The 50496-nt window shown below is 37.9% G+C and carries 48 protein-coding genes and 1 riboswitch; of the genes, 34 read left to right on the top strand and 14 right to left on the bottom strand.

Annotated elements, in window-relative coordinates:
• Positions 1–43 precede the first annotated feature (43 nt).
• A complete protein-coding gene (locus V7122_RS06605) occupies positions 44–247 on the top strand; it encodes a DUF3311 domain-containing protein (RefSeq protein WP_335355427.1) in 204 nt (67 codons plus the stop codon).
• A complete protein-coding gene (locus V7122_RS06600; RefSeq protein WP_335526140.1) occupies positions 247–1740 on the top strand; it encodes a sodium:solute symporter family protein in 1494 nt (497 codons plus the stop codon). Before V7122_RS06605 ends, V7122_RS06600 begins: the two co-directional genes overlap by 1 nt.
• A 472-nt stretch (positions 1741–2212) precedes the next feature.
• On the opposite strand, the gene V7122_RS06595 is transcribed toward V7122_RS06600, so the two are convergent.
• Together V7122_RS06595 and V7122_RS06590 are read right to left on the bottom strand one after the other, a co-directional pair.
• A complete protein-coding gene (locus V7122_RS06595) occupies positions 2213–2896 on the bottom strand; it encodes a class I SAM-dependent methyltransferase (protein WP_335526096.1) in 684 nt (227 codons plus the stop codon).
• Between the two features lie 133 nt (positions 2897–3029).
• A complete protein-coding gene (locus V7122_RS06590) occupies positions 3030–3269 on the bottom strand; it encodes a spore germination protein (protein WP_335526095.1) in 240 nt (79 codons plus the stop codon).
• A 591-nt stretch (positions 3270–3860) separates the two neighbouring features.
• On the opposite strand from V7122_RS06590, the gene V7122_RS06585 reads away from it, so the two are divergent.
• The 5 genes from V7122_RS06585 to V7122_RS06565 all read left to right on the top strand — a co-directional run bounded on the left by V7122_RS06585 (position 3861) and on the right by V7122_RS06565 (position 8165).
• Positions 3861–4760 carry an alpha/beta fold hydrolase gene (locus tag V7122_RS06585; protein WP_335526094.1) on the top strand — a complete coding sequence of 300 codons (900 nt, stop codon included), beginning with the start codon at positions 3861–3863 and terminating at the stop codon, positions 4758–4760.
• A gap of 37 nt (positions 4761–4797) precedes the next feature.
• A complete protein-coding gene (locus V7122_RS06580) occupies positions 4798–4935 on the top strand; it encodes a hypothetical protein (protein WP_335526093.1) in 138 nt (45 codons plus the stop codon).
• Between the two features lie 125 nt (positions 4936–5060).
• On the top strand, positions 5061–5687 hold the full coding sequence (locus V7122_RS06575) for an alpha/beta fold hydrolase (protein WP_335526092.1): 627 nt from the start codon (positions 5061–5063) through the stop codon (positions 5685–5687).
• Positions 5688–5808: 121 nt separating this feature from the next.
• Positions 5809–6864 (top strand): beta-carotene 15,15'-monooxygenase, encoded by a 1056-nt coding sequence (locus tag V7122_RS06570; RefSeq protein WP_335526091.1) that lies wholly within the window; start codon positions 5809–5811, stop codon positions 6862–6864.
• A gap of 389 nt (positions 6865–7253) precedes the next feature.
• The gene (locus tag V7122_RS06565; RefSeq protein ID WP_335347803.1) at positions 7254–8165 is read left to right on the top strand and encodes an endonuclease I family protein; all 912 of its coding nucleotides are present in this window, start codon (positions 7254–7256) and stop codon (positions 8163–8165) included.
• 120 nt (positions 8166–8285) lie between these two features.
• On the opposite strand, the gene V7122_RS06560 is transcribed toward V7122_RS06565, so the two are convergent.
• Entirely contained in the window at positions 8286–9602 is a 1317-nt protein-coding gene (locus V7122_RS06560; protein ID WP_335526090.1) for a DUF4179 domain-containing protein, read from the bottom strand.
• Positions 9595–10113: a sigma-70 family RNA polymerase sigma factor gene (locus V7122_RS06555; RefSeq protein ID WP_335526089.1), complete on the bottom strand. Its 519-nt coding sequence runs from the start codon at positions 10111–10113 to the stop codon at positions 9595–9597. Before V7122_RS06555 ends, V7122_RS06560 begins: the two co-directional genes overlap by 8 nt.
• 139 nt (positions 10114–10252) lie before the next feature.
• Here V7122_RS06555 and V7122_RS06550 point away from each other — a divergent pair, with 139 nt between their 5' ends.
• On the top strand, positions 10253–10798 hold the full coding sequence (locus V7122_RS06550) for a hypothetical protein (RefSeq protein ID WP_335526088.1): 546 nt from the start codon (positions 10253–10255) through the stop codon (positions 10796–10798).
• Positions 10799–10832: 34 nt separating this feature from the next.
• Here V7122_RS06550 and V7122_RS06545 read toward each other — a convergent pair whose 3' ends face one another.
• The gene (locus V7122_RS06545; protein WP_335526087.1) at positions 10833–11087 is read right to left on the bottom strand and encodes a hypothetical protein; all 255 of its coding nucleotides are present in this window, start codon (positions 11085–11087) and stop codon (positions 10833–10835) included.
• Positions 11088–11645: 558 nt separating this feature from the next.
• Here V7122_RS06545 and V7122_RS06540 point away from each other — a divergent pair.
• The 9 genes from V7122_RS06540 (at position 11646) to V7122_RS06500 (ending at position 20059) form a co-directional block, all read left to right on the top strand.
• Positions 11646–12659, top strand: a complete 1014-nt coding sequence (locus V7122_RS06540) for a LacI family DNA-binding transcriptional regulator (protein ID WP_335526086.1) — start codon at positions 11646–11648, stop codon at positions 12657–12659.
• Between the two features lie 58 nt (positions 12660–12717).
• A complete protein-coding gene (locus V7122_RS06535) occupies positions 12718–13539 on the top strand; it encodes a transporter substrate-binding domain-containing protein (protein WP_335526085.1) in 822 nt (273 codons plus the stop codon).
• A gap of 41 nt (positions 13540–13580) precedes the next feature.
• Positions 13581–14240 carry an amino acid ABC transporter permease gene (locus V7122_RS06530; protein WP_335526084.1) on the top strand — a complete coding sequence of 220 codons (660 nt, stop codon included), beginning with the start codon at positions 13581–13583 and terminating at the stop codon, positions 14238–14240.
• Between the two features lie 119 nt (positions 14241–14359).
• Positions 14360–15088: an amino acid ABC transporter ATP-binding protein gene (locus V7122_RS06525; RefSeq protein ID WP_335526083.1), complete on the top strand. Its 729-nt coding sequence runs from the start codon at positions 14360–14362 to the stop codon at positions 15086–15088.
• A gap of 69 nt (positions 15089–15157) precedes the next feature.
• On the top strand, positions 15158–15928 hold the full coding sequence (locus tag V7122_RS06520; RefSeq protein ID WP_335526082.1) for a BtpA/SgcQ family protein: 771 nt from the start codon (positions 15158–15160) through the stop codon (positions 15926–15928).
• Between the two features lie 97 nt (positions 15929–16025).
• Complete coding sequence (locus tag V7122_RS06515) at positions 16026–16508, top strand: ureidoglycolate lyase (protein ID WP_335526081.1); 483 nt, start codon at positions 16026–16028, stop codon at positions 16506–16508.
• A 37-nt stretch (positions 16509–16545) separates the two neighbouring features.
• Entirely contained in the window at positions 16546–17502 is a 957-nt protein-coding gene (locus tag V7122_RS06510) for a carbohydrate kinase family protein (protein ID WP_335526080.1), read from the top strand.
• A gap of 131 nt (positions 17503–17633) precedes the next feature.
• Positions 17634–18785, top strand: coding sequence for a hypothetical protein (locus V7122_RS06505; RefSeq protein WP_335526079.1), 1152 nt, complete (start codon positions 17634–17636; stop codon positions 18783–18785).
• 296 nt (positions 18786–19081) lie between these two features.
• Positions 19082–20059, top strand: a complete 978-nt coding sequence (locus V7122_RS06500; protein ID WP_335526078.1) for a GGDEF domain-containing protein — start codon at positions 19082–19084, stop codon at positions 20057–20059.
• 74 nt (positions 20060–20133) lie between these two features.
• On the opposite strand, the gene V7122_RS06495 is transcribed toward V7122_RS06500, so the two are convergent.
• Entirely contained in the window at positions 20134–21003 is an 870-nt protein-coding gene (locus V7122_RS06495; protein WP_335526077.1) for an EAL domain-containing protein, read from the bottom strand.
• A 265-nt stretch (positions 21004–21268) separates the two neighbouring features.
• Here V7122_RS06495 and V7122_RS06490 point away from each other — a divergent pair, with 265 nt between their 5' ends.
• The 5 genes from V7122_RS06490 (at position 21269) to V7122_RS06470 (ending at position 26502) form a co-directional block, all read left to right on the top strand.
• A complete protein-coding gene (locus V7122_RS06490) occupies positions 21269–22654 on the top strand; it encodes a leucyl aminopeptidase family protein (RefSeq protein WP_335526076.1) in 1386 nt (461 codons plus the stop codon).
• A 47-nt stretch (positions 22655–22701) separates the two neighbouring features.
• Positions 22702–23517: a GNAT family N-acetyltransferase gene (locus tag V7122_RS06485; RefSeq protein ID WP_335526075.1), complete on the top strand. Its 816-nt coding sequence runs from the start codon at positions 22702–22704 to the stop codon at positions 23515–23517.
• A 100-nt stretch (positions 23518–23617) separates the two neighbouring features.
• A riboswitch (Lysine riboswitch) is annotated at positions 23618–23799 on the top strand.
• A 178-nt stretch (positions 23800–23977) separates the two neighbouring features.
• Entirely contained in the window at positions 23978–24835 is an 858-nt protein-coding gene (locus V7122_RS06480; protein WP_335347039.1) for a transporter substrate-binding domain-containing protein, read from the top strand.
• Between the two features lie 62 nt (positions 24836–24897).
• A complete protein-coding gene (locus V7122_RS06475; RefSeq protein ID WP_335487380.1) occupies positions 24898–25623 on the top strand; it encodes an amino acid ABC transporter permease in 726 nt (241 codons plus the stop codon).
• 144 nt (positions 25624–25767) lie between these two features.
• Positions 25768–26502 carry an amino acid ABC transporter ATP-binding protein gene (locus V7122_RS06470; protein ID WP_335347037.1) on the top strand — a complete coding sequence of 245 codons (735 nt, stop codon included), beginning with the start codon at positions 25768–25770 and terminating at the stop codon, positions 26500–26502.
• Between the two features lie 176 nt (positions 26503–26678).
• On the opposite strand, the gene V7122_RS06465 is transcribed toward V7122_RS06470, so the two are convergent.
• Positions 26679–27002: a winged helix-turn-helix transcriptional regulator gene (locus V7122_RS06465; protein WP_335347045.1), complete on the bottom strand. Its 324-nt coding sequence runs from the start codon at positions 27000–27002 to the stop codon at positions 26679–26681.
• 204 nt (positions 27003–27206) lie between these two features.
• On the opposite strand from V7122_RS06465, the gene V7122_RS06460 reads away from it, so the two are divergent.
• From V7122_RS06460 to ribD, 3 genes are all read left to right on the top strand, one after another.
• Positions 27207–28307: an FAD-dependent monooxygenase gene (locus V7122_RS06460; RefSeq protein ID WP_335526074.1), complete on the top strand. Its 1101-nt coding sequence runs from the start codon at positions 27207–27209 to the stop codon at positions 28305–28307.
• Positions 28308–28348: 41 nt separating this feature from the next.
• A complete protein-coding gene (locus tag V7122_RS06455) occupies positions 28349–29116 on the top strand; it encodes a GTP cyclohydrolase II (RefSeq protein WP_335526073.1) in 768 nt (255 codons plus the stop codon).
• 130 nt (positions 29117–29246) lie between these two features.
• Positions 29247–30335, top strand: coding sequence for a bifunctional diaminohydroxyphosphoribosylaminopyrimidine deaminase/5-amino-6-(5-phosphoribosylamino)uracil reductase RibD (ribD, locus tag V7122_RS06450; RefSeq protein ID WP_335526072.1), 1089 nt, complete (start codon positions 29247–29249; stop codon positions 30333–30335).
• A gap of 96 nt (positions 30336–30431) precedes the next feature.
• Here the strand turns inward: ribD and V7122_RS06445 are convergent, their stop codons facing one another.
• Positions 30432–31331, bottom strand: coding sequence for a TetR/AcrR family transcriptional regulator (locus V7122_RS06445; protein ID WP_335526071.1), 900 nt, complete (start codon positions 31329–31331; stop codon positions 30432–30434).
• A 183-nt stretch (positions 31332–31514) separates the two neighbouring features.
• Between V7122_RS06445 and V7122_RS06440 the strand changes: the two genes are divergently transcribed.
• Positions 31515–33044 carry a DHA2 family efflux MFS transporter permease subunit gene (locus V7122_RS06440; RefSeq protein ID WP_335526070.1) on the top strand — a complete coding sequence of 510 codons (1530 nt, stop codon included), beginning with the start codon at positions 31515–31517 and terminating at the stop codon, positions 33042–33044.
• 45 nt (positions 33045–33089) lie between these two features.
• On the opposite strand, the gene V7122_RS06435 is transcribed toward V7122_RS06440, so the two are convergent.
• The 3 genes from V7122_RS06435 to V7122_RS06425 all read right to left on the bottom strand — a co-directional run bounded on the left by V7122_RS06435 (position 33090) and on the right by V7122_RS06425 (position 36711).
• A complete protein-coding gene (locus tag V7122_RS06435; RefSeq protein WP_335526069.1) occupies positions 33090–34964 on the bottom strand; it encodes an ATP-binding protein in 1875 nt (624 codons plus the stop codon).
• A complete protein-coding gene (locus tag V7122_RS06430; RefSeq protein ID WP_335487402.1) occupies positions 34961–35365 on the bottom strand; it encodes an ATP-binding protein in 405 nt (134 codons plus the stop codon). The genes V7122_RS06435 and V7122_RS06430 overlap by 4 nt, the downstream gene beginning before the upstream one ends.
• Before the next feature lie 182 nt (positions 35366–35547).
• Positions 35548–36711 (bottom strand): pyridoxal phosphate-dependent aminotransferase, encoded by a 1164-nt coding sequence (locus V7122_RS06425; protein ID WP_335526068.1) that lies wholly within the window; start codon positions 36709–36711, stop codon positions 35548–35550.
• 429 nt (positions 36712–37140) lie between these two features.
• Between V7122_RS06425 and V7122_RS06420 the strand changes: the two genes are divergently transcribed.
• The 8 genes from V7122_RS06420 (at position 37141) to V7122_RS06390 (ending at position 46842) form a co-directional block, all read left to right on the top strand.
• Complete coding sequence (locus V7122_RS06420; protein ID WP_335526067.1) at positions 37141–38118, top strand: proline dehydrogenase family protein; 978 nt, start codon at positions 37141–37143, stop codon at positions 38116–38118.
• A gap of 115 nt (positions 38119–38233) precedes the next feature.
• Positions 38234–38614 carry a hypothetical protein gene (locus V7122_RS06415; protein WP_335526066.1) on the top strand — a complete coding sequence of 127 codons (381 nt, stop codon included), beginning with the start codon at positions 38234–38236 and terminating at the stop codon, positions 38612–38614.
• Between the two features lie 317 nt (positions 38615–38931).
• Positions 38932–40278, top strand: coding sequence for a cytochrome ubiquinol oxidase subunit I (locus V7122_RS06410; RefSeq protein WP_335526065.1), 1347 nt, complete (start codon positions 38932–38934; stop codon positions 40276–40278).
• Positions 40275–41303: a cytochrome d ubiquinol oxidase subunit II gene (locus V7122_RS06405; protein WP_335487413.1), complete on the top strand. Its 1029-nt coding sequence runs from the start codon at positions 40275–40277 to the stop codon at positions 41301–41303. Before V7122_RS06410 ends, V7122_RS06405 begins: the two co-directional genes overlap by 4 nt.
• 2 nt (positions 41304–41305) lie before the next feature.
• Positions 41306–41419: a cytochrome bd oxidase small subunit CydS gene (gene cydS / locus V7122_RS25715; protein WP_438824013.1), complete on the top strand. Its 114-nt coding sequence runs from the start codon at positions 41306–41308 to the stop codon at positions 41417–41419.
• Positions 41420–41546: 127 nt separating this feature from the next.
• Positions 41547–41858, top strand: coding sequence for a hypothetical protein (locus tag V7122_RS06400; RefSeq protein WP_335526064.1), 312 nt, complete (start codon positions 41547–41549; stop codon positions 41856–41858).
• A 347-nt stretch (positions 41859–42205) separates the two neighbouring features.
• Positions 42206–45265 carry an efflux RND transporter permease subunit gene (locus V7122_RS06395; protein ID WP_335526063.1) on the top strand — a complete coding sequence of 1020 codons (3060 nt, stop codon included), beginning with the start codon at positions 42206–42208 and terminating at the stop codon, positions 45263–45265.
• Between the two features lie 233 nt (positions 45266–45498).
• On the top strand, positions 45499–46842 hold the full coding sequence (locus tag V7122_RS06390; protein WP_335526062.1) for a M20/M25/M40 family metallo-hydrolase: 1344 nt from the start codon (positions 45499–45501) through the stop codon (positions 46840–46842).
• 68 nt (positions 46843–46910) lie between these two features.
• Here V7122_RS06390 and V7122_RS06385 read toward each other — a convergent pair whose 3' ends face one another.
• The 3 genes from V7122_RS06385 to V7122_RS06375 all read right to left on the bottom strand — a co-directional run bounded on the left by V7122_RS06385 (position 46911) and on the right by V7122_RS06375 (position 50188).
• A complete protein-coding gene (locus V7122_RS06385) occupies positions 46911–47492 on the bottom strand; it encodes a DUF7010 family protein (RefSeq protein ID WP_335355323.1) in 582 nt (193 codons plus the stop codon).
• 236 nt (positions 47493–47728) lie between these two features.
• The gene (locus tag V7122_RS06380) at positions 47729–49141 is read right to left on the bottom strand and encodes a S41 family peptidase (protein ID WP_438824018.1); all 1413 of its coding nucleotides are present in this window, start codon (positions 49139–49141) and stop codon (positions 47729–47731) included.
• 201 nt (positions 49142–49342) lie between these two features.
• A complete protein-coding gene (locus V7122_RS06375; protein ID WP_335487811.1) occupies positions 49343–50188 on the bottom strand; it encodes a M15 family metallopeptidase in 846 nt (281 codons plus the stop codon).
• Positions 50189–50496 lie beyond the last annotated feature (308 nt).

The raw sequence follows: 50496 nt of genomic DNA, 5'->3' as shown, positions 1-50496 counted from the left end.
ATATTATTCTAATAAAATAAATAACTAATTTAGGAGGGAAAATATGAGCAAAAAAAACTTAAGGATCATTTTAATCGTCATACCATTTATCCTTATGCTCGTTGCAATACCTTTTGTTAATCGAATTCATCCTTTCATAATCGGATTGCCATTTTTTCATTTTTGGCTGCTTTTAGGGATGATAATCACTCCAATATGTACATTTATGATTTATCAATTAGATAAGTCGGAAGGGAAATTTAAATGATGCAAGGAAATTTAACAGCTTTGTTAATCACAAGTTTTATTGTTCTATCAGTTATTTTAATTGGATTTATAGCAGGACGGGATAAAGCTAGCAGAAGTTCCGTAGAGGAATGGTCTGTCGGCGGGAGACGTTTTGGCCCATTGTTAGTTTGGCTCTTAGTAGGTGCTGATTTATATACAGCCTATACTTTTTTAGGATTAACAAGTCAAGCCTATTCAAGTGGAAGCATTGCATTCTTTGTAATTCCGTATACGATTATTGCCTTTTTTATTTCCTATTTCTATTTGCCGAAGCTATGGGGAGTTTCCAAAAAATTCAAACTAACAACTCTTGCTGATTATGCGAAATTGAGATTTGGTAGTAAATTTTTATCCTTACTAATCGCAATTGTTGGAGTGTTAATGCTTATTCCTTATATTGATCTGCAGCTAGCTGGTATTCAAGATACACTGAAAGTTGCAGGTACAGGGTTTATTAATGTTAATGTAGTTGTTATTCTTTCATTCTTTTTAGTTGCCCTTTATACATTCTTTAGCGGAATAAAAGGACCAACCTATACAGCTATTATTAAAGACATTTTAATCTGGGTTATCATGTTATTCCTCGTTGTGACTATTCCAATCATCCACTTTGGAGGATGGGGATCCATGATGGATAAAATTGTGACTGAGACCCCTGAATTGTTAACCATCCCTACAACAGGGCCAAGAGGGATTCCTTGGTTTCTCACAGCTTCATTAGTATCTGGATTGGCATTATTTATGTGGGCTCACGGTGTAACAGGGGTATTTACTGCTAAAAGTACTGATGCCCTTAGGAAAAATGCAATTTATTTACCACTTTACAATATTGTATTGATTCTTGTTGTTTTCCTAGGATTTGCTGCATTTCATGTATTGCCAGAAGGCAGCGACCCGCGTTTCGCGCTGCTAAGTTTAATACAAGTATCTTACGGTGGAGTAGTTCAAGGACTATCCTATGCTACTATTGCACTAGCATCACTTATTCCTTGTTCTATCATGGCGATTGGTGCGTCCAATCTTTTTGCGAATAATATTTATCGAGATTTTATTAATCCAAAGGTTTCACCTGCAAAATTAACGATGATTACTCGCTCAATGGTATTTGTCGTTATTGGCCTAGCTTTAATCTTTGGGATGCTTTTCCCGACAGCACTTGTATCCCTACAGCTAATGGGAGTATCCGGAATGGTTCAAATCTTTCCAGCGATTGTCTTTAGCTTGTTCTGGAAAAAGCAAACAAAAGAGGCTACTACTATTGGGTTAATTGTTGGACTAGTTGTAACGTTTACGGTGTCTGGAACCGGAATGACATTCGGTATATATGAAGGCTTTTGGGGATTGTTGGCAAACGTCCTAGCCCTTGTTATATTAAATCCAATTTTTGTAAAAAGGATCAAATCGAATCAAGTAATGGATCAGTTATTTACTGAACAACAAAATATAGATGTGGAATTAAGAAAAAATGCCTAAAGCATCGATCTATTCACACTTGAAGTTAAACTCAAATTTTTTGTATTGATAAAAAGCTTGGGGTGGTTCTCTGTTTACAATCTGTATAGACATGAGATCCACCCCTTTGTTATTTAAAAAGAGTTCGTTTTTAAACACTTATCAGAATAGTGATCGGTTGAATAATATACATGACTTTTCTATAAATATGCCTCCTCTATAATGGTTAAAATCGGTAACACAGAACCCAATTTAAGAATATTTTATTACCGTATTGAAAAAGAGGAGGTAGATTGTCTTGCAATATCATATGACCATGAATGTTCATATGGATGATGAAAGTCGTTTATTTCCTTTCTTCGGACCCTTTGGCTTCCCTTTCTTTGGAATAAGAAGATTTGGACCGTTTTTCCCGTTCTTTATCTAAACTTCAACTCTATAAAAAGGCTTGCGGTACAAATGTACAGCAAGCCTTTTCTAAATTACAGCGCCCTTATTTTGTGCATGAATATATTCTGTAGTCTAGAGTGCCATGATACTTTGCCATTAGATTAAAATGCTGAAGGAAGACCGACTGGAGTTCAGGATCAATATAATTTGAGTACTGAAATTCAACATCCGGATTGTCTTGAAGGATCGAATGTTGATTCCTGGATATTTTTATGTTTTTGAATCCTGTATATTTCATTAAAGTAATCCAGTCCTTCTCTGAAAGGATGTGATCAAATCCATAAAATTGTTTAATTTCCTCTTTTTCATTTATTTTGAGCGGATGGTTAATGGTAAGCTCATTTGCAATGAACCGGCCCTCATTCTTTAATAAACGAAATATTTCCTTAAGTGATCTAGGTTTATTTACAAAAGCAAGAACAGATTCGGAAATAATAAAATCAAATTGATTACTCTTTAATGGACATTTCTCTATTGAACCTTGAATAATTTCTACAGGCAATTGGTGTTTTTTCATTCTTATTTTTGCCTTTTTTACCATGATTGGATTAATATCCATTCCCGTTACTTTTACACCGTATTTAGAAGCAAGGTAGGCAGCTGTTTGGCCAGTACCACATCCAACATCTAATATGTGAGAAGTGTTTTTAAGTTCCTCTAGCTTGAATATTTCCTTTGTTAATTGAATCCCCCCGGGGTGCGCACCGCCAACACCGAATTTAGACAAAAAATCTAAATACTTCCCAATTTGAATCACCCTCTTCAGATATCTTTTTTTGCATGATATGAAAGAAAAAGTAAGTGGTACCACAAATGTGGAAGAATAATGATAAAAAAGCCAAAACAAATTCGTTAATATATTATTTAATCAAGTCCTCGTTTTCAAGGTCCTTATCTAATTTTTGATCACTGACATCAGGGTCAAAAAAATTTGTGACTGAAATACCAGTTGATGTACTGATCCAGCCTCCAGCATTATTTGATCCACTCCCAGTCGGATCTTTTAAAGCAGATATAGGTGAAATAGACTTCGTATTACCGAAATTTACTATGCCTCCTGTCACTTTGTTTACTTGAATTTGTCCGAAAATGGATGCCATCTTATTAAATCATCCTTTTGAAAAAATAATTATATGGCAGTATATGTACTAATCATCAGTTTGAAACTTGGTTTAGCGGGAGGAAAATCTAGGATGTTAGCATAAGTTCCGGAATGCCAATAAGTTAAACAATCTTGTCTTATTAAATAAATGGCAAGATTGTTTGTCGGCTTCCTTAGCTCCTAAATAAAAATAATTGAAGTGCTTGCCCCCGCCATATGAATACTTAATACGCGGGGGCAGGCACTTTTTACGACTATTGATGTAGGAATATTCAGCCTTAATTCGGAAGAGGACTTCAGTGTGAGCTTGATATAGTATATTTAAGAAATTTATACCGTTAATTCAACCAATATTTAATAAGGGATTGATGGGACGTTTATAGATACAATCGTAGAGGCTAAAAATTGTTAGCAAAAGGTTATCTTTTACTGTTACCGATTTGTAACCTTTTTTGATTCAATCCTCATTATCATAAAGGCATATCACATCATTTCTTGACGACTAAATTTATTCAAATCGGTAGTATGCGGTTGAGAACTTAAATAATGCTGCGCTGGCAAAGTCGTAGACGAAGAGGGGATTTTTATGATGAATGAATACTTAGATTTATCACCCCACGATGGGAACTGGAAACATTTTAATCACATAGGCAAAACAGAAGTCCATATTCATTATGTGAGGATGGGGGCTGGAGAGCCTGTTCTGTTTTTGCATGGCTGGCCAGGTTTTTGGTATGATTGGCGCCATGTATTGCCAGAGTTATCAAAATCCTGCGATGTGATCGCTCCTGATCTAAGGGGATTTGGGAAGTCGGGAAAACCGGAAGAATTACCTGCTGTCGCTTATACTCCTGAAAATCATGTAGACGATCTTATTGGCTTAATTCATAGTCTTTCTTTGGATAAAGTAGTGGTCGTTGCTCACGATATTGGTGCAACCATTGCTCAAACACTAGTGAAAAAGTTTCCAGAGAGAGTAAAGTCTCTTGTACTCTTAAATCCTCCCTATGGAGGGATTGGAGAAAGAAGGTTTGATCCAAACATTCAAAGTGAGTTTTGGTATCAGCATTTTCATAACCTTCCTATTGCTGAAGAGATTATTGGTATGAACGATGCTTCATTAAGAGTGTATCTTACGTATTTTTATTATCATTGGATTGGTAAACGTGAAAAGCTTAGGGAAAATGAACTCCACTATATAATAGAAGAATTTTTAAAGCCGGGTGCTTTTAAAGCAAGCATTGCTTATTACAGGGCAAGGTCTGGGGCAAAGACATCAAGTGCCTTGTCCTCACAAATAATAGAAATGATCAGCCATAAGACAACCATTTTGTGGGGGAACGCTGACCCTGTTATCCGGTACGAATGGGCGGATAGAATCCCTGACTACTTTTCTGATGCAACCATTACCATTCTAAATAACATTGGCCACTTTGTTCCTTTTGAAGCACCGTTAGATGTTATTAAAGCGGTCAAGTCACATGTATAGAAATTAAATAAAATTGAATTAGTAGGAGGAGTTTAGGTTGTCCAATTATTCCTTGGCATTTAGAAGTATGGAGGGTGCCGGTAAGTTTAAACAAGTGTATGATGCTAATCTTTCATTATGGAAGGTAGATTACGAGAGTTTTTACGTTTCAACACGTTTCGGTGAAACACAATAATTGCATCAGGCCCTAAGGATGCTCCTCCATTAATTCTCTTGCACGGCTTTGGCTTTGGAGCGACTATCTGGTATCCCAATATCCATGAGCTTTGCCAAAATTATTGAACATATGCGATCGACATATTGGCGGATTTTAATTTAAGTGTAGTAGCAAAGCCTTATAAGGAAAAAAGGGACTGTGCCCAATGGCTTTCAGACGTTCTTCACGAGTTAGGAATAGAGCAGGCAGCAATATGCGGGCACTCAGCTGGCGGCTGGCAGGCCCTTAATTTTTCGATTCTTTATCCTGAAAAAGTTAATAAGCTCATCTTGTTAGCTCCAGCCGCTTCATTTATTCCTTTTTATAAACAATTCTTTTTAAAGCTATTCAGTATCATGATTATACCTAAACGATCTTTTGTCATTAACTCATTCTGCAACTGGTTTGTTGCGAAAGGGAATCAAGTGGAGCCAGGTTTATTTGAGCAGTTTTACTTAGGCTTAAAACATTATAAAATGACGAAAACAATTGTTCCCTCTGTTTTTAGCAATGAAGATTTTAAGAAAATTAGTATGCCGTCATTGATTATAGTTGGGGATAAGGAAGTCATCTATAATTATCAGGAAATGTTAAAAAATGCACAGCAGTTGATCCCTTATATTGAATCTAAAGTTATTTCCAATGCGGGGCATGCCCTTTCTATTGAGAAAGCAGATGAAGTGAATGAATGTATAATTAAGTTTTTAAATAAAGTGGATGTTCAACGATAAGATGAAGTTTAAGAACCATCATATTCGCGGAGGATCCCAAGGGATTTAGAAAAATGCCAAAAAATAGGTGTTTGAATCACCTCGCATAAGTTACAATTAAAGCAAAAAAAAAGGTGATTTTATGCTAGTTAAGCAGATTCTTAGGAAAAGCTATGTATGGATGCTGTTATTGATATTGATACTTAGTTCAAATTTCATATTGTATCGAACGCCCATTTCACCATTGGTTCTAACGGATGAAACGAAATGGGTTGTTCTTGGGTCTCTGCTTGATTTAGCAATTATTTCTCCATTATTAGTATTAGCCATAAATAAGAAAAAGGGTTCTTTCGTTAAGCGTTTTATTATTTTAATGGCAGGTGCGTTAATACTAGCAAAATTCTTAATCCCCATGAAATATTTTGAACCATTTATCTGGGCCTCCTATATTGGTTTTGGGGTTGAGGGACTATTGATTCTGCTAGAGTTGTCAGTGCTTTTCTTGCTAGTTCGATATATGCCTGCCATCATTCAAAAAGTGCGCAGCAGTGATGAAACTTTATTATTTTCCTTTCCAGTTGCCGTAAGGGAAAAAGTACGAAATCATCCCATTGTAAAAGTTTTTTCCTCTGAATTACTTATTTTTTACTATGCCTTTGCGTCATGGAGGAAAAGTCCACCGAAAGGAAAGGGGTTTTTCACCCTGCACACAAAATCTAGTTTACTGGCATTTCATATTATGCTGATTCATGCGATTGTAATTGAAACACTGGGGCTTCATTGGTGGCTGCACGATAAGTCCATCGTTTTGTCGATTGTTCTCCTTATTTTAAATGTATATTCCGTTATATTTTTTCTTAGTGAAATTCAGGCTGTCCGCCTAAACCCAGTCAAGTTAACAGACAATAACATATACTTATCCCTTGGCTCAGCAAAGAAAATGGTCGTTTCAATCGAAGATATTGCTGCTATTACAACGGACCAACAAGTATTAGAACAAAAAATAAATAGTAAAACCACGCTGGATTTTATTGCACGGGATTTTGAAGAGGTTCATCCTCATATGATTCTAGAATTAAAGACCCCTTGCCATGCGACTCTTTTCTTTGGAGTGGAAAAAACATATACAAGGGTAGCTATACGATTGGATGACCCGATAAAATTTCATCAAGAGTTGAAAAAGCGAATCAATATATGAAGCCTAAGTGAAATAAAGATAAAAGAAATGCGATTCCGAAATCAGAGAATCGCATTTCTTTTATTTCATTTTAATAGTCAATTCTTTTTCAATGGTTGCCGGATAGTCTAGTAGTATTAATTTAATTGGTCCAGGTGGTGCTGTAGAAAACATAAATGAAATGCCAGAGGAGTTAATACGGTTTAGACACCTGCCATATGGGATGATATCAGCCAAGGTGAAGGTATTGTAATCAGAAATTGATACAAATACTGGGAAATTTAATATAAATGAAAAATTAAATTAATATTTAGGTTATATAATTGTGTGAGAGTGGAATAATCAATTACTGCTAGCTTGAGAGAATTTAAGCAGGAATAAAACTAGAAAGGAGGAACAAAATATTGAACATGAAGAATAAAGAATCACATAAAAATGCAGATTTTAATGCCACATTGTTGGAACTGGAGTTTAACAAAAAGAGGTTTAAAAATGGAAAAGAGTATTATGATGAAGAACAGGATCAAAAGGCAATCAAAGATTATTATCATCAAATTGATTTTAATGAAGTGGACAAAAAAGAGTTATATAAGAAACTTAATCAGTTAATTACGAGTACACATGAAAATCAGCTCCCTTATAACTCTAAAACCCGGAATTATCTCTATTCAAGAATTGACCTCCATATAGACGGGAAGTTGAAGAGTATCTATTCCGGAAAAGAAAGAGATCCTGAACAAGTCATAAAAGATGATTATGAAGCAGAAAGAAAAAGAATAGAAGCCTATGCCAAGTTACAAAAAAGTGGCTCGAAAACCGATTATGAAATACAGATGGCGATGGCGTCCATTGAAAGTGAAAATATGTATAATTGTGAACATGTCGTTCCTCAGTCATGGTTTGATAAGGATAATCCGATGAGAGGAGATTTACATCATCTTTTTACGTGTGAAATAGATTGCAATTCATTAAGGTCCAATCATCCTTATTTTGATTTTGTGGACTATTCTCCTCAAATGGAAACGGAAGCGATCAGAGCACATTGCGGGAAATATCAAGAGGGTAAGTTTGAACCTGAAAGTGGAAAAGGTGAGGCTGCCAGGTCGACATTGTATTTTTTGTTAAGATATCCAGGAGAAATTAGCCGATATAGCAGTAAGGACATTGAGATGCTGCTAATATGGCATCGTGAATATAAAATATCCATTTATGAAAAACATCGCAACAAAGAGATCTTCAATATTCAAAAGAACAGAAATCCTCTAATTGATTTTCCTCAATATGCCGACAAAATCGATTTTACGTTAGGTTTATCATTGTGAATAAATAGAATTAAGTTCATATTTCGAGGCTATTTTTGTCATATGATTTTTTGTGCTTTTGTATAAAAATGAGAGAGTCTTCCCAAAGTCAGTTATCCTGACTTTGGGGAGCCCTTTTTGTTATTTGATTTTTATATTCACTTCTTTTTCTATGTTCATTGGATAGTCCAATATTTTCAGTTTAATCGGACCAGGCGAGGCCGTGGCTGCAGAATAGGGGACAATATATTGTATATAGTTATCCGTAGGTGACCAGCTTGCAGCATAAGATTTATCTTTATCAATTACATTGCCTTCTTGATCGATCGCATGCATGAACATCATGTTTTGAGCAAATTTGAGGTCAGTTTCTACTTTTATGAAAAGCTCATCTTTAAATAAACTTACCTCTGTTATTTTTCCATCCTTCGGCGCTTCTAGTATTTGATTATTTAATGGATCAATTTCCACCCAAAGTTTATCTTTATCAAGGGCACGAAGAGAACTAAATCGTAAGTTTAACTCCTTTGGGTTTGAGAAATAGTGGCTCTGCAAGTGGAAGATTAATTCATTTTCGTTAATTATTGTAGTTGGTAGTGAACTTAAATCCCAAACTTCCCCTTTTTCATCCACCATTTGAAGATCATTAATACCAAATAGTTGCTTACTGTTATTCGGATCAAATATTACGTGAACATCCGTTTGTGAAGGATACACTGTAACATCTTTAATCGTCAGTTCTTGATTTTCGACCGAGACTGTCTTGTTTAAAGTAAACATTTGCTTTTTCGCAAATTTCCCTTCATCTAACTGGAATGGGATCGACCAATGACCTTCCAAAAGGTTACCATCAACTTTGAACTTGCCGGAAAGGATAAGATCCTTCGGCAGCTCCTTAATATCGGAGAGTGAAACCCTTAATTCAAGAAGTGGATTTTCATTTAATGATCGAAATTGTCCATATACATTTTCTGTGAGCAATTCACCATTACTATTTAGCAGGTCGATAAACCAAGGTAAGACACGCTGTGATTCATCTTCAGCCTGAAAGTAATAAAACAAAATCAGATTCTTCTCATCATAAATGACAGAGTCTAAAGTTATTTCAATGTCACCAATTTTGTCGGATGTATCTACCTTTTGTATATAATCATTTTCAACTGTAGCCATTAATCCTTTATCATTTCGGACAAAATCAATTACTTGGCTCATTCCTGGAATATTTCTCATATAATCGGCCATCGTTTCGGAAACATTTACGGATGTGATGAAGGAAATCGCCAATATACTTGCAACTAACAATATTTTTACGGGGCGTGTTTTCCGGCCTCTAAGTTTTTCCCTTTTCGCACGCTGGATTCCTTCTAAGATGGCGGCATTAGCCCGATCATCAGAAAAAACAATCTCATTATAAAAATCTCTTGATTTTTCCAATTCTTTTTCTTCTTTTTCAAACATTCAGCCCACTCCTATCTTCCATTTGATTTCTCAGCGCTTTTAGTCCCTTGTACAGCCATGTTTTGATCGTACTTTCAGGGCTCTCTAATATTTCCGCAATATCCTTAATCCTTAGATCATGATAATACTTGAGAATAATCACTTCTCGGGAGCGGGAATCAATTTTCAACAACGCTTCTTGGATTTCTAATGTTTGAGAATGGTCCACTGTTTCTGCCAGGTTTTCTAATAATCCTGTGTCGGCGATTCTTTTTTTCTTTCGTGCTTGATCGTGACAGTAATTCAGCATGATTCGAATCAGCCATGTAGAGAAATATTCGGCTTCCTTTACTTTATGAATGGAGCGGTAGGCTCTAAAGGTCACTTCCTGCAATGCCTCCAGTGCATCCTCTTCATTACGGAGATAGGAAAAAGCAATTTTTAATAAGCGGATTTTATGGATTTGCATCAGTTCATAAAATGCTCCATCATCTCCTTTTTTTGCCTTTTTTATTAATGACATGATTTCCATGGATGTCCCCCCTTTTCCATTTCTACATATTAGACATTGGTTGCGTTCAAAAAGTCTTAATAAAATTTCAAAGATTCCCAAAAATCAGGTGTTGGAATCACTATCATAAGTTGCAATAAAAGTAAAAAAAGGTGATTTTATGCTAGTCAAGCAGATTGTTAGGAAAAGCTATGTATGGATGCTTTTATTGATATTAATACTTAGTTCAAATTTCATATTGTATCGAAAATCTATTTCTCCAGTTGTTTTAACAGAGGAAACGAAATGGGCTGTTCTTGGCTCTTTACTTGATTTAGCTATCATTTCACCGCTGCTAATATTAGCAATAAGTAAGAAGAAGGGCTCATTTGTTAAACGTTTTATTTTTTTGATGGCAGGTGGGCTAATACTAGCAAAATTTTTAATCCCAATTAAATATTTTGAACCATTTATCTGGATCTCCTATATTGGTTTTGCGATTGAAGGGCTAGTGATTCTGTTAGAAATCTCCATACTTTTTATGTTAATTCGCTATATGCCATCCATTATAAAACAAGTGCGCAAGAGTGATGAAACTCTTTTGTTTTCCTTCTCAGTTGCCGTATCGAAAAAGGTGCGAAATCATCCCATTGTAAAAGTTTTTTCATCTGAATTTCTTGTTTTTTACTATGCCTTTGCGTCATGGAAGAAAAGTCTTCTGTTCTAATGCTTGTTGATCCATAATGATTGCAACGATTTCTTCAAGTGGAACCACCATTTTCTTTGGCTAATCCTAGAGAAAGATATATCTGATTGTCTGTTATTTTGACTGGATTTAGGCGGACAGCTTGGATTTCCCCGAGAAAAAATATAACAGAATATACATTTAAGATTAGAAGAACGATCGACAAAACGACGGACTTATCATACAGCCACCAGTGAAGCCCAAGTGTTTCAATAACAATCGAATGAATCAGCATAATCTGAAATGCCATTAAGCTTGATTTTGTATGCAAAGTGAAAAATTCCTTTCCTTTCGGAGTAAATACTAAAACCACGATTGATTTTATAGCAAGAGATTTTGAGACCGTTCACCCTCATATGATACTAGAATTGAAGACACCTTGCCGGGCAACTCTTTTCTTTGGATTAGAAAAAAGTATTCAATAGTAGCTATAAGATTGGATGATCCTAATTCATTTTATCAGGAATTGAATGGACGGCTGTCAATCCTGGAATAGTGAAAGGGAGGCAAGTTCCATATTCATTAAAATATATTAATAAAGCGAACACGTACAAGGAAACTATGCGTGTTCGCTTTTTTTATTAAGAAGGTTGAGATTAAGGCCGTACTCCCCCTTTCAAATTAGGGATATTAGATCAACGGGTGTATGTTATTTTAAGGGGATTGGGAATATTCAAAAAAGTATTTGACAAAGAATTATAAAAAATATAAAATTTCATTAAAGTAACCGGTTACAATTGGGTAAACCGTTGTTAAATAAAGGTTTGTAACCTTTATTTTAAACCGATTACAAATCGTTAAATAAATGTTATGGCGGTGATTAAGTAAAGTGGCAGCAACTATAAGAGATGTAGCAAAACTATCAGGGGTTTCAGTAGCAACGGTTTCACGTGTAATCAATCAAATTAGCACCGTTAATCCTGAAACTCAAAAGAAAGTAAGAAAAGCGATGGAACAATTAAATTATGAGCCAAATCAAGTAGCACAGGGGCTCGCAAGCAAAAAAACACAGACGATAGCCTTGATACTTCCGAATATATCCAATCCATTCTTTTCGGATATCGTTAGGGCTGTAGAAGATGTTGCTCAGTCGAATGGGTTTACAGTAATTCTTTGTAACTCTGATGGACTTGTTTCAAAAGAACAGTCGTATATAGAAGTCCTTCGCAAGAAATACATTGATGGGATTGTATTTGCCTCTAACACATTGAGGAAAGAGGATTTTGAAAAGTTGAAGAAAGATAATATTTCAATAGTTGTTTTAGATTACTCCTCATCTACAGATTCATGTAGTATTGTTCGGGCTAAAAACCGTGAGGGAGCCCGTTTGGCAGTTCAGCATTTATTAGAAATTGGATGTGGGAAAATTGCACATATCTATGGGCCTTTAGATGACCAAACTGCCAGAAATCGACTTGATGGATATGAGGAGATGGTTCATTCATTGCCTTGGTATGCCCCGACACTACTTGTTCCTGGGCAATTTACGATTAACGGGGGCATTGAGGCTACAAAAATGCTTTTGGAAAAACATCCGGATGTGGATGGTATTTTTGCGGGGAATGATTTGATGGCGGTTGGTGTATTAAAAGCACTGCATCAAATGGGAAAGAAAGTTCCAGAGGATGTAGCTGTATGCGGTTTTGATGGCATCTATTTAACTGAGATTACACAGCCAGAACTGACAACAATCGCACAGCCGATCTATAAGATGGGGGAAAAAGCTGCAAATATATTAATCAAAAAAATCAATGGTTTGCTTGAGGAAGAAGATATTTATGAATTAGACGTGTCATTAATCAAACGAGAATCAACCGTAAAGGCTAATTTTTCACCTTTATGATAGATTGATAGATTTTGAAAAAAAATTATAACTTTTTATTAAGGGAGGAAGTAAAAAAATGGCAAGGAAAATACTGAGCATTACATTAATTTTTGTATTAGCTGTAGTTCTAGGTGCTTGTAAACAAGCAACAATCGCAGGAGAATCTGTCCCGTCAATCCTACAAAAGGTGCAAAAGGAAAAGAAGCTGGTGGTTGGAACGGCACCAGGATATTTCTCATTTGAAATGCTAGATAAAGATGGGAATTTTCTAGGTTATGATATGGATTTAGGTCGGGCACTTGCTAAGTCTTTAGGGGTAGAAGTAGAGTTTAAACAATACAAATTTGAGGCATTAATTCCAGCTCTACAAACAGGTGAAATTGATATGGTTATCGCTGCTACTACTATTCGTGGTGATAGGGCAAAAGCAGTTAGTTTCAGCAGTCCTTATTATGCAACAGGCCAGGTTTTATTAGTGCCTTCTAGTGATACGGCATCCAAGTCTTATGAAGATCTGGATAAAGACGGGAAGAAAATTGGTGCCCAACAGGGAACTACTGGTTCTTTATATGCAAAGGATGGTTTCAAAAACGCAACTGTTGTAGATTTTGATGAATACACAGAAGCTGTTATGGCCATGAAAAAAGGGGATATTGATGCAGTTATTTTTGATGAACCGCTTGTAAGAATGACTGAAAAAATGGAGGATGGCAGTGTTAGAGGGATTTATGAACTAGCAAGTAAAGAAAACCTTGGTGTGATGGTTCCACATGGCGATCTTCAGATAGTTCAATGGTTGAACTCTTTCCTTTACGAATACCTTGGAAGTGCTGATGAGTTGGCTTCAAGAGAAAAATGGTTTGAATCTTTTGATTGGATTGACGATATTCAACAGTAAAAACTTCGAAACAATTGAAAAGATAATCAGGGGGCAAGTTTATGGGGTATATCGTTGACTGGAGTGTGATATTTGATAACTTAGACATATTTGTCAAAGGAGCATACCTAAGTTTGAAAATATCAGCATTTGCGCTTATTTTAAGTATTCCAATTGGGATCATTATAGGGTTAGGGCGTATTTCACGCAATAAATTCATTTCTTTCCTAACTTCAATCTATGTTGAAGTGTTCAGGGGAGTTCCATTGCTTGTCTTATTATTATGGATTTACTTTGTCCTTGGATCAGTCTTGCGATTGGGATCTTATATGTCAGCCATTTTAGGTCTAGGGCTATATGGAGCGGCATTTATTGCAGAAATTGTTCGTGCTGGAATTCAGGCTGTTCCACGAGGACAAATGGAAGCTGCGCGGTCATCAGGTATGACATATATTCAGGCAATGCGTCTAATCATTTTACCGCAGGCTTTTCGTAAAATATTACCACCAATGGCTTCCCAATTCATTATATTGATTAAGGATTCTTCATTAGTTTCAGTTATTGGGGTAATGGATCTTACATTATTAGGGCGAAATATTGTTACAACCTCTTTACGATCGCTGGAGGTTTGGACTTTTATCGCTTTGATTTATTTCGTAATAACGTTTGTGCTTTCGCAAATTATTAATTACTTTGAGAGAAAGTATAAGGTTGCCGACTAAAATGGCGAGGGTATGGTAACCCTTGCCTTTAATTAAGGCTTTATTGCCCATCGTTTTGTAGAAAACTTTTCGCAAAACCAATTGAGTAATTACTACTTGGAAAATGAGGTGACCCCTGATTGATATCAATAAAATCAGTATCAAAAAGTTATGGTAATAAGAAAGTTTTGGACAATATTAATTTAGAAATTCCAGAATCACAGATATATGCCTTAATCGGTCCAAGTGGTGCAGGGAAAAGTACATTGATTCGGTCAATGAATGCCTTGGAAACGATTCAAGAAGGTGAAATTCTTGTAAATGGAATCTCGGTTCATGCAAAACAAACAAATATAAACCAATTGCGAACAAATATTGGTTTTGTGTTTCAATCTTTTAACCTTTATCCTCATTTAACTGCTTTGCAAAATGTAACCTATGCTCCAATACATGTAAAGAAAATTCCATTAAAAGAAGCTGAAACAAGAGGAAAAGAACTCCTTGCTTCTTTAGGATTAGAGGAAAAGTATCATGTATATCCGGGACAGCTTTCGGGAGGACAACAGCAAAGGGTGGCAATTGCACGAGCATTGGCAATGGAGCCGAAAATCATGCTTTTTGACGAGCCTACATCTGCACTGGATCCGGAAATGATTAAAGAGGTTTTGGATTCTATTCGAAAGCTGGCTTCAACTGGTATGACAATGGTGGTTGTTACACACGAGATGGGTTTTGCTAGGGAGATATGTAATAAAATTGTTTTTATGGCTGATGGAAAAATTGTAGAAACAGCTTCTCCAGAACAATTTTTTACAGCACCAAGTTCAGACAGGGCAAAGGATTTTTTAGCGAGAGTAATAAATCATTGATTAATTTTTGAGGAAAATAACGATAGCCATCATAACAAAGAGAATCCAACTGAAAAAAGAGGTGGAAAAATGGTTTTTCAAAATACAGCATTCTATGATTTGTTCAACACGAGTAAGCCTGTACTAGCGATGATTCACCTCAAAGGTGACAGCAGAGAAGAGATGCTAAAAATTGCCAAACATGAAATAGATTTATTAATAGAGAATGAAATTGATGCTGTGATAATCGAAAACTATTTTGGCTCCATAGAAGATATGGAGGAAGTACTAAAGTATGTTTATAAAGAACGAAAAAATATAATATACGGGATAAATGTACTCGATGACGACAAAAAGGCTTTTGAACTTGCGATGAAATATGACGCAAAGTTCATACAGATTGATTCTGTAGCTGGGCATTTGACTGTAGAAGAAGACAAAAAGTTTCATGAATTTATAAATCAAATGCGAGCGCAAACAAATGTACTTGTGTTCGGAGGAGTGAGGTTTAAGTATCAGCCCTACCTTTCCGGAAGATCTTTAGAGGAAGATTTAACAATTGCAATGAGCAGATGTGATGGGATTGTAGTAACTGGCTCAGGTACTGGCATGGAAACTGATTTAGAAAAAATTAGAGAGTTTAGAACATTAATAGGTAATCAATTTCCGTTGATTGTGGGTGCTGGTTTAACTGCAGAAAATTGCGGTTCCCAACTTTCTATTGCAGACGGTGCGATAGTTGGCAGCTATTTGAAGGATAGCTATAAGGATACCGGTGACGTATGTGCTGCCCATGTGAAAAATTTTATGAAAGAGATATTGAAAATTAGGGGAAAAGCAATAGCAGAAAAGTCTAATTAACTAAATGGCTTGAATCACCCGAAGTACAAGTAGCTATGTACAATCAGATTGCCTCAGCAGCTTACTATTTTAATTGAAACGTAGGAGGTGGAAGTGGATGGATATAAAAGCAATTCCTGTATCAAAAATAGACTTTTCAAAATATGGCACCTATTATAACATGAATCAGTCATCAGACAATTTGTGGAGCTCACAAGGTGATGGCTGGTCCGACATTCGAACAAAGGCCCCAATTATTAGTAGTGCTGGTAGTCTAGGAATTACTCAAGGGTCGCCAATACCTTGCAAAGTGAGTAAGATGGAAAGGCATTTGCATACCCAGGAAGCCCTTCTTTGTCTAACTGACCCAATTGTTATTGCTATTGCAAGTGGTGGAGAAGATAAGCAACCCCTTGCTTCAAATATAGAAGCTGTAATTATTCAGCCTGGAGAAGTAATCGTATTAAATAAAGGAATATGGCATGATGCCTGCCATGGTATTAATAAATCTGTTCGCTATTATTGGTTAGCAGAGGAATATGAGGGTGAACCAACAGAATGGGCCGAAATAATCGGAGGTCCTATTGAATTACATGCGTAAAGACATAATTTGAAGGGTACTTCATGGAGGTTTAGAAATGAAACAAGACTATTCTTTTTTTATAGGGGACGTCGCTCTTGACGAATATTATGAAGCACCAAAATGGCCAAATATAAGGGAGAAGGTCCTTGTTCAAACTTTAGAACCGCAAATGGGTGGAAGTATGGCTAATGCAGCTAGTGTATATGCTAGATTTAACGAATCTGTCTATTTTCTCTCCCTTCTCAATAGTGGAAATATTACACAGCTGCTTTGTAAGGATTTACAAAAACAAGGAATTAATACGAAATTTATTTTGCATGATGATAGCCTGCCTGATTCGAAATGCATTGTCATTCTAGCAGAAAACGAACATACCTTATTTATCCCAACTTTAGGGATTGAAAAATTTGAAATTACTCCAGAAATCATTGATGCCATGTGTAACGCTAAATATGTATATTCTACAATCATAGAAATAAAACCGTTACGATGCGGTGATATGGATGCGATTGATATTATAAAAAAGGTTAGAGCATCTGGTACGAAAATAGTTTATGACCTAGATGTTGCTCTTCTTAAAGAGGGAGATGAAATATTCCTCCAAGAATCGGATATCGTCTTTTTCAATCAGGTTGGAATTGATAGCTATAGGAAAGGTACATCTATTGATAAAGCGGTATCGGAATTATTGAATTATGGGACAGAAATTGTCGTGATAACTTTAGCCGAGGAAGGATGCCTTGTTTACACAAAAGAGGAACAATTTCAAGTCCAAGGGATTTCTGTTGATATTGTTGATGTTACCGGTGCAGGTGATACTTTTTGTAGTTCCTTTATTTATGGACTGAATAAATGTGAAGATTTACAATTGGTAGCTCGCTTTGCAAATGCTGCTGCAGCCCGAGCAGTAACAATTATGGGAGCGCGTGGGGGCGTTGCAACGGTTCCAGTAATACTTGACTTCCTGAAAGAAAAAGGTCTGGAGACGGATGAATTAAAAATATTTTTATAAACTAATAGGAAAAGGCAGTAGTAGGAGGAGCCATTCAAATCATTGGATGGTTCCTGCCATTTTCAGACCAAGTAATTGATTGAAGTTTTTGGGAATTAGCGTTAAAGATAATAATAGAAAGGGTGATAGTCATGCAATACTCAACGTATAAAGATGTGCTTTTTGCTGAAAATAAATCTGAAAAGATGGATGAATTCTGTGAAGAGTATGGGCTCGATGGAATGGAGGTTTTTATGGATGATGTGCTTTCCAGAGATCAAGATTTGTCTAATCATAAAGAATGGATCATTGATAAACTTAGCACTTTAAAAGTAAAAAGAATTCATTGCTCTTACTGGGCATATCCAGCTAGTTTTCTTACAAAAAATAAATTTAATGAACTGGTAGAACGGTTTGGAAGCTGTGAGAATGTCGTTGACTATTATGGGGATCTGACAGGTCATTATATGTTTAAAAGATGGGTGCAGGAATACGAGATTGCTACCGAGTTAAAAGCACAATCTTATATTTTTCATTTGATAGATTACGCCCCAATCGATGGAAAATGGGAGTATACAATCTCGAAAGCGGACATTCGTCAGGCGATGATATACATGATCCAGCAGTTCTTAAATTATTTAATGGATCGGAATCTACTGACTGAGGATTCACCACTGATTGAAGTGGAAAATGCCGGGTGGGGTTTGGAGCATGGTTTACAGACCGTGGAGGATTATAAATTAATGTACAGTCAGCTTTATGATCCGTTTCAGAAAGTAAAGATTGGTTGGGATATTAACCATCTGCTCCATGCACTCGGTTTTGATGAGCAGAAAAAAAGTGCTCAATTCTTTCTGCCTAACAGTGAAATTAGTGCTCAAATGGTTGAAATGCAACAGAAGTATGGAAACGAGCCAAAAGTATTAGTAATAAAGTGGTTGGAGCATAATATTCTTGATTCGGAATTAGTTAAACGTATTAGTTGTCTACATCTCTCGGATTGTGCGTTGAAAACGACTGAATTCTTCCGAAATGGGAAGCTGATAGGCCATTATTATGATGAGATGGTTGCACTTAACAGTTGGGACAAGCAGGAAAATTACGGGGTGGATATTGTGCTATCTTCTTATGATTCTCATCTGCCACTGGGGGATGGAACCTTGGAGCCTGCAAGCATAAAAGCAATGATTCTCAAACTCTATGAATTAAATCCGGATTTAGCTATCCTGCATGAACTAAAAAATAGCAAAAACCAGAAAGAGGCACTAACAAAGCAGATTCGTCGGCTGAACCTAAAGGGGTAGAAGGGTCTGTTCTTCGATAAATAAAAATTGGATACTATAATAATGCGATTCGCTTAGAGAATCGCATTTACTATTTTCACATTAACTTCTTTTTCAATGGCTTCTTATTATCCCAAACTATCCTATTTCGAAATAGGATAAAAAACTTAAAAATTGGATTTCGTCAATAATCATTTCGTAATAGGTAAAATTTCATAAAATAATCTAAAAATTAACATGTATTTTACGAACAATTAACATTCCTACAGTAAATTATAGTTAAATGTGATTAATTATTGGAAAATGGGGGTGAGTATGTGCACATCGAAATTGGAGAAATATCAAAAAACAATGTCATTGTAACACCTTCAACCTTATGTGAGGTTGTTTATTCAATATTTACTGAAGACCCATCCTTGGAAGGGATTGTCGTGTGTAAAGAAGAACGGCCAATTGGGTTAGTAATGAGAACTCACTTTTTTCAAAAACTATCAACAAAATACGGATTTGACCTATTTATGAAGCGGACGATTGAACTCGTGATGGACCAAGAGTTCCTAATGGTTGAATATTCAGTCCCCATTACTGAGGTCAGTGCGCTAGCGATGGGCAGAAAGCAGGAGCATCTTTATGATTATGTCATTATCACGAAGCATGACCGTATCCATGGAATTGTAAGTATTAGAGAATTAATTATTAAATTATCAGAGATTCAAATAAATATTGCCCGTTTTTCAAATCCTCTCAGCGGACTTCCTGGAAATAACGTAATCGAAGAAACACTGAACGAAGTGTTGTCATATAAAAGATTTAGTGTGTTTTACATAGATATTGATTTGTTCAAATCCTTCAATGATACATTTGGATTTAGTAAGGGCGATGAATTAATTAATGAGACTGCCAAGATTATTAAGAAGGTAATTGACATCGAGGAGAACGCTCCCTCCTTTGTTGGACATATTGGCGGCGATGATTTTATTGCCGTTATCCCTCATTTCAACCATGAGCCGTTATCACGACAAATTATTTCACTCTTCCAGTATGCTACGAAGCGTTATTACTCTGAAGATGAATGGAAAAGTGGGAGAATTCAAGCAAGAACAAGACAGGGGCAGATTGAATATATTCCGTTAGTAACGATATCCATAGCGATTGTACAAAATAAAAACTGTGTATTTACATCAGTAGAGGAAATAAGTAAAGTGGCTGCTAGATTAAAAAGCAGATGTAAAGCGATTAAAGAAAGTTCATTTCTATCGTTAGAGGATGTCAGTGAAGAAGTTTTGCCTCATTAGTGGTAGAAAAGCCATGTAGTTTTGATAAACTACATGGCTTTTTAAGTTTTACATTAACACATTCGTATATCAGTCTAGCCGAATTGAGTTCGTAAAATAGGATTGGAGTGTGGTAATTTTCCATTTATTAATTCGGGATTTGGTTTCCCGAGAGCAAAACCCTGCCCCATATGGACGCCTACTTTTCGTAAGTAGTTTAGCTCCGAAAGTGATTCTATTCCTTCTGCAACGATTTGAGTATTTGACTGTAAAGCAAAATCAAGTAGGAGCTCTACTAAATGCTGCTTTTCTGGATGCTCATCAATTTTGCGGATAAGAGATTTATCCACTTTAATAAATTCGGGTTTTATGTAAATGAGGGTTTGTAAGCTATTATAGCCGGTTCCTGCATCGTCAACGGCAATACGAAACCCTTGTTGCCGATAATGGTCTATGATTCGTTCGAACTGGCTATAATTGGTTACTGCCTCTTTTTCGGTAAGCTCTAAAACGATTTGCTCAGGGCAAAGATTATATCTTTCCAATAATTCCAGCGTTATTCCACTTCGATAGGCGGGATCAGCTAATACTTGTGGCTGGATATTGAGAAATACGAGTGGAGTCGAAGTGGGTTGAAACCCCTTGACCTGATCCGAGAATCGTTCAAGAGAAAGGTTCCGGAGAAACCGTTCTATCATAAAAACATCATTGCTTTTGCCGACATATTCATAAAACTTTTCGGTTGTCGGAAACAATTTTGTCAGTTGAGGACGATTTAAAATCTCAAACCCTAATGTCGTACCTTCCTTCAGGCAGAGAATAGGCTGAAAAACCGTATCAACCTTCCCTTTTTGCATGAGCTCCTGAAGCTCTATACTCTTTCTATATTCTTGATAAAGACTTCCCTTCTTAGCATTTAAAAAGGCAAGAAAATTAATAATATGGGTCAAACGGTTATTTTTCATAAGCCACCTATTGTAGAAATTTGTCGTGAAATCTACCTTCATTATAAATGGTCTATCTTAAAAGAATGATAAGGCTTTGTAAAATTAGTGTAAAGGCGGATTATATTCCCTTGTAAATTTATGGCTCGTCAGTCCAATCGAAATCTGTCGAAGAATCGAATAGGAAATCATCAGATTAAATAAAATGGGTTATTAAAACAAAGGAATTTTCCTTTCGAATAACGAAATAAAGTAAGGAGATTTAAGAAAAGGGGAGAAACTAACCATGTCATTACAAGCTAGCATTTTATTTTCCAATGATGCGCGCATTCAAGAAAATGGTCACATTAAGCACTATGTTGAAAATAGTAAGGCTGCATTTACAACACTGTTTCTTGGGGAAGAGTTGACAGTTGTAATAAAAGAAATTGAGAGAGAGAAGCAGTCTCTTGAAAAAACTCGGATGGTTGCAGGAGCTATTGCACGTGAACTAGGCAGCCGCCAAGTATTAAAGGCAGTTATTCAAGCAGATTCAATGAAAGAGGCATTGCCAGGCCTGCAGCTAGAAGAGTTAATCACTGCCTTTGTGGAAGGCTGGCATTTAGGCGCATATAAATTTGTTATATACAAGTCTAAGGAAGATCGATTCCAAACTGAATTAGTAATAGATGGAGCAGCAGAACTAGAGCCATTTATGGAAACAGGAAAAATTCGTGCGGCTGCAACAAACTTTTCTCGTGATTTAATGAATGAGGTTCCAAATGTGTTGAACCCGGAAACATTTCCTTTGATCTTACAGGATGAGTTTGCTGAAACGGTTGTTCAGGTGAATGTATTCAATAAAGAAAAACTTGAGGAAATGGAAATGAACGGCGTTTTAACCGTTGGACGAGGAAGTAAATACAAGCCCTCCTTTGTAGAGCTCGTATATAAGGGGGATGAGTCAAAGCCGCTTGTCGCTCTTGTTGGAAAGGGAGTTACGTTTGATACAGGGGGAATTAGCCTGAAGAGTGGCAGAGATTTAAGTGATATGAGAATGGACATGGGTGGTGCCGCTGCTGTTGCAGGAGCCGTGAAGCTATTAGCAGCATCAAAGGCAAAGGTCAATGTGGTGGCATTGATTCCAATCGTTGAAAATTCACCGGATAATACGTCCGTGCTTCCAGGGGAAATTATCCGTTATAAGAATGGTCATACGGTTCAAGTAGGGAACACGGATGCTGAAGGACGCCTCATCTTAGCTGACGGTCTCATTCGTGCTGGTGAATGGGGAGCTGACCATGTTGTGAATATCGCAACCTTAACAGGGGCGATTGTGAACGCACTTGGGACAAAAATAGCAGGGGTCTTTGGAGATGAGCAGCTTTCTAATGAAATGAGGCTGCTGGGCAAAGAAAATGGCGACTTCGTTTGGCCGATGCCATTAGTTGATGAATACGACAGCTATTTAAAAAGCGATTATGCTGATTTTAGCAATATATCTTCTAAAGGGGAGGCTGGGTCCATAACAGCAGGTTTATTCCTCCGCCGTTTTGTGCCTGAATCATGCAAATGGCTTCATGTGGATATGGCAGGCGTGATGGAAAGTGAAGAAACCGGTTACTATCCGAAAACCGCAACGGGATTCGGTGCAAGACTACTAGCAGACTTTACAGTGCATGTTTCAAAGTGAATATAACATGTTTGTAAGAGACACGAATTTTTTGGGGAGGAACCTGTGTGTTAACTAGTAAACAATTAACTGACATTAAAGAACTTCAGCAAGCATGCGAGGCTTCAGAATCATTTGAACTAAAACTAAATTGGGATATGCTGAAAACTCGGACAGGAAAAGATAAAGAGGACTTTTTCTATTACGAGGATGAAAAATTAGTAGGTTTTATCGGACTATATGGCTTTGGAAATAAGGTTGAAATATGTGGAATGGTTCATCCAGATTTCCGCCGAAAAGGAATCTTTACTGGGCTTTATCAGGTAGCCCTTCATGAAGTAAAAGAAAAAGGCTATCGTAAGGTTCTTTTAAATGCTCCTACTAATTCCAAGTCTGCAAAAGGATTTCTAGAAACGGTTTCCTGTAATTATTCTCTTTCAGAATATCAAATGAAGTGGGAAGAAACAGAGCTGAACATATCCGAGGATGTGACTCTTAAACTATCTGCTCCTGACGATTTTGAACTAGAAGTTCAGTTGGAGGTTCAATGCTTCGGGTTTGAAGAAGAGGAAGCCAGAGCCTTCAATACTCAAAGATTTGATGATGATCAATATTTAATCATTTTGTTTAACGGAAAGGCAGTAGGAAAAATTCGAGTTTCTCATCTTGATGGTGAAGCTGGGATTTATGGATTTGCCGTTCTTCCAGAGTTTCAAGGAAATGGTATTGGGCGTAAAGCCTTAACAAATATTGTCATAAAGGAACATAAAGCAGGTTTTCCTATTTTCCTAGAGGTAGAAGCGAAAAACGCACATGCACTGCGATTGTATGAATCATGCGGGTTTAGAGCCTATCACTCACAGGATTATTATGAGATCGTATAACAAACATTGGGTTTTCCTTCCATGTGAATCTAGGTAACTTGACATATTTTATCGTTTATTGTAGACTACATGTAACAATTTAATAAGACCTCACTTTTACTAGTGAGGTAGAGGCGCGATGTTTAACAGTCTTTAGTGGAGCTTGAGAAGCAATGATGCTAGAGAGAAGGAAATATCGCCGAAGCTTGTAATATTCTCAGTATTACTGGTTGGGTCTGCAGTTAAGAGCTGCAGGACTGTCTCAATAAACTTCCCGGTTTATTGAGGGGTGCTATCTCATTAAGGGAAAGAAGAGGACTTTAGGGCATATGTATGTAACGAGACCTGAGTGTATCTTAGGTCTCTTTTTATTTTGTGAATTTCCAAAATAAATGAAATATTGCCATTATTAAGAGGTGGCAGTCATACGTAGTTAAGTGGAAAAATATACTAAACTATTATAGCAAAGGGGAGTATGATCATGAGGAAAAAATTATCATTATTTTTAGTAATGTCTTTATCTATGATTTTGCTTTTAGCAGGATGCGGTACGAGCGGCGATAGTGAAAAAACAAAAGAGTCAGGCAGCGCAGGCAGTGACTCAAAGGGAACCTTTAAGGTCGGTATGGAAGCAGGGTATGCTCCTTTCAACTGGACACAAATGGATGATTCCAATGGCGGAGTGAAAATCGATGGCAATGCTGAATATGCGGGCGGATACGATGTTGAAATTGCCAAAAAGATTGCTGAAGGATTAGGAAAAGAATTAGTCATTGTGAAAACAGAATGGGACGGTCTTGTACCAGCATTACAATCAGGTAAATTAGATGCCATTATTGCAGGAATGTCACCGACAGAAGAACGCAAACAGACAATTGATTTCTCAGAAAACTACTACACATCACATTTTATTATGGTTGTTAAAAAGGGTGGGCCTTTCGAAGGGGCAACTTCTATTAAAGATTTCAAGGGTGCCAAAATTACTGGCCAGTTAAATACGTCTCACTATGCTGTAATTGATCAAATTGAAGGCGTACAGAAAAAACCGGCTATGGACAATTTTCCTGCGATGCGTGTCGCTTTAGAGTCAGGAATCATTGATGGATATGTATCAGAACGTCCTGAAGGAATTAGTGCTTCTTCAGCTAATGCTAACTTTGCAATGGTGGAATTTACAGATGGATTTAAGGCAGATGAGGCAGATACAGCTGTAGCAGTTGGTCTTAAAAAAGGCAGCGAATTAACAGCGAAAATCAATGAAGTTTTAGCAGGAATCTCTGAAGAAGAGCGCCAAAATATTATGGATACTGCGATCAAAAATCAACCAGCAGCAGAATAATGTAGAAGTGAATACCGGCTGCATCCATTTGCAGCCGGTATTTAGATTTAAGGGGGTAAACTATGAGCTTAGAGTGGATTTTAACAATGATTTCAAACAACTGGCCGATGTTCCTTCGTGGAGCAGGGATGACACTCTTTGTTTCCATTATTGGTACGGTCATTGGCGGAATTATAGGTTTATTGGCAGGGGTCATACGTACAATTCCTGTGCCTGAAAATAAATTCAAAAGAATATTCTTAAAAGTGGTAAATGCCATTCTTTCTATGTATATAGAATTTTTCCGAGGAACACCGATGATTGTACAGGCCATGGTTATTTTTTATGGTTCTGCTTTAGCATTTGGGATAGATATGAATGTAACAGTTGCAGCAATCGTAATCGTATCAATCAATACGGGAGCCTATATGGCGGAAATTGTACGTGGTGGTGTTATTTCTATCGATCGAGGACAGTTTGAAGCTGCTCAAGCGGTTGGGATGAATCATGTGCAAACGATGCTTAATGTCGTACTGCCGCAAGTTATTCGAAATATTTTACCGGCTACCGGCAATCAATTTATCATTAATATTAAAGATACGTCCGTACTGAACGTTATTGGCGTAACGGAATTGTATTTCCAAACAAAAACTGTGGCTGGAATCAGCTTTAAATATTTTGAACCATTCTTTGTTGCGTGTGTTCTGTATTTCGTCATGACTTTTACGGTAACACTCATTTTACGCTACTGGGAAAGAAAATTAGACGGACCGGAAAATTACAGCATGATTGAAACAAAAGCTAATTAATAAGAAAAGTGCAAGCGCCTTGTTCAGCCCCGACAAGCACAAGACAAGCCGGCAGGAAGGTTGTACTTTAACCTTCTTGTCGGATTGGCTTGTGACTCGAGGGGCTAGGCGCTGGAGCTAGACAATAACGAAGGAGGAGCACTTTTGGAAAAAGTAATTGAAGTACAGCATTTAAGCAAATCCTTTGGATCTCATGAAGTATTAAAAGATATCGATTTTTCCGTAAATAAAGGGGAAGTTGTTTGTATTATTGGTTCCTCCGGTTCCGGTAAATCAACACTTCTACGTTGTATAAACCTTTTAGAAAAGCCGAGCGGCGGTCAAATCATTTATCATGGTGAAAATATATTAGATGATAAACATGATATTCATGCTTACCGTACAAAGCTAGGAATGGTTTTTCAGCAGTTTAACCTATTTAATAATCACACTGTACTCAGCAATTGTGTTGTTGGCCAGGTGAAGGTATTAAAACGCTCAAAAGAAGAAGCGGAAAAAATCGCCATGAAATATTTAAAGGTTGTAGGTATGGACCAATATGTAAATGCGAAGTCTAAGCAGCTATCAGGCGGGCAAAAACAGCGTGTGGCGATCGCCAGGGCCCTTTCCATGGAGCCGGATGTTATGTTATTTGATGAACCGACTTCAGCCCTTGATCCTGAGATGGTTGGAGAGGTTCTTAAAGTTATGAAGGAGCTCGCAGAAACAGGTCTTACTATGTTAATTGTTACGCATGAAATGGAATTTGCTCGGGAAGTTTCAGACCGTATTGTATTTATGGACAAAGGGGTTATTGCTGAAGAAGGAACGCCAGAGCAAATCTTTAATCAACCAACACAAGAGCGTACGAGAGAATTCCTAAAACGGACATTGAAATAATTTTAGTGGACCGATCCTGGTGCAAGCAGGGATCCAATGGTACACGGATGCTCAATAAAAGAAAGGCGTTCATAAAGTTTCAACTTTGTGAACGCCTGTTTTTTACTTCAATAAAAAAATTCTTTTCTATGAAAGCTTGTTGTTGATTTAGTCGTATGTGTGCATGTGAATGGGTTTTATTCTTCAGATTCCACTTCTACCCACAATTTTGACCACTCTTCTATTTCTCTCATAATTGGCTCCAAGGCTAGACCTTTTTCAGTCAAGGAATACTCAATTCGGACTGGTGTTTCCGGGAAGACTTCACGTTTGACGATTCCTTGGTTTTCAAGATCCTTTAGTCGTTCTGAAAGGACTCTTCCGCTAATGCCAATTGAGGATTCTAACGTACAGAAACGTTTTGTACCTGACAGTAGCTGGTAAATCACGAGGCCAGTCCAGCGCTGACTCAAAATATTCATAGCATTCTCGAATCGAGGACAAAGTAGAGATTTATTCATCATCCATCACCCCTCTATTTATAAAATACCATTTTACAATCATCAATATAATTACCATACATCATAAATACACTTGACACAAGTACCTTTTAAAAATATAATTACTTACATAAAGTAACTAACTAATTGAAATTGAATATAAGATCATTATACCAAATAAATGGATTACAGATGAGGATTTATTTTGAAGAATGGGGGGTTAGCATGAATCTTGAAGCGGATGTTTGCATTGTTGGTGCTGGCCCTGGCGGCGCTTTATTAGGCTATTTGCTAGCGAAGAATAATATATCAACGATTGTTGTCGAGCGTCATGACGGGATTGATAAAGAATTCCGTGGCGAACATTTAAATAAGGATGGAGAAGCCATCTTAAAAAAATATGGCCTATATGAAAAGGTCGAAAATCAAGGTTTACTTTTAATGGAACGAATCGAATATTGGCATCATGGGCAAGTGATTAAGACGGTAACACCTGCTGAAGGAGATCAACATGTAGGAATCCATGTCCCGCAGCGAAATTTATTAAGCGTGTTGATCGGAGAATCCGAACCGTATCCAAATTACAAGCTCATGATGGGCACGAAGGTTACAGAATTAATCAAAGATGAAGATGGCCATATTACTGGAGTGAAAGCAAGAAAAGACGATCAGGAAGTGACCATTAATAGCTCCATCGTTGTAGGTGCGGATGGGCGGTTTTCTACAGTAAGAAAATTGGCGGAAATGCCGTTTCAGACGATCAAACATGGTTATGACCTTCTTTGGGCCAAAATACCAAGCCCGGCAGGATGGGAGCCAACGATTAAACAGACATTGGTTGGGGAAAGTCAGCTAGCTTTATTTACCCAGGCAGGCGGATTTATACAAATCGGCTGGAATATAGAAGAGGGTTCGTATCCTTACTTGAAAAAGCAGTCGTTTGAACCGTTTATCAAGCAAGTGACCGATGCTTTTCCAGACTTGACGGAAACGGTTCAGCAGCACATTCAATCATGGAATGATTTTATTTTATTAAAAGTTCAAAGCTGCCATTGTCCAACATGGGTAAAGGATGGCCTCGTCATTATGGGGGATTCTGCCCATACGATGAGTCCAACGGGAGCATTTGGCATTAATTGTGCCTTAGTTGATGCGAGTGTTTTATCGGAAGTGATCATGGAAGCACTTGCCACCAATGATACGAGTGCGTCTCAATTAAAAAAATATGAAAATGACCGCCGGAATGAGATCGTACAACTGCAAGAGCAGCAGTTAATAAAAGAAGCATCCTATAAAGATAATTTTACCGTCCCAGCCTTGGCTTGATGACGGTATGAAGTTGAAATAAGGTATGGGGGGAAATCGTGATGGGAGAAGCTCAGCTGAATTCGAATAGACTTTCCGTTTTAGAGGATAAAATTCAAATCATAAAATCAGGTGAAGGTGCGATTTACTTAGTCGGACCGATCCGGCTACCAGTGAATTTAAACGGAGAAACCATTGTTTTTAAGTGGTATAGCTGGTTGAAAAGCGATGAAATAGTGGAAGAATATCAACAGGTTATTTCTAAATTATCATCTGCGAACCTAGCAGAATATCAACAATCAAGTGTTCTTGTTTATGGTGACTTTGAGTATGAGGATGAGGCTTTGATAAGAATGCACTCCATCTGCCATACAGGAGATATTTTTGGAAGCAAGCGATGCGATTGCGGGTTTCAGCTAAAGCAGTCGATGAAAATGATCGCGGAGCATGGTGTGGGAGCCTTATTTTATTTGGCTAACCATGAAGGCCGGGGAATTGGATTATTTAGTAAGGCCATGGCTTATATCCTTCAAGAAAATGGACACGATACAGTGGAAGCCAATGAAGCTCTTGGCTTTGCCGATGACACAAGAAACTACGATGATGCGATTCAAGTTCTTAAAGCTCTAAGAACGAAACCAGTAACGCTAATAACGAATAATCCTAAAAAGCTTGAAGCATTAAGAGCTTCAGGGTTGCCTGTCTCAGGGAGAACACCATTATGGGGAGATATCTCCGAATACAATGAACAGTATTTGCGGACAAAAATAAAGAAATCCGGGCATATGGAAGTGGAAGGTACGTTGCCGGCTAAGCCTCGAGTTATGTAACAACTGGATTCAGGTGCAAAGCAGCGTCTGAATCCGGGTGACTGCCCCGCGTTGAAATCTGTCGAAACAGATTATTCAGGTGAATAGACAACACCCGAAAAATTGCTGCAAGAAGGAAGGGACTGTCCGAATGACGAATCATGAATTTTATATGGAATTAGCCTTGAAAAATGCACAAGCGATGAAAGGCCAGACCGATCCAAATCCATTGGTTGGTGCGGTCATTGTCAACGATAACCGTGTTGTAGGGATTGGAGCCCATTTAAAAGCAGGTGAGCCGCATGCGGAAATCCATGCCATTCGAATGGCTGGAGAGCAAGCTAGAGGCGGAACCATTTATGTGACGCTTGAGCCTTGCTCCCATCATGGCAGAACTGGCCCTTGTGCAGAGGCTATTGTGGAGGCTGGAATTAAACATGTAGTGATTGCAACGCTCGACCCAAATCCAGTTGTATCAGGAAATGGGGTAAAAATCCTCGAAGATGCCGGCATTGAGGTCATCACGGGAATTTGTGAAGCAGAAGCTCGAAAGATGAATGAAGTTTTTAATAAGTTCATTGTAGAGAAAAAGCCGTTTATCACTTTGAAATCAGGAATCACTCTAGATGGGAAAATCGCAACCCATACTTCCAGCAGCAAATGGATCACCTCCGAAGATGCGAGACACGATGTCCATCAGCTTAGGAGTGAAAATATGGGCATTCTCGTTGGGGTCAATACCGTTATTCATGACGATCCAGAACTGACTTCAAGAATTCCGAATGGACGCCATCCGATCCGGATTATTTTGGATTCTTCTTTGAAAATCCCTTTGGAATCCAAGGTAATTACAGACAAGAAAGCGGAAACATGGATTTTTACTAATGAAAACTACGATAAAGACAAGCGGAAAACACTAGAGGACTTAGGAATTTCCGTATACGTTACGACTGGTTCAAAGACTGTTGACCTGAATAAAGTAGTAGAAATATTGGGGGATAAGCTTGTTTCATCCGTATTAATTGAAGGCGGCGGAACGATCAATGCTTCCTTTTTAGAAAATAAATTAATCGATAAAGTCGTCCTCTATATCGCTCCTAAATTAGTAGGCGGAAAGCATGCACCTACTTTTTTGGAGGGGACAGGAATCGAGATCATGAGCGATGCTATCGAATTATCAGATGTAACCGTGACTAAGATTGGGAAAGATTTCAAGTTTATGGGGTATCCTTCTTATTAAACCTTTGAGTCATTATGACAAAAGGTGCCAGTTCTATCCAACGAATGGGATAGAGGCTGGCACCTTTTCATTTTTTCAATCGATTAGCAATAAATCTTAGTCTATTTCCTCTATTTGAGTGAAGTAGGCAGAAATTAATTGTTCTATTTGAAGAAGTTCTTTATGTGCAAACAATACCTTTTCTTGTTTTAAAGTTTGGATCGTTAACTCAATTAGAAACTTACGGGGCTTTTTGGAATCTACGATTTCTTCTTGAATAAAATCCAGTAATTCGATGTATTTGGACTTCTCTTCATGATGGATTAATGTCTTTTTTAATTCTAAAATCGAATGGTATAAACTGTTTTTGAAGGCATGATCGTTTCCCTTACAGTTCGGCAGCCAGTTTTCCAATAGCTCTGGCTTAAGCAGCTGATCCCCAGCTTCAGCCACCTCATCCACAATCTTCACTATTCTACTAACACAATATCGGACAATTTTGCTAAGGCTCGCATTTGATCCGTGTGCCAAATTATTGTATTTAAGATTATTGTGCAGAATCCCCATAAACATAACGGCACAGTCCAATAAATACGGTTCCTTGTCTTCCCCAAATATATCGATAAAACGGTGATACTTCCACTGGAGTATTCGCAGGTGACCTCGTTTAATATATTGTTTAAGCTCTTCATCATTCGAAAAAATGACTTCTTCAAAAAGGGAAATGAGTTTGTTTGCCCGGTTGGTCTCCAATTGCAATTCTAGTTGTTTAATGAATATCTCAATATTCGAAGGATCCTGACCAATAAGTAAATCATTTCGCTCTTTTTCCAGTTGTTTGTATATGGTCCTAAAGAGGGCGATTAATAATTCACTTTTTGACGAAAAGTAATTATAAAATGTCCCTTTAGAGATACCGCTATAAGTTAAAATATCTTGAATCGATGTTGCCTGGAACCCTTTTTCAATAAATAATTGATGGGCCATTTTAATAACATGTTTCTTTCTTTCGTTCATAATATCACCTTTTATATGAATTGGACTCCCTGTATAAAATTCATAGTACATTAATTTTAATGTTTAGACAAACCCATTTAAACATGGAATTTTTTTGTTGCAAAAATTGAACACATGGTATATGATATTGTTCTGTGTAACACGAGTACAAATTAATGTACTTAAGGTATAGGAGGAGAAATAATGGGTGAAGCCACTAAAAAGTCAAACGGTGCACCATATGGGATTCTTGCGATTCTCATGATTGGGGCTTTTATTACCTTTTTGAATAATACATTATTAAATATCGCGCTTCCTTCTATTATGGAGGATCTAAATGTTGGCCCAGCGACCGTACAGTGGCTGACAACTGGTTTTATGCTTGTAAATGGTGTGTTAATTCCAACAACCGCCTTTTTAATTCAGAAATATTCTGTTCGTCATTTATTTATAGCTGCTATTGGTTTATTTACAATCGGAACTGTTCTAGCTGGCTTTGCACATGCCTTTCCATTGTTATTAGCAGGAAGAATGTTTCAAGCTTCTGGTTCGGCCATTATGATGCCGTTATTAATGAATGTTATGTTAGTCTCATTCCCAATTGAAAAAAGAGGAACGGCTATGGGGTTCTTTGGGTTAATTATGATGGCAGCACCAGCAATCGGCCCTACATTATCAGGCTGGATTATTGAACATTATGACTGGAGGATGCTATTTCATTTTATCACACCAATTTCTGTCATTGTATTACTGCTTGGGTTCTTCATGCTTAAGGATAAAAAAGATAAAGTGGATATCCGCCTTGATTTCCTTTCCGTTATATTATCCAGCGTAGGCTTTGGCGGGATGCTTTATGGATTTAGCTCTGCTGGTACTAAGGGATGGGATAGTCCCTTGGTATATATCACGTTGATTCTTGGCGTTATATCATTAATATGGTTTATTTTGCGCCAATCAAGGATGGAACGTCCGATGCTTAATTTCGGAGTATTTAAGTTTCCGATGTTTGCATTATCTGCGTCTATATCGATGGTTTTAAATATGGCTTTATTTTCGGGAATGTTATTACTTCCGATTTATGTGCAAAATCTTCGTGGCATTTCTCCCATGGATGCTGGCATACTCATGCTGCCTGGAGCCATTGTTATGGCGATTATGTCTCCAATAACAGGAAAGTTATTTGATAAGATTGGTGGACGAATACTAGCGATAATCGGCCTAGCCATTACTACGATAACAACTTATTATTTAAGTAAATTAACACTGGATACAACTTATGGCCATTTAATGGTGCTATACACTGTACGGATGCTAGGAATGTCTATGGTTATGATGCCTGTATCAACAAATGGTTTAAATCAACTTCCTGCACGCTTTTATCCGCACGGTACAGCGATGAATAATACACTAAATCAAATTTCCGGAGCGATTGGAACGGCAATACTTGTTACACTCATGTCCAATCGTACGGAAACACATGCAGCAAACTTAGCTGCGGAAGCAATGAAAAATGCTGCTGGGCAAGCGCCTACAGAAGCAGCAATGGCAGCCATGAAACAGCAAATTGAGATGATGGCTATGCTTGAGGGGATTAATGATGCATTCTTTGTCGCAACCTTTATTGCTGCGGTATCCCTCATACTTGCCTTCTTTATTAAACGAGCGAAACAAGCGGAAGATCCAATGGAAAGTAAAACAGAAGGTACAAAAATAACAAAATTAGCTGAGAATTAATAAAAAATGCACGAAGCCCACTTAACTAGGGCTCGTGCATATTTTTTATTTTCCTATGGCAAATTGTCGTATTTCCTGTAAAGCCTGCTGAAGATCTGACATCGTTTTTACGCCATTGTCAATTTCAATTCCGAGTTCAATCATTGTGTCTGCAGTATCAGGGCTGATTCCAGTTAAGATCGTAGAGCAGCCTAGTAGTTTAATGCCTTTCACAATCTTAAATAGGTGGTTAACAACCGATGTATCGATATAAGGAACACCTGAAAGATCAATAATTAATTGCTCCGCTTTTAATTCCTTTACCTTTATGAGTGTTTTTTCACGGATTTTCTTTGCCCGATACGTATCAACATTTCCCACTACAGGAAGAATACAGACCCTCTCGGCAAGTGGGATGATCGGAACAGACAATTCATCGACAGTTTCACGATGAATCTTTAATAATTCATCTTTATAGCTCACATAATAAGCTGTATGGGAATCTATGTATAAATCAATAATGTCATTAACATATCGCTCAAGGGCGAAGAATTCTTCCATGCTTAGGGAATGCTTGGATTCAAGATAAAATACCTTAATAGCATTCCAAATTATTCCTCGCGCGGACTGAAATAGCTCCAAGGATAAATGGATTGGGAAGTCAGTTCTTGCACTTTGGCCGCCTCTTTCCTTCGCCCTCTCCATAATTTCTTCCGTTTTCAATTCAAGGATATTTTCTGTCACGACCTTGATAATTGGATTTCCTTCCGCTTCATACTCATCAAGAAGATGATTTTCTTTCATAAAAGAAGTTAGATAGCTTTTATTTTTCTGTAAATATTGAATCCATTCTTTCGTATAAAAGTCTAAATTGTCTCTTAGAAATTGTGCTAATTCTTCCTTTGAATGCACCGAATTGATCATGGGATGGCCCCCTATAAATGTATTGGATGGGTGATTTGCTTTAGCAAATGTAAGAAAGAAGGTGGTTCCTTGTCCTGTTTCGCTATTGACACGAATGCTGCCATTATTACTTTGGATGGCATTAAATACTTGGGCAAGACCCATGCCTTTGCCATCCTGTTTTAATGTAAAAAAAGGAGTGCCAAGCAGACGAAGCTTGTCCTTTGGGATGCCGATGCCTGTATCAGAGATGCTTAGATGGACTCCGAGAGCATCTTCGTATTGCTCAATCAGTAACGTGCCGCCTTCATTCATCGCTTCGATGGCATTTTTAATTAAGTTGAAAAGCGCTTTCTTAATCTGATCCTTCCTGCCGGTTACCATGGCTTGATCGTGGTTGAATTTCCTTATTAAATGGATATGATAAAGCTGGTTTTGAAATAAAAGCAATATCGCGTCAATCACAGAGCATAGATTAAAGGTTGTGTGCTGTTCCTGGAAAAACTCAGGCTTTGATACACTCATTAAATCATTTAAGGTTTGAATCGCACGGTCTAATTCACTTTGCGCAATTTGAGTATATTCTTGATTATAATTTTGCTCCATTAGCTGAAGAAAGCCTTTCACGGCAGTCAAGGGATTTCGTACTTCATGGGCAATTCCCGCTGCCATTTCCCCGATGGAGGATAACAGGTGATTATTCCAATTGTTATGTTCATGCATGCTTTGAAGCTGATTAACATTAAAGATAAATATATGAATCTTTTCTAATTTTTCATCTTTACATGTTCGATGAAACAGAAAAAAATGCGGCTGTGTATCGATAATCAGAATAAATTCATTTAATTTCCCCATAAAACATTCATGCAGTTTTGCCTTAAGTTCGTTATTTTTTATTCGGTGAAAAAGGTAATTGGAGCTGCTGTCCTCTGAAATTAGTAGTCTTTTTCCCTCGGTGTTCATTTTTTGGATTGTCCCATCAGGTGTCAATTCTATCAATCCATATAAGGCTTCATTAGAGGCAGGCGATTTATTCAATATTTGGTACCCCCATTACTGAGCCACTTTACAGCTCGGACTTTAGTTCCGTGATTTATATTGCTGGTAATTTCAAATTCATCCATAAGACGCCTTACTCCTGTTACCCCCAAGCCTAAACCCGTTTTTGAGGAATAAGTCTGAGTCAATATTTGCTCCAAGTTCTTAATTCCTGGGCCTTTATCGATTGCTATGATTTCTATACAGTGAGGAAGTGGCCTTATGTGAAGCTCGCCTTTACCAGCATAGAAGACGATGTTACGAGTTAGCTCCATGATAGAAACAACCACTTTGGTTTGTTGGCTGCAACTTAAGCCTAGCTCCTTTGCAACCTTTTTTCCTATTGAGCTTGCCACATACACATCGTCTTCTCGTTCAATAATAATTTTGTACAAATTCATCTCCAATCCTTTTGTAGAAATATTAGAATTTTAAGAGTATTTTGGTGTATTTTAGCTAAATTTTATCACAATTCTTATAAAAGTATAGTAGAATTTTACTATTATATTAGAATAATAATTAAAAAAAGAACCCGCTTTCATACGAGTTCTTTTCAAACGCTTTTTATTTAATAAATTCCTAATTAGAAAAGGTTCAGCTTCCCAATCCGCTCTACAGCCTCTACAAGCACCTCTTCGTCTACTAATAGCCCAACCCGGACATAGCCCTCTCCGTATTCGCCAAAGCCTTTTCCAGCGGCAACGGCCACATCTGCCTTTTCAAGCAAATAATCGGCGAACGATTCACTTGTAAATCCAGCTGGGACAGGGAGCCACGCAAAGAAGGAACCGCTCGGTGCTTCTGCTTTCCAGCCGATTTTTCTGCATTCCTCTATTAGTACGTTACGGCGGCTTTCATAGCGTGAAACCAGTTCATCCACACAGCTTTGATCCTCTGTTAAGGCTGCAGCAGCTGCCATTTGTACCGCTGGAAAAAGACTGCAGTATAAATGATCTTGTATCAGATTAAGAGCTTCAATAATTTTCGGATTGCCAACTGCGAAACCAACACGCCAGCCTGCCATATTATACGTTTTGGACAATGTATACATTTCTACACCAATTTCTTTAGCTCCTTCTACTTCTAGGAAACTAGTTGGTCTTTTGCCGTCAAAGCCAATCGCGCCATAGGCAAAATCGTGCAGAATAGTAATATGATGTTCTTTTGCAAATGCAACGGTTTCTTCAAAAAAGGAACGGTCAGCAGTCGCTCCTGTTGGATTATTAGGGTAGTTCAAATACATGAGCTTGGCCGCTTCCCTTTGCTGAATCGGGATCGCGTTAAAATCAGGCAGAAATTTATTTTCTGCTTTTAAAGGAAAAGTCTCATATTGAACATTAGCCAGGACAACCCCTGATAAATAATCAGGATAGCCCGGATCAGGAAGCAGCATTAAATCGCCTTCATTTAATAAACACATAGGCAGCTCGACTAATCCTGTCTTCGTTCCAAAAAGGATTGCCACTTCAGTCGATGGGTCAATTTCAACACCGTATTGTTTCAAATAAAATTCAGCGGCAGCATTTTTTAACTCTTGAATTCCGCGAAACGGAGAATACTTATGCGTTTTTGGATCCTCAGCAGCTGATTGCAGTGCCTTTACAATATGAGGCGGTGTTGGCTGATCGGGATTTCCCTGTCCTAAATTTATAATGTCCCGGCCTTCTGCTATAGCTTTGCTAACCTTTTCAACTAAGGTTGCAAAAAATTGGACAGGCAGTTTTTTTAAGCGATTTGAATATTCCATGTGCTTCACCTCTTCTATCATAAAATGAAATAATTAAAAAATAGCATTAATACTATTTAAAATGTTTGCATTTTAATTTCAAATTTTATATTTTTTCAGTCAAAATGTCTAGAGCCTTATAAGAATATTTTCGAACAAGATGCTTTATTCATAACGGAAAAATAATATATGGTCATGAGGGTCAGTTTCCGCATGCTTATGAAGGAAACTGGCCTATTTGTGAAATAGGTCTAAAAGGGATGTGTGAAAATGAAGTTAGAAATGCGAAAAAGGGCATACTAAAATCATCTTCTTAGTCATCTGCTTGACAAAAGGTTCAAGTTTCGAAAAAGAGAAAAAACTTAAAAGTTTCAATTAGATTTGTGAATATTATTTTCGACAAGATATGATATAATTATTTTATAAAAATAACAATGAGGAGTAATCACTATGTTAAAAGATATCTTCATGAGCCTTTCTCAAAACCAATTTCTTAATAGTGCTGCAAAAAAGTATGGTTTAAAATTGGGTGCGCAAACTGTTGTAGCAGGAACAAATATAGAAGAAACGATCAAAAGTATTAAAGAACTCAATGCACACGGAATCTCGTGTACGGTAGATAACTTAGGTGAATTTGTATTTAAAGAGGAAGAAGCAACAGAAGCGAAGGAACAAATTCTAAAGGTAATTGAAGCGATTCATCAAAATCAAGTAGATGCTCATATTTCATTAAAGCCTACACAATTAGGCTTAGATATTGATTATAACTTTTGCTTAAGTAATTTAAGAGAAATTGTCGACTTAGCAAGTAAGTATGATATGCATATCAACTTTGATATGGAGGATTATGGACATCTTCAGCCATCGTTTGACATATTGGACGAACTTTCCAAGGAGTATAATAATATTGGAACGGTTATCCAAGCTTATTTCTTTCGTGCAGAAGAAGATATCCAAAAGTACAAAAACTACCGTCTTCGTATCGTAAAAGGCGCTTATAAAGAGTCTGAGCAAGTTGCCTACCAAGATAAAGGAGACATCGATAAAAACTTTATTAAGCTGATCGAATATCATTTATTAAATGGAAAATTTACATCCATTGCCACACATGACCATAATATTATTAATCATGTGAAGGAATTCGTTAAAAAGAATGATATTCCAAATGATAAATATGAATTCCAAATGCTATATGGCTTTAGAAAAGATATGCAATTACAACTGGCAAAAGAGGGATATAACTTCTGTACGTATGTGCCATTCGGCAATGACTGGTATGGATACTTTATGCGCCGCCTTGCGGAAAGACCACAAAACCTAAACCTAGTTGCGAAACAAGTATTTAACAAGAAAACGAACACTGTACTTGGTATAGCAGCGGGAGCATTCTTATTAGGAAGAATGACGAAGAAGAAAAACAAAAAATAATACGGGTTCATTCACGTTTTGAATGGAAAGGTCTGTCTCTTAAGGGGCAGGCCTGTTTTGTTTGATAATTGATGGTAAAATAAGAATAACAATGATAAGTGATGGGGAGATTCAAATGTTCAAGGCTCAAAAAGAATATTACTGGAAGATTGGATTATTGGTGTCAGTTATTTCTTTTATTTTACATATAGTAGGGGTTAGCCAGGTTTTAGATTCCGAATTAAATGTTAAAAACCTGGCTGCTTATTTAGGGTTTTCGTTGGCGGTTGGACTGGTCGCATTATTATTAGTGCGCTTTGGTTTCAAAATAGCACTTATCTTCTTTCTGGCTGGTCTCATCATTGGATTTATTGAAATGTATCGCCTTTTCTTTAGTGACTCTTCTGGATGGGGAGATTTAGCGGGACTTATCTCTTTATTTATGTGGGTGTTTATGGGAATTGGGTTAGGAGTTTTTGCTCAATTAGGTGCATACTACTGGCGAAAAAGGAAATAACAGTAACATGGAAGCCTCCACAAACAGTGGGGGCTTATTTATTTTTCATTCAATTGTTTTATACATGGCTATGAAGGGGAATCTTATGGTAGGAGCAATTATTCCATAAATGTTATCGTGTTTCACATTTATATTATGAATGCATTGGAAAATTGTCGAGTTTGCAGAGGGGTCTGCATGCAAGAGAAGGGTAAGGAGTGGTGATCATGTATAAAAAGCAAGAAAAAATATTGATGTGGGTAGTTTTTTCAGCTGCTGGGATTATGCTGCTATCACTATTAGGAAGAGTATTTGGCAGTTAAGGAGGTGATTAGGAAATGGGAAAAGAGGAGGCTGTATTTTTTAGCCGGGTACTTACAGAGCTGACATTATCGTTTCATATTATTTACGCCACAATCGGTGTAGGGATTCCGCTCATGATTATGATTGCCCAGTGGATTGGTATTAAGAAAAATGATGAACATTATATTTTACTGGCAAGAAGGTGGGCTAGAGGGTTTGTCATTACTGTTGCTGTTGGAGTTGTAACTGGAACTGCGATTGGCTTGCAGCTTTCGCTTTTATGGCCAAACTTTATGGTGTTAGCAGGAAATGTGATTGCTCTGCCACTATTTATGGAAACATTTGCGTTTTTCTTTGAGGCCATCTTTTTAGGGATCTATTTGTATACTTGGGATCGATTTGAGAATCAGAAGAAGCATTTGCTGTTATTAATACCGGTTGCTGTCGGAGCGTCCTTTTCAGCTGTTTTTATCACGATTGTGAATGCGTTTATGAATGCTCCGCAAGGGTTTGACATCGTTGGTGGTCAACTGATCAATATTAACCCGCTTATTGCGATGTTTAATCCTGCAATGCCAACAAAGGTTGCTCACGTTTTGGCAACTGCTTACATGACTTCAGCTTTTGTTCTAGCTGCGATAGCTGCATTCCGGCTACTGAAAGGATCAAGCCATATCTATCACAAAAAGGCGCTTTATTTAACGATGAAGCTAAGCCTCATATTCTCCATTGCATCCGCAGTTATTGGTGATTTCTCAGGCAAATATTTAGCTGAGTACCAGCCGGAGAAATTAGCGGCAGCTGAATGGCATTTTGAAACGGAAGAAAATGCGCCGCTATATTTATTCGGAGTTCTAGAAGATGGAGAGGTTAAGTATGCCATTAAAATTCCCTTTGCATTAAGTATTCTGGCACATAGTAGTTTATCTGCGGAAGTGATCGGATTAGATCAATTTCCAGAGGACGAAATTCCTCCCCTTTATATTCACTATTTATTTGACATTATGGTATCTATAGGAGTATGGCTGACGGTACTATCGGCTGTATATGTTATTGGAACATGGAAGGGCTGGCCTTTTGTAAGAAAGACATGGATCCGAGGCTTTATTGTGGCAGGAGGGCCGCTTTCTGTTATTGCAATAGAAGCGGGATGGTGGTTTGCTGAGGTAGGCAGACAGCCATGGGTCCTGCGAGGAATTTTGAGAACAGAGGACGCCGCGACAACTAGTGGTCAAATTGACCTTATGCTTGTGTTATTCGCTGGTTTATATCTGATTCTAGGGATTGGAAGCATTGTTGTGTTAACGAGAATGTTTAGAAGAAATCCAGTGGAAAAAGAGCTGGAAGATCGGCATACAGAAATGGGCGGTGAGCATTCGTGACACTTGAGGTAATTGGAATTTCTGTTCTTTGGCTATTTCTGTTTGGGTATGTGCTCGTTGCTTCTATTGACTTTGGTGCTGGTGTATTTAACGCATATAGCTTGTATACAGGGCGCAAGCATATTTTAACAAATATCATTCAACGATATTTATCGCCAGTTTGGGAAGTCACAAATGTGTTTCTAGTCTTCTTTTTTGTTGGTATGGTTGGATTTTTTCCAAAAACTGCTTTTTACTACGGCACGATTCTACTTGTTCCAGCGAGTATTTCCATTATTTTGATTGCGATTCGAGGATCCTATTATGCTTTTGAGACATATGGGTCAAGGGGCCATAGGGGATATACCTTTATGTACGGCTTATCAGGCTTGTTTATTCCAGCATCCCTTTCCATTGTGCTAACTATTTCAGAAGGCGGCTTCGTTACAATGGTCAATGATCATCCTGTGCTCGATTACTGGGCGCTGTTTACTAGCCCCCTTACATGGAGCATTGTTGTGCTTAGTTTAGCAGCTGTTCTTTATATATCTGCTGTATTTTTAACATGGTATGCGAATAAAGCGCAGGATCAGAATGCAACTGAGTTATTAAGAAAGTATGCATTAATCTGGGCAGCCCCATTAATGATTACAGCAGCTGGAATTATTGTAGAACTGCGGGCCCATAATGCTGAGCATTATGCACGAATGCTAGATGTTTGGTGGCTGCTTGGACTGTCATTTATCCTATTTATCGGAACGGTGTGGCTAATTTGGAAGCGGAAGAAATATGGCCTTGCCTTCGGATTATTAGCAGGACAATTTACCTTGGCTTTTTTTGCATACGGAATATCTCATTATCCATATCTTCTGTATCCACACTTAACTATTTATGACAGTTTTACAAATGAAGCAATGGCGATTTCGCTAATAGTTGCATTTATTGCTGGCCTGTGTTTACTCGTTCCATCCTTATGGCTTCTATTAAGACTGTTTTTATTTGATAAAAATTATGTTAGAGGAAGAGTCATGAAGGAGGATTCGTGAATATGGAGAACTTTTTTATTTTTTATGCACCATTTATTGTTGTAGCTTTGGCGATAGTGGCAGCTTTTTGGCTAGGGCCTAAAGACGGAGCGGTTCATAGAAGTGAGCGGAAATAAGCTGAATATAGAAGGTCAAAGTTCCTATTTGAAAGAGTGCTTTGGCCTTTTTTTACATTTTGAAATCGCTTCTATTAAAAATCAAAATATGACATAATATAGCTATGTTGAAATGGAGGTGAATGTAATGGATGAAAGCCGGCTTGATAAAATCGAGGAAATGCTTACTACGTTAATCACTATGGTAGGCGGTACAAACAGTCGATTGGATATGGTAGAAGCTCGATTGAGTAAGGTAGAAGAAAGTTTGGATAAGGTAGAAGAAGAATTGAAAAATCTGAAAAAAGAAGTAAGTGTGGTTAAAGAGGACCAAAAGCAGATGAGAAGTGAAATAATGGAAAAGCTAATGGTCATTCAAGCCGACCAAGATCTAATCTGGGAAAAGGCTGTTAAAAATGAAAGAGACATCGTCAAGATGAAGGCACAACTGCATCGATAGCCTCATAATTTACCTACATGAATTTGAAGTTCCTCAAGAATATAACCATCTAAATGATCAATATCCAAAAGTGTATTTTCTACAATTAACGAAAATTTTTCAATAGGACAAGCATTCTGCTGGGAGCACTCGACTTTTTAGAGGCTCTCTTTTTTATTATTAGACTAAATGTTTACTCCCTCTAAGACTGTAGACTTAGATAAATATCTGTCTAAGGCTCGTTATGAAAGGGTGGAAATGTAGGTAAGATGGTAAAAGAATAAAATGTTAACTTTTACCTAATTGTGTTAAAATCTCCAAATCCATTTTAACTCCATAAGGTAAAGGAGAGAGTGAGGAGAACAGGCTTGAAATTATTGAAATTTATTGTACAAAGGAAAATGTTAATTGCTTTACTGTCAGTGATGGTTTTAGCCATTGGAAGCTACTCGTTATTCGAATTAGATAAGGAATTAATGCCAGCCATCCGTATGGACGGTGCCTATGTTGAAGTTGGTGCGGGAGAAATGGCTGCAATTGAAGTTGAACGGACAATCACAACCCCATTAGAGCAGAAAATAAAAGGAATTGACGGTGTCGAAGATATTCAATCGACTACTATGATAGGCAGGAGCTCCCTGCAGATGACCTTTGAGCGGGGACGAGGGGAAGAGGTATTTAAGGAAGTAGAGTCAATTGTTAACGCTGCAAAGGCCGAAAATCCAGGAATTAAGGAAATGGATGCTGGTCAGTACGGCGCAAGTCAGAGCTATGAATTCTTCATGGATATTTCTGGCGGCAGCATGGGGGATATGACAGGATTTGCAAAGAACGTATTGGAGCCTAGATTAGAAGAGCTTCCAGAGGTACGTGACGTAATGCTTTCTGGAATGTTGGAGCATGAAGTGACAATTGAATTTGATCGTGCAGAAATGCTGATGCATGGGTTAGAGGCAGGCCAGGTAATTGGTGCCATCCAGATGTCCAATAATGAAGCTACTTTGGGCGTACTTAATAATGAAAAGGACTCACCTTCTTTGCGATGGAATACGAAATTAGAAAATATTGCTGATGTAAAGGGATTAAAAGTTCCTACCCAATCAGGATTTATTGAGCTTAACAAGGTAGCAGCTATTTCCCTGCAGCCTAAGGAAAGTTCATCATTTGTATGGAAAGATGGAACGAAGGATCTTATTTTTATCCAGGTTGGCAGGGCGGCAGATGTAACGCAAATTGAGATGGCAAAAGCAGTTCGGGCGGAAATTAAAAAAATTCGGGATGAAGGTTTAGTTACAGGCTTTCAATTAAATGAAATGGTTGCACAGGCAGACTATGTACAGGAATCGATTGATGGGGTAACAGACAATATCCTTATTGGCGGGCTAATCTCTGCAGTCATTCTTCTCATTTTCCTTAGAAATCTGAGGGCTACGATCATTATCGGTATTTCCATTCCAACATCCGTATTATTAACCTTTGCAGCGATGTGGATGTTTGGCTATAGCTTTAATATTTTGACCTTAATTGGACTTGGATTGGGAATTGGGATGATGGTTGATTCATCCATCGTTATCCTAGAATCCATTTATCGAAAGAAAGAACTAGGTTTGAACAAGTTTGATGCGGTTTTAGAGGGAACAAAGGAAGTCGCTTCGGCCGTAATTGCATCGGTTCTAACGACTATTGTCGTATTCCTTCCAATTGGAATGATCGGCGGCGAAATGGGTCAATTTATGATCATGCTTTCAGTAGTTGTTGCCATTACACTAATCAGCTCCATGATTGTGGCCTTTACATTAATTCCTTCATTATCCGATAAGTTTATGAAGCTTAAAAAGACAAAGGGAGCAGCTAAAGAAGGAATGTTTATGCGGGGGTATAGCCATGCTGTTTCCTGGACCATCAAGAAAAAGCGCCGCAGTCTCGGTGTCATTACTCTCTTTTTCCTAATGTTTGCAGGGTCATTATTACTAGTAACAAAGATCCCAATGACGATTATGCCTGATATGTTTAACCGATATTCGGAGCTAATGGTTGATCTAGAACCAGGTATTACAAATCAGGAAAAAGCCGAAATCGTTCAAACGATGAATGAAAAACTGAGTGCCATCGAGGATGTAGATACGAGTTATGTACTTGATAATGGCGGAATGCTGTACAGTATCATCAATATGACAAAAGGCGATGAGATTAAAAAGGAACAAAAGGAAGTAAATGAAGAAATCTTGAAGACACTGCGGGAGATGCAGGATTCGTATCCAATTGAAAGTATTCAAAGTGCCTTATCCAGTGGCGGTGGATCACCTGTTCAAGTGAAAATAAAAGGAGAAGACATTGGGCAGCTGCAAGAAACAGCCGGTGACTTTAAGGAAGAGCTGCAAAGGATTGATGGCATTGTTGGCGTAAGAACGTCAATGGAGCGGATGTCCCAAGAGGAAGTCATTGTTTTAAAAACGGATGAAATTGAAAAGGCTGGACTTTCCCAGCTTCAAATTAAACAATTCATTGAGCAGTCGTTTTTACAAATGCCTATTGGTGAAATGTCGATAAACGAAGAGAAGATGCCTTTATTTGTAAAATGGGATCAAAAGACCGCAACGAAAAAGGATTTGCTGGATATGAAGGTACCAACTATAGAAGGGGAGAGAAAATTATCTGCTTTCATTGAATTGAAAAGCGTGGATACGCCAAATGAGATTTCCCACTCAGACGGGGAACGGTTTATCGCCATTTCTGCCGATATTGAAGGAAAGGACCTTGGAGCGGTCAATAGAGATGTCCAGAAATTAATCGAGGATTTCAAGGCCCCAGCAGGTTTATCAGTATCAGTTGCAGGGGACCTGGAACAACAGCAGGAATTAATGATGGAAATGGTCTTTGTAATAGGAATTGCTCTTTTCCTGGTATATCTAGTTATGGCGGTTCAGTTCAATCATTTAGGCCACCCACTCATTGTCATGTCAGTGATTCCGATGACGATTGTAGGCGCCATTCTAGGTTTATTTATCACTCAGATGGAGCTAAATCTAATGTCAGGAATGGGTGTCATCATGTTAATTGGCATCGTCTTAAACAACGCTATTCTGTTAATTGATCGTACAAAACAGCTTCGCAGAGAGGGCTTCTCTGTTGAAGACGCACTTCTTGAAGCAGGTAAAAACCGTATTCGTCCAATATTCATGACAACCTTAACAACAGCTGGCGCAATGCTTCCATTAGCGCTTGCCTCAGGCACATCGGGTAATTATCAGGCGCCAATGGCCACAGTTATTATTTTCGGCTTAATGTTCGCGACTTTTATTACATTACTTCTTATACCGGCCGTTTACCGTTTATTTTCAGTAAAGGCACTGAGTATTGGAGCGGCTAGGAAACAGCGGCGCAAAGAGATGATCGAGGTTCAAGCTGTACCAGAAACAGTGAAGTAGGAATGAAAGAGGAAGATCGCTTTAAGAAATAGCCCAGAGCATATGCTTTGGGTTATTTTTGTTGACTTTTTTTCCTGGTCTTAAGACTTATGTCTATAAAATAATTCATTATTAAGGACCTAATAAATTGAAATGTTGCTAGGTTGAAAGTTTTGTTTTTCGTTTTCGAAAAGGTTTGCAGGAAATAAAAGCGAATTCCTTTTGTGAAATCATATCATAAGGAGGTTTTTGTTTTGAAAAAAGGCTCTTCCATTTTGCTTTCTACTCTATTAGTCACTTCAAGTTTGTATCTAGCTCCTATGAATTCCGCCCATACAGCAGAGGCTGCACCTAATCACGTTGTTCATCCAAGTGAAAAAGCATTTGATCAAAAGGTTATTGCTAGAGTTAGTGCAGAGCGTATATATGAAGATGTCTATTATTTATCCGAAACGATTGGCCCGCGTGTAACGGGTACAGAAGGTGAGCAGCGAGCCGCCAAGTTTATTAAGGATCGTTTGGTTTCTTACGGATATGAAGTAACGACACAAGAATTCAGTATTCCTGATAAAATGACAGGGCATTTACAGACTAGTGATCAAAATGAAGTCATGGTTAGTATCCCTGCCGGTTCAGCGGATACTCCTGAAGCAGGGATCACTGCAAGTCTTTACGATGCTGGGCTAGGGAAATTAACCGATTTTACACAGGAGGCAGTGGGAAAGATAGCTCTAATCTCAAGAGGCGACATCACATTTAAAGAAAAAATCGATAACGCTATAGCTGCTGGAGCTATCGGAGTGCTGATTTATAATAATGTGGATTCCCCTGGACCATTGAATCCTTCCATCGGTGGAGATACGACAATTCCTGTTGGAGGGATCTCAAAAGCAAGCGGCGAAGCATTAATTCAAGATATCGCTGCCCAAAACAAAACGGTGACATTAAAAGTGAAGCGGATTGCCAATGCAAAATCACAAAATATCATTGCGACAAGAACCCCTCAAAAAGGAAAAAACCACGACATTGTACACGTGTCTGCCCATTTTGATAGTGTTCCATTTGCACCGGGTGCCAGTGACAATGCGTCTGGTACAGCTACTGCTTTAGAGCTGGCAAGAGTGTTAAAAAGCTATCCGATTGAAAAAGAATTGAGGTTTGTTTTTGTTGGCGCGGAGGAAATTGGCCTTGTCGGATCCGCCTATTATGTAAGTCAGCTAAGTCAGAATGAGGTTGAGCGGAGCGTTGCGAACTTCAACATGGATATGGTCGGAACCTCCTGGGAAAATGCAACAGCCATCTATATGAATACTGTTGATGGCAAGGCAAACATCGTAACGGAAACAGCGCTGGCGACAGCTGAAAGAATTGGAACACCGTCTGAATTAGTTCTCTATCAGCGCGGAGCTTCCGATCACGTATCCTTCCACGATGCGGGGATTCCAGCTGTTAACTTCATTCGCCGTGAGCCTGGTACTGCAAACCTAGAGCCTTATTACCACACACCACAAGATAAAATCGAATATATTAGTGTTGAGCGTTTGAAGGAGGCTGGGGATTTAGTTGGAGCTTCTGTATATAGTTTGATTGGAAAATAGTTTATAGAAAAAGTGAAGCTGATATCCATTAGATGCAGCTTCACTTTTTGTTTTATATAGATATACTGTTATTTGCCAATCCCCTTCCTTTCATCAATAGAGATAAATGACTTTGTCTCAAACGACAGGGCAATAACGGATAGAAGATATAGTATACATAGTAAAAATGGCAGCAGCATAAATGCATGATTAATAAAGACATAACCGAAAATAAAAGAGACAGCAGCCATTGCAATGGTAAAAATTCCGTACGTTTTACTTTGATAAATCCATAAATATGGCAAAAAGTGTGAGGCTCCTAAAATACCTATGGCCATTGGGATTAATTCATATTGTTCAATGTAAATGATCACCCAAACCGGTATGTAAAATGCTTGAATGCCTCCTATAATTCCTCCTAAAGCCCCTAATGGATTTTTACTTAAAAGATTGATTTTACGTATTTTGCCGATAGCAATAGCCAATGGGAAAATACTACATGTACCAATCAGGTAGAAAAGAGCGAGCTGCTGTTGGCTTTCTATGAAAAAGCCCAATCCTCCCATAACTAACCAATAGAAGGCTCCCGCGAGTAAGAAAGGGTATCCTTTTTTGGCATCTTTAATCAAATCTGCCTTTAGTTCACCTACAGTCATGTTTTTAAAATCCATATCACTATCCCCTTTTGTTTTATCGCAGATTAACGGGCTGTAAGACCCCCACTTCAAGAAGTTGAGTAAAATAAAAATTTCTAAGTGGGGGATCAACAGCCCGTAAAGGCCCGATTATAGGAACACAGACTAAGAGCGCCACGTCCTGTGGCAACGTCTGTGTGACCCACATCCTGTGGGCCGCAACTAACAATCAGTGGGGGATGAAAGAACCCCTCACTGATTGTAGTTTCACTTTATTTAGATCCTAGCTGTTGTTTCAATATTTCAGAAGCTTTTTGAATTTGCGTATCATTTTTATTTAGCTTTTCTCTGACCTTTTCCATTAATTTCAAAGTTGAACTTCCATCTAATACGCCGTTGACCTCAAGTTTTTCGGCCGTCTGGAATTTTTCTACTGCAGACTTTGTTTGTTCATCAAAGAATCCATCTTCTCTTCCTGGGTCAAAGCCAATGGCTTTAAGCATTTGCTGAGCAACCTTTACTTGTGCAGAGGAAGAGCTTAACTTTAATTCTTGATCTGGATCAATGACAGGTAATGAAGCATAATCAGGCAGTGTAACCTCATAATCAGGGTTAATTCCTTTTTTATGTATCCAATTACCATTCGGGGTTAACCATTTCTCGGTTGTAAATTTCAAATTAGATCCATCTGAAAAATCTTCTGCACGCTGCACCGTACCTTTGCCAAATGACTTTTCACCAACTAAAGATACATTTGCTGACTCTTTAACTGCACCAGCAAGAATTTCAGAAGCACTTGCGCTTCCTTTATCAATAACGACAACCAAAGGAATATTTGGATTTTTTGACCCTTTAGACTTAACTTCCTCTCGATTTCCATTTCGATCCTCGATTTGGAAGATCGTTTTCCCTTCAGGAACAAAAAGACTGGAAATCTCTATTGCCCGTTCTAAAAGACCGCCGGGATTATGCCTTAGATCAAGCACAATTCCCTTCATCCCTTTACTTTGTAATTCATTTAAGGTTTCGATTAATTCCTTTGTCGTGTTCTCGGAAAATGAAGTGATTTGGACCTTTGCAATCCCATCCTCCAGCATCTCGCCATAAACAGTCTCAATTGGAATCGTATCACGAATAATCGGAACAGATAATGCTTCCTCCATACCTGGTCTTTGAATGGACAGCTCTACCTTTGTCCCTTTTTTCCCTCTTATTAAAGTAACTGCCTCGGTGGCACTCATACCTTGAATACTTTTCCCATCAACGGATAGTACTTTATCATTCGGTTTTAAACCAGCCTTTTCAGCGGGAGAGCCTTTAATTGGAGTCACAATAACAATGAATCCGGCTTGTTCCTGAATTTCTGCACCGATGCCTTCAAAAGAAGAAGAAATGCTTTGATGGAAGCTTTTAGCCTCATCTACCGTCATATAATCCGAATATGGATCATCGAGTGCATCAACCATGCCATTGATGGCGCCATTGATTAATTTATCCTGATCAACCTCTTGAAAATAGGCATTGTTCAACGTATCAAATGCCGCATATAGTTTTTCAAATTCTTTACGATCAAAAGCACCCTTATCTACGGCCTTTTCACCGCCAAAAGGAAGTGCAAATGCTGTAATCCCTACTGATAAAAAGACAATAACAAACACGAGCATAACAAAATGGAAATTTTTCATACGAATAAAGCCTGATTGTTTAACCGGTGGTTCTTGATTGACATCTTTATCTTGCAAAACTTCTCACCACTTTCATAACCAAAAATTTCTCAGTGAAATCCTTAATGAATAGAATACCATTACTCCAATAAAAAGCACAAAGAAAATACATAAATGAAGAAAATTTATAAAAAAGAAGCCAGACATCTCGTCTGACCCCTCCTATATTTTCTTCACAATTTCAAAATATTCTTCTAATGTAAGCTGTTTTTCAAAAATAACAGCTGCTGCTTCTTTACCTACATACCGGAAATGCCAAGGTTCAAATTTATAACCGGTGATTTCTTCTTTCCCTTTAGGGTAACGAAGGATAAAACCAAATCGATGAGCATTTTCAGCTGCCCATTTTCCTTCCATCGTTTCACCAAATTCTTCTGATAACTCAAAGTTGGCACTTTGACTGGAGATATCCATAGCTAATCCCGTTTGATGTTCGCTGCTTCCTGGAATGGCTACCGCCTGTATAGCCTTTTCCTCTCCATATTTGTTTACTTCTGCATCAAAAACGGCCCTCTGCCTATCAAATGAACGATATCCGGATACGGCAAATAAATGTATATCTTGCTTCTTTGCTTCTGTAAACATAGCTTCAAGCGCTTTAGCTGCTGCGTCCCTTAAATAGGCTTTTTCTATATCCTGTTCGCCGAACGAAAACATAACAGCTGGCATGATCAAATCCTCTGGGGCATACCCATCTGGAAGAGAATATTGTTTGTTTACTAAAACCATATGATTCGTTGGATTTTGAATGATCCGCTTTCCATCAACAGTCACTATCTCATTAAAATAATTTGCTTTAAGAGAAGGAATATCACTTTCCTGGCTGTCGTTCTTCTTGGCAGTTCCGCCTTCCTCTTCCTTAACCGTACCTTCCTCTGGCTGCTTGTTTTCATCCAAAGCTGTCTCTTCCTTTTGTAAAAAAGGAATCTTCTCTAAATATGGCTGAAGCTGATTACAGCCTGCAAGCATAATGGAAGATAATGCAGTTAAAACAACAATCTTTTTCATTTTTTCACCTGTCTTTGATTACTTTTTCCGCCTATTATTTTAACATGAAAAAGAACTTTTTTCAGAGATTGTTTTGTACCATATATTTGAAAAAGAAAAGCGCAAGCACCTTGGTCACCCCCGACAAGCACAAGACGATCCTAACGGAAAGGTGAGCTCTACCTTTCAGGATTGGCTTGTGACCTCGAGGTCGACAAAAACGCGACGTCCTGTCGCATTGTCGACACTAGTACGTCCTGTACGTTGGGGGTAGGCGCTGGAACTAGACATAAAAGGTGACTCCTAAGAGCCACCTTTTTGTTATGTTA

It is taken from the genome of Bacillus sp. JJ1532, from assembly GCF_036965085.1.
GTDB lineage: Bacteria > Bacillota > Bacilli > Bacillales > Cytobacillaceae > Cytobacillus.
The sequence above is the reverse complement of the archived record's forward strand: the minus strand, read 5'-3'. Positions and strand labels throughout refer to the sequence as shown.

Coding starts and splice junctions, on each gene's coding strand:
- V7122_RS06605 (WP_335355427.1), top strand. CDS start 44: ATGAGCAAAAAAAACTTAAGGATCATTTTAATCGTCATACCATTTATC.
- V7122_RS06600 (WP_335526140.1), top strand. CDS start 247: ATGCAAGGAAATTTAACAGCTTTGTTAATCACAAGTTTTATTGTTCTA.
- V7122_RS06590 (WP_335526095.1), bottom strand. CDS start 3,269: ATGGCATCCATTTTCGGACAAATTCAAGTAAACAAAGTGACAGGAGGC.
- V7122_RS06585 (WP_335526094.1), top strand. CDS start 3,861: ATGAATGAATACTTAGATTTATCACCCCACGATGGGAACTGGAAACAT.
- V7122_RS06570 (WP_335526091.1), top strand. CDS start 5,809: ATGCTAGTTAAGCAGATTCTTAGGAAAAGCTATGTATGGATGCTGTTA.
- V7122_RS06565 (WP_335347803.1), top strand. CDS start 7,254: ATGAAGAATAAAGAATCACATAAAAATGCAGATTTTAATGCCACATTG.
- V7122_RS06560 (WP_335526090.1), bottom strand. CDS start 9,602: ATGTTTGAAAAAGAAGAAAAAGAATTGGAAAAATCAAGAGATTTTTAT.
- V7122_RS06555 (WP_335526089.1), bottom strand. CDS start 10,113: ATGGAAATCATGTCATTAATAAAAAAGGCAAAAAAAGGAGATGATGGA.
- V7122_RS06550 (WP_335526088.1), top strand. CDS start 10,253: ATGCTAGTCAAGCAGATTGTTAGGAAAAGCTATGTATGGATGCTTTTA.
- V7122_RS06535 (WP_335526085.1), top strand. CDS start 12,718: ATGGCAAGGAAAATACTGAGCATTACATTAATTTTTGTATTAGCTGTA.
- V7122_RS06530 (WP_335526084.1), top strand. CDS start 13,581: ATGGGGTATATCGTTGACTGGAGTGTGATATTTGATAACTTAGACATA.
- V7122_RS06520 (WP_335526082.1), top strand. CDS start 15,158: ATGGTTTTTCAAAATACAGCATTCTATGATTTGTTCAACACGAGTAAG.
- V7122_RS06515 (WP_335526081.1), top strand. CDS start 16,026: ATGGATATAAAAGCAATTCCTGTATCAAAAATAGACTTTTCAAAATAT.
- V7122_RS06510 (WP_335526080.1), top strand. CDS start 16,546: ATGAAACAAGACTATTCTTTTTTTATAGGGGACGTCGCTCTTGACGAA.
- V7122_RS06505 (WP_335526079.1), top strand. CDS start 17,634: ATGCAATACTCAACGTATAAAGATGTGCTTTTTGCTGAAAATAAATCT.
- V7122_RS06495 (WP_335526077.1), bottom strand. CDS start 21,003: ATGAAAAATAACCGTTTGACCCATATTATTAATTTTCTTGCCTTTTTA.
- V7122_RS06490 (WP_335526076.1), top strand. CDS start 21,269: ATGTCATTACAAGCTAGCATTTTATTTTCCAATGATGCGCGCATTCAA.
- V7122_RS06480 (WP_335347039.1), top strand. CDS start 23,978: ATGAGGAAAAAATTATCATTATTTTTAGTAATGTCTTTATCTATGATT.
- V7122_RS06475 (WP_335487380.1), top strand. CDS start 24,898: ATGAGCTTAGAGTGGATTTTAACAATGATTTCAAACAACTGGCCGATG.
- V7122_RS06465 (WP_335347045.1), bottom strand. CDS start 27,002: ATGAATAAATCTCTACTTTGTCCTCGATTCGAGAATGCTATGAATATT.
- V7122_RS06460 (WP_335526074.1), top strand. CDS start 27,207: ATGAATCTTGAAGCGGATGTTTGCATTGTTGGTGCTGGCCCTGGCGGC.
- V7122_RS06455 (WP_335526073.1), top strand. CDS start 28,349: ATGGGAGAAGCTCAGCTGAATTCGAATAGACTTTCCGTTTTAGAGGAT.
- ribD (WP_335526072.1), top strand. CDS start 29,247: ATGACGAATCATGAATTTTATATGGAATTAGCCTTGAAAAATGCACAA.
- V7122_RS06445 (WP_335526071.1), bottom strand. CDS start 31,331: ATGAACGAAAGAAAGAAACATGTTATTAAAATGGCCCATCAATTATTT.
- V7122_RS06440 (WP_335526070.1), top strand. CDS start 31,515: ATGGGTGAAGCCACTAAAAAGTCAAACGGTGCACCATATGGGATTCTT.
- V7122_RS06430 (WP_335487402.1), bottom strand. CDS start 35,365: ATGAATTTGTACAAAATTATTATTGAACGAGAAGACGATGTGTATGTG.
- V7122_RS06425 (WP_335526068.1), bottom strand. CDS start 36,711: ATGGAATATTCAAATCGCTTAAAAAAACTGCCTGTCCAATTTTTTGCA.
- V7122_RS06420 (WP_335526067.1), top strand. CDS start 37,141: ATGTTAAAAGATATCTTCATGAGCCTTTCTCAAAACCAATTTCTTAAT.
- V7122_RS06415 (WP_335526066.1), top strand. CDS start 38,234: ATGTTCAAGGCTCAAAAAGAATATTACTGGAAGATTGGATTATTGGTG.
- V7122_RS06410 (WP_335526065.1), top strand. CDS start 38,932: ATGGGAAAAGAGGAGGCTGTATTTTTTAGCCGGGTACTTACAGAGCTG.
- cydS (WP_438824013.1), top strand. CDS start 41,306: ATGGAGAACTTTTTTATTTTTTATGCACCATTTATTGTTGTAGCTTTG.
- V7122_RS06400 (WP_335526064.1), top strand. CDS start 41,547: ATGGATGAAAGCCGGCTTGATAAAATCGAGGAAATGCTTACTACGTTA.
- V7122_RS06385 (WP_335355323.1), bottom strand. CDS start 47,492: ATGGATTTTAAAAACATGACTGTAGGTGAACTAAAGGCAGATTTGATT.
- V7122_RS06380 (WP_438824018.1), bottom strand. CDS start 49,141: ATGAAAAATTTCCATTTTGTTATGCTCGTGTTTGTTATTGTCTTTTTA.
- V7122_RS06375 (WP_335487811.1), bottom strand. CDS start 50,188: ATGAAAAAGATTGTTGTTTTAACTGCATTATCTTCCATTATGCTTGCA.